Source organism: Luteimonas gilva (assembly GCF_005239095.1).
In the GTDB taxonomy this organism is placed as follows: domain Bacteria; phylum Pseudomonadota; class Gammaproteobacteria; order Xanthomonadales; family Xanthomonadaceae; genus Luteimonas_C; species Luteimonas_C gilva.
The window spans coordinates 53786-109976 of sequence record NZ_SZUA01000002.1; the positions used below are offsets into that span (position 1 = coordinate 53786).

Consider the following 56191-nt stretch of genomic DNA (forward strand, 5'->3'; position numbering starts at 1 on the left):
CGGCGGCGACGGCGCCGCGGGCGCAGGCGATCGCGACGACGCATCCTGCCGCCAAGGCCAGAGCGCGGATCATGGCGCCGCCAGGAAAGGGAAATCGACGGACGAATGCCGCTTGTCGTCGCGGTCGATGCCGTCTTCCACGCCGCGATCGGTGCCGTTGACCAACAAGGCGCGATACACGTCGACGGCGTCGCTGTCGGGCGTCCTGCCGCCGCAGTCGGCGGGCTTCGCGCCTGCGTTCGCGCGCTCGACGCCCATGAAGCGGGCGCAGACCTTGGCGCGGCTATCGACCCATAGGCGGTCGTCGGCGAGCAGTTCGGCCAGCGCCCGGTAGCGTTCCGGATCCTGCGCTTCGGATTTCGCGCGCCATGCGTTGCCGCAAACGCCGTCGAAGCCGTCGTAAAGCGCGAGCGTGCGTTGGATGTCCGGCACGAAACTCGGCCAGTCGGTTTGTGCGGCGCGATTGTATTGTTCTTTGCGGCGATCGCTGTCCGCTTCCGGATCCAGCGGACCCAACAGCGCATTGCCCGTGAGCGGACGGCCGGCGCGATCGATCGGCGCATCGAGTTCCGCGTCGGCGCCGCCGATCGCATAGGTCGCGGACCAAACGCCGAGCACAGGTCCGCCGCGGTTCACCATCGAAAGATCGATCGAGACCACCAGCGCGGCGGATTTCCAGCCGGCGAGCAGGTTCTGCGCCGGTCCGCCGTCGGTGTGGCGCCACCGGTCGAGGATGCCGTGCGCGGTCGCGGCATCGAACCTCGGACAACCGGCGCCGTCGCGCGCCACGCCGGCTTGCAGCGCCTTGGCGGCGACGTCGTAGGCCTGGCGCGTGCCGCGCACGTTGTTGGCGAACGGATCGTCGCGCAAGCCGGCGAAGACGCGGAATCGGCGATGTGCGCTTTCGATGCCTTGCGCGCCGTCCGCCGCGCCCGCGACGCGATCGTCGCCGGCTTCGCAACGTATGTCGCCTTCCTCGTCGAAGCGGCAATCGATGGCGATCGTCGCTGCGGTATGCCCGACCGTGCGGCCGCTATCGACATGGAAGACGTAAGCGACCTTGTCCGAGAATTTGCCGCCGACGATGTCCATCACCAGATTCAACCGGCGCCCGTCCGCCGAAGTCCAGGCGTACAGGTCGCCGATATCGGCCGCGGGATCGGCGATCACGGTGGGCGTGTCGAGATGATCCGAGGCCGAGGCCGCCGAACATAGCGACGCTGCGGCGACGGCCGATGCGAAAGCCGTCTTGAGAATGCGATGGGTGGTCATGTCCGCTCCTGTGAGTGCCGATTTCGCTTGCCGGGGCTCAGCGCCATGCCGTTCGCGGCGCCCATGCGTTCCACAGCATGCGCGCCTCTTCGGCGATCACATCGGGACGCTCTTCCGGCCAGAACAGCTTGCTGCCCTGCAGCAGCCGCACGCCGCGCGATCCGCCGAGCGTGCGATCCAGATAGGCGGCGCTGTCCGCCGGGAAGATCGTGTCGGCCGCGCCCCAGACGATCCGCGCGGGCACCGCGCTGCGTTCCAGCGTCGTCCGAATCCCGATCAAGGGATTGCGCTCCAGCGCGATCGCGTAGGCGTGCGCCAACGCCTTGCGGCGCGAGGTCGACAGCAACGGACCGAAATAGGTGTCGATCGCTTCGTCGGTGGGCTGCGAAGGATCGGCGAAGCACATGCCGCCGATGCCTTGCGGCGAGCGCGCCAGCGTTTTGTCGTCCCACCAGGCGCCGAGCCATTGGTCGACGAACTTGCCTTCCTTCGCCAGCGCGATCACCGGCAGCATCGCCGGCGGCGGGCTGTTGGTTTCGGTATCGCAATTGGTCAGCAGCAAGGTGCGCACCCGTTCCGGATGCGCGGCGACGATCAGCTGCGCGACCTGGCCGCCGCTGTCGTTGGCGACCAGATCGACGCTGGCGATGCCGAGCGAGTCGAGCAGCGAGACGATCATCGCCGCTTGCGCGCGCGGGCCGACATCCTGGCCTTCGCGCACTTGGGTATAGCCCATGCCGAGGAAGTCCGGGGCGATGCAGCGCCGGTAAGGCGACAGCCGTTCGATCGCGCCGCGCCACTGGAACCCGTTCAACGGGAATCCGTGCAGGAACAAGGCCGCATCGCCGGCGCCGCGCTCTACGTAGGCGATGTCGCCGAACGGCGTCTTGGCGTAACGGCGCGCGGTGTGGAAAGCCGCCGCGTCGAGCCGGCCTCCGGCTCCGCCGACCCATGCTGCGCCGCGGCCGACGCAACCGGCGATCGCTCCGGCCATCGCCGCGCCGCCCGCCATCTTGATGAAATTCCGCCGATTCATGGCTTTCTCCTGTTTCTGCGCGAATCGCGGGCGCGCAGCCGCCCGTCGAGCGGCGAGATCGCCGCTCCGTGGAGTCTTGGGAGCGCCGCGAAGCGCGAAATCGCGTCGCGGCGTTATGCTTCGTTAGGCGCGGGTTTCATGTGCGCCTGGCCGATGCCCGTGGCTCAAGCCTGTCCCGGCGAAATCGCCGAATCGTGCGCTTCGCGCAACTTCACCGCGCACTCGTCGCAGCACACCTCGACGGTCTTGCCGCCGATCTTGATCTTGATCGAGTGCTCGTCGAGCGGGCAGTCGCAGGCCGCGCAGGTCCTCTCGGTCATGACAGCGTCTCCATCCAACGCCTGCAATCCAGGCGACGCCATTAAGCCGCGCGGCGGTCGCGGCCGCTGTCAGAATCTTTAGCGACCTGCGCTAGCGGCGGATCACCGACTGCCGGAACTCGGTCGGCGAGCGGCCGTAGGCCTGCTGGAACGCGGCGCTGAAGTGGCTATGGCTGGAAAAACCGAGGTCGTGGCTGAGCGCGCTCAGGTCTTCGTATTCGCCCAGCAGATCCAAGGCCCGCGCCAGGCGCAGGCGCAATTGGTAGCGGTACAGCGGCAAGCCTTCGACCTGTTGGAAAACCTGGGTGAGATAGACCGCCGACACGCCGACTTCGGCGGCGATCTCGGCTAAGGCCCAGCGCCGCGACAGATCGCCGGCCAGCACCAGCTTGGCGCGGTCGACCAGTTTTTGCCGGCCCGCGCTGGCGCCGGCCGCATGCGTGGTGCGCGGACCGAGCGAGCGCTGCGTCAAAGTCAGCGCCAGGCTTTCGGCTTCCAGCGCTTCGGCGATGTTCTCGCGCAGGCTGTGGCGCAGCAATGCGACCAGCACTTGCGCGCGCGCGTCGATGCGCAGGCGCTGTTCGCGGAACGCCAGCAGGTCGCCGTCGCGCAGCAGCGCTTTCGGCGCGAGTTCGCGCAGCATCGATTCTTCCACCCGCACCGACAAACCCGCATCGCCGCCGGGCACCGGATGCGTGATGCGATGGCCTTCGCCGGCGTTGAAGAACAGCACTTGGCCCGCTTCGGCGACCGCGACGTCGTCGCCCTGATGGCGCACGTACAAACCGCGGTACGGAAAAACCAAGTGCGTGGCGTGCATGCCCGCTTCGTCGCGCGGATGCTGGCAATCGCCGCCCGCGCATCGCGTATCCCAGACCGCGACGGTGGGCGTTTCCAGCAAGCGTTCGGTTTCGAATCCGCGCATGGCGTGCGGCTTATTTGCCGATGCAGAAGCTGGAGAAGATGTGGCCGAGCAATTGGTCGGGCGTGATCCGGCCGGTGATCTCGCCCAAGGCTTCGTGCGCCAGGCGCAAGCGTTCGGCGGCCAGCTCCAGCGCTTCGGCGGCGAGTTCGCCGCGCGCGGCATCGGTTTCTTCGCCCGCGCGGCGCAACGCGTCCACGTGCCGCGCCCGCGCGGTGAAGGCGCCGGCGCCCGCGCCGAGCTGTTCGCCCGTCGCATGTTCGCGCAGCGCGGCGTGCAACGCGTCCAGGCCCGCGCCGGTGCGCGCGGAAACGCGCAGCGCATGCTCGGCGGGCGCCGGCGCGGACGGCGGCAGCAAGTCGGCCTTGTTGTGCACCCACAACCGCTGCGGCACCGTTGCGACGACGTCGGCTACGGCGCGCGTGCCGGCTTCGGGCTCGCGCGCGTCGAGCACCACGATCGCCAGATCGGCCCGGCCCAGCTCGTCGCGCGCGCGGCGCATGCCTTCGCGTTCGATCGCATCGCCGCCTTCGCGCAGGCCGGCGGTGTCGACCAGCAGCAATTCCACGCCGTCGATCTTCACCGCTTCGCGCAGCAGGTCGCGGGTGGTGCCGGCGATCTCGGTGACGATCGCGCGTTCGCTGCCGGCCAGCGCGTTCAGCAGCGAACTCTTGCCGGCGTTGGGCGGACCGACGATCACCGCATGCAGGCCGTCGCGCAGTTTCTGGCCGCGCTCGGCTTCGCGCGTCAACGTTGCGATGGCTTGCGCGGCTTGGTCCAAGCGCGCGCGCAATTCGGCGCCGCCGTAGGTGTCGATCGGTTCGTCGGCGAAATCGATCGCCGCTTCGATGTGCACGCGCAGCGCCAGCAGTTCGTCGGCGATCGCGTCGACGCGCTGCGAGAACACGCCGTCCAGCGCGCGGCGTGCGGCGCGTGCGGCTTGCGCGTCGGACGCGGCGATCAGATCGGCGACCGCTTCGGCCTGGGCCAAGTCGAGCTTGCCGTTGAGGAAGGCGCGTTCGCTGAATTCGCCGGGCCGCGCATGGCGCGCGCCGAGCGCGCAACAGCGCGCGACGATCTGGCCCAGCACGACCGGGCTGCCGTGCGCCTGCAGCTCCACCACGTCCTCGCCGGTGTAGCTGGCGGGCGCGGCGAAATACAGGGCGATGCCGTCGTCGAGCGCTTCGCCGGTTTCGTCGCGGAAGCGCGCGTACTCGGCATTGCGCGCTGGCAGTCGTTTCGCGCAGACCGTTTCGGCGATGGCCCGCGCGCGCGGCCCCGACAGGCGCACGATGCCGACGCCGCCGGCGCCGGGCGCGGTGGCGATGGCGGCGATGGTGTCGATGTTCGCGGACATGGCGCTATGGTCGCACGGCGGCGGCGACCTTGCTTTGTAAGGCGGAGCTTGCTCCGCTGCTCTTGCTCTAGCGACTTGTTCGGGAAGATCAAAGCAGCGAAGCAAGCTCCGCTCTACAAAACAGGAGCAAGAAAAAGCCCGCCTTGCGGCGGGCTTTCGGTCAGGTCGTCACGGTGCCGGGCTTGGGCGGCGGTTCGCCGTAGCGCTTGGTCATCCACCATTGCTGCAGCAGGCCGAGCGCGCCGTTGGTGCACCAGTACAGCACCAGGCCGGCCGGGAACAGGGCGAACATCACGCCGAACACCACCGGCATCCACTGCATCATCTTCTGCTGCATCGGATCCATGCCGGGCGTGACCGGAGTCAGCTTCTGCGTGGCCCACATCACCGCCAGGTTGATCGCCGGCAGGATGAAATACGGATCGCGCGCGGTCAGGTCGTGGATCCAGCCGATCCACGGCGCGTGGCGCAGCTCGACCGATTCGGACAGCATCCAGTACAGCGCCAGGAACACCGGCATCTGCAGGAAGATCGGCAGGCAGCCGCCGACCGGATTGATCTTCTCCTTCTTGTACAGCTCCATCATCGCCATCTGGAACTTCTGCTTGTCCTCGCCGTAGCGCTCCTTCAATTGCGCGATGCGCGGCTGGAACCTGCGCATCTTCGCCATCGACTTGTATTGCGCGGCCGACAGCGGATACATCAGCAGCTTGATCAGCACGACCAGGCCGACGATCGACCAGCCCCAGTTGCCGAAAATGCCGTGCAGCTTTTCCAGCACCCAGAACAGCCAGCCGGCGATGGTGGCCATCAAACTGAAACGGCTGTAGTCGACGGCGCGGTCCAGGCCCGGCACGTTCTGCGCCTGGATCTGGTTGACCAGTTTCGGCCCGACCCACAAGCGCGCTTGCGTGCTGGCCTTGCCGCCCGGGGCGACGGTGAACGAAGGGCCGGTCGACTGGATCGCGTAGCGGCCGTTGGGCGTGCTCAGGTCGAAGCGCGAGGCTTGGTCCTGCTGCGGAATCCACGCGGCGAAATAATGGTGCTGCAGCATGCCCAGCCAACCGCCGGTCACGGTCTTCTGCAGCGGGTCGTCGACGAAGTCCTCGTACTTGCGGCGGCTGTATTTGTCTTGCGCGTCGAACCACGCGGCGCCCTGGAAGCTGTATTGCTCGGCGCTGGTCGGTCCGCTGCGCACCAGCGCGCGCGGCACGCGTTCGATTTGGCGGAAGACGTAGCCCTGCCACGGCGCCGAACCGGCGTTGGCGACTTCATCGCGCACGTCGATCGTGTACTGGCCGCGGGTGAAGGTATAGACGCGGCGCACGCTGACGCCGTTCGGACCGTTCCATACGAACGGCACCTGCAGCTTGCGCTCGCCGCGCGCGAGCGCGAACTCGGTTTTGCCGCCTTCGGGCACGAACACGCTGCGCACGGCGTTGTTGCGCTGGTCGACCCAACCGCTGTTCACCGCGAAATACGTCGCCGGCGCGGTGTCGAGCAAACGCACCGGCGGACTCTTCTCGTCCGCGGTGGTCGGATACTTCAGCAGGTCGGCCACGTGCAGCGCGCCGCCGTCCATCCCGATCTTGAAGACGTCGGTGGTGACCGTGACCGCAGGCGCGGCATTGGCCGCGGATTGCGTCGCGGCGGGCGCGCCGGCAAGCGGCGTGGCGCTGGGAATCGCACCGGCGGCCGGCGGCGCGCCGGTCGCTTGCGGCGCGGCGGCGGCCGGTTGCAGGGTCGGCGTGGCGGGCGCGGCTTTCTCCTTGCCCCACTCCATCCACAACAGGGTCGCCACCATCAGCCAGGCGAAGATCAGGAAAACTCGGGTCTGGTTCATCAGGCAGCGGCAGGCTCAGCCGGCATCGGACGCCGGCGCGGGATCGTGGGTGGATACATCGGGATTGGCGGCGGCCCCGGCAAGGGCGGCGCTGCGCATTGTGCCGGGCGCGCCCTCCCCCGTCGACTGCTGGCAGGCGCCGGCGCGCTGCAGCAGCTGGGTCATGGCGGCGATCAGATCGGCGGAAGAAGCCTTGGCGGCGGCGGGCCGGGCGACGAAAACGTAGTCGCCGCCGGCCAGGTCGGCCCGCAGCGCACGGAAGCGTTCGCGCAGCGCGCGCTTGATCCGGTTGCGGCCGACGGCGCGGCCGTCGACCTTGCGCGACACGGCCAGGCCCAGGCGCGCGGGCGCGGCAGCGTCCGCACGGCAGTGCAAGCCGAACAAGGGATGGTTGTAGCGCTGCCCGGATTTGAACGCGGCGTCGAAATCGGACGCGGCCGTCAGGCGCGCGCTACGCGGAAAGCGGGCGCGCGTGGGCATGGGTTCGGGACTCCGGCCGCGACGGCCGGCGGGTCGGCTTAGGCCGACAGGACCTTGCGGCCCTTGGCGCGGCGACGGGCCAGCACCTTGCGGCCGTCGGCGGTCTTCATGCGGGCACGGAAGCCGTGGTCGCGCTTGCGCTTGAGGTTGCTGGGCTGGTAGGTGCGCTTGGTGGCCATGATCGTGCCGGTTATCGGTGAGCAAGACCGCTAAGGATAAAGGGTTCTATGGCTGCCGGTCAAACGCTGCGGCGACTGGGCGCCCGCCGGCCGAACCGCGTTATCCACAGGTGCGCGATCCGGGGGCGGGTGATAGTCTGCCGCCATCCCGATGAATTCCTATCGCGACGCCTCCGCGTCGTGCGGCCAGCCTGTCGATAATGACCTTGACCCCCAACCTCGATGCCTGGCCGCGATGCCTGGAGCGCCTGGAAGCCGAATTGCCGGCCGAGGACGTGCACACCTGGCTCAAGCCGTTGCAAGCGACCCAGCGCGACGACGCCCTGGTCCTGTTCGCGCCGAACGCGTTCGTGGTCGAACAAGTGCGCGACCGCTACCTGGGCCGGATCCGCGAATTGCTGGCGCATTACGCCGGCACGCCCGAGGTGAGTTTGGAAATCGGCGCGCTGAAGCGCGCGCCGACCCCGACCGCCGCGTTCGGCGGCGCGGCCCTCGCGTCCCCGGCCCGTGTCGAAGCCTTCCAAGGCAATCTCGATAGCCACTACACCTTCGACAATTTCGTCGAAGGCCGCAGCAACCAGCTCGGCCGCGCCGCCGCCTGGCAAGCCGCGACCCGCCCCGGTGACCGCGCGCACAACCCGTTGCTGCTGTACGGCGGCACCGGCCTGGGCAAGACCCATCTGATGTTCGCCGCCGGCAATGCGATGCGCGTGCACAATCCGGCCACGCGGGTGATGTATCTGCGCTCGGAGCAGTTCTTCAGCGCGATGATGAAAGCGCTGCAGGACAAGGCGATGGATGGCTTCAAGCGCCAGTTCCAGCAGGTCGACGCGCTGCTGATCGACGACATCCAATTCTTCGCCGGCAAGGACCGCACCCAGGAAGAGTTCTTCCACACCTTCAACGCCTTGTTCGACGGCAAGCAGCAGATCATCCTCACCTGCGACCGCTATCCGCGCGAAGTCGAAGGCTTGGAGCCGCGGCTGAAATCGCGCCTGGCCTGGGGGCTGTCGGTGGCGATCGAGCCGCCCGACTTCGAGACGCGCGCCCAGATCGTGCTGTCCAAGGCGCGCGAGCGCGGCACCCTGATTCCGGAAGATGTCGCTTTTCTCATCGCCAAGAAGATGCGCAGCAACGTGCGCGACCTGGAAGGCGCGCTCAACACCTTGGCCGCGCGCGCCAACTTCACCGGGCGCAGCATCACCGCCGAATTCGCCCAGGAAACGCTGCGCGATCTGCTACGCGCGCAGCAGCAGGCGATCGGCATCCCCAACATCCAGAAGACCGTGGCAGACTACTACGGCCTGCAATTGAAGGATTTGCTGTCCAAGCGGCGGACGCGTTCGCTGGCCCGGCCGCGCCAGGTAGCGATGGCGCTGGCCAAGGAGCTGACCGAACACAGCCTGCCGGAGATCGGCGACGCTTTCGCGGGCCGCGACCACACCACCGTTTTGCATGCTTGCCGCCAGATCCGCAGCTTGTTGGAGACCGACGGCAAGCTGCACGAGGACTGGGACAAGCTGATCCGGAAACTCAGTGAGTAACTGCGCTCGTCAGTTGTGGATAATTCGGGGATAAACGCCGCCGGAAAAGTTACCCACAGCTTGTGCAGCCCCCCAACAGCCCTTTACCAAACGGGTTTGTTAGGGCTGAATAATCAATAAAAACAATGTGTTAGTTGAGTTACCCACCGTTATCCGCGACACCATCACCACCAAGCTTTTGATTTATCCATCCGTCTAGAACCAGAGCGAAGGGGATCAGGCCCGCATGCGTTTCAGTCTGCAACGCGAAGTCTTGCTCAAGCCGTTGGCGCAAGTGGTCAACGTGGTCGAACGTCGGCAGACCCTGCCCGTCTTGGCCAATCTGTTGGTGCAGGTGAAGAAAGGCCAGTTGTCGCTGACCGGTACCGATCTGGAAGTGGAGATGATCGCCCGCGCCGCGGTGGACGATGCGCAGGACGGCGAGATCACTGTGCCGGCCCGCAAGTGGTTCGAAATCGTCCGCGCCCTGCCCGACGGCAGCAAGGTCACGGTCAGCCAGTCCGGCGACAAGATCACGGTGCAAGCTGGGCGCAGCCGCTTCACGCTCGCCAGCTTGCCGGCCAACGATTTCCCGTCGATCGACGAGGTCGAAGCGACCGAACGGGTTCAGGTGCCGGAAGCCTCGCTGAAGGAACTGATCGAACGCACCGCGTTCGCGATGGCCCAGCAAGACGTGCGCTACTACCTCAACGGCCTGCTGTTCGACCTGAGCGACAAAGTGCTGCGCTGTGTGGCCACCGACGGCCATCGCCTGGCCTTGTGCGAAGCGGCGTTGGACGGTGGCGGCGGCAAGCGCCAGATCATCGTGCCGCGCAAGGGCGTGCAAGAGCTGCAGCGCCTGCTGGAAGGCGGCGATCGCAATCTGGAGCTGGAATTGGGCCGTAGCCACATCCGGGTCAAGCGCGACGATGTCACTTTCACTTCAAAGCTGATCGACGGCCGCTTCCCCGATTACGAGGCCGTGATCCCGATCGGCGCCGACCGCGAGGTCAAGGTCGACCGCGAAGCCTTGCGCGCTTCGCTGCAGCGTGCGGCGATCCTGTCCAACGAGAAATACCGCGGCGTCCGCGTCGAAGTGTCGCCGGGCCAGCTGAAGATCAACGCCCACAACCCCGAGCAGGAAGAGGCGCAGGAAGAAGTCGAGGCCGACACCAAGGTCGACGGCCTGGCCATTGGCTTCAACGTGAACTACCTGCTCGATGCGCTCACCGCCTTGCGCGACGAACATGTGGTGATCGCCCTGCGCGACGCCAATTCGTCGGCGCTGGTCCGCGAAGCCAGCAACGAACGCTGCCGCCATGTGGTGATGCCGCTCCGGCTGTGATGAGCGGGATTCAGTTCCACGTGAAACATCGCCGCCCGGTTCTTGCCGGGCGGTGTCGTTTTGGGCGCCCGCTATGCGCCTGACCCGACTCGACGTCCAGCGCCTACGCCGTCTCGAGCCCGTCTCGATCGCCCCTGGCCCAACCCTCAACTGGATCACCGGCGACAACGGCGCCGGCAAGACCAGCCTGCTCGAAGCGATCCACCTGCTGGCTTACGGACGCAGCTTCCGCGGCCCGGTCCGCGATGGGCTGATCCGGACGGGCGCCGAGTCGCTGGAAGTCTTCGCCGAATGGCAGGAAGCCTCGCGGCAGCGCCGGGTAGGGTTGCGCCACACCGGGCAGACCTGGGAGGGGCGCCTGGATGGAGCTTCTGCCGCCGCGCTGGGCGAACTCTGCGCCGCGCTTGCCGTGGTGACCTTCGAACCGGGCAGCCATGCCTTGGTGTCCGGCGGCGGCGAACCCCGCCGGCGCTGGCTGGATTGGGGTTTGTTCCACGTGGAACAGGACTTCCTGCCGCTGTGGCGGCGTTACGCCCGGGCCCTGAAGCAGCGCAATGCCTTGCTGAAGGGGCGGCCGAAGCCGGATCAGCTGGACGTGTGGGAACGCGAGCTAGCCGAGGCAGGGGAACCGCTCACCTCGCGCCGCCAGGCCTATCTGGACCGCCTGCAGCCGCAATTGACGGCCGTGGCCAGCGACCTGGTTCCATCGCTGGGGCAGGCGGGGCTGGACTTCCAGCCCGGTTGGCGGCGCCAGGAGTTGTCGCTGGCCGATGCGCTGCTGGTGGCCCGCGAGCGGGATCTGGCGACCGGCTACACCTCGGTCGGCCCGCACCGGGCCGATTGGCGCATCGAATATGCCGCCCGGCCCGGCCGCGAGGCCCTGTCCCGTGGCCAAGCCAAGCTGACCGCGCTGGCCTGCCTGCTGGCCCAGGCCGAAGATTACGCGGCGGAGCGGGGCGAGTGGCCGGTGGTGGCGCTGGACGATCTGGCTTCCGAGTTGGACCGGGCCCATCAGCATCAGCTGCTGGCAAGACTGCAAGCTAGCGGGGCCCAGGTTTTCATTACAGGGACCGACAAGCCTGAGGAAATCAGAGACGCCGAATGGTTCCACGTGGAACATGGGCGGGTCATCCGCGGTATCTGAAGGCTTCAGCGATCCTTACTTCTCCCGCTTGCGGGAGAAGGCGGGAAGCGCCGGATGAGGGCGCGCAAGGTGGGGATAGCTACCAATGAGGGATAACGGCATCCAGTGCGGCCCTGAATTGCGCCGCGATCGGAGACTACGCGCGCTCTCACCAACCTCTCCCGCAAGCGAGAGAGGGCTAAGACGTTGCGAGCGGGGAGTGCCGGCCGGCTGCACAGGCGCTTGCAGCGGCCCCAGATGCTATAATTCCCGGAGCAATCCCCTATAGCTAATGTGTCGCGATGCGAGGCCAGCGTCCCGCGTCGCGGGAGCTCGCGAACCGCATGTCAGAAACGACCGAAGACGGCTTCACCCCCGATACTCCGAACCAGAATTACGACTCGAGCAAGATCACCGTATTGCGCGGCCTCGAAGCCGTCCGCAAGCGTCCCGGCATGTACATCGGCGACGTGCATGACGGCACCGGCTTGCACCACATGGTGTTCGAAGTCGTGGACAACGCCATCGACGAAGCGCTCGCGGGCCACGCCGACGATGTCGTCGTGCGCATCCACGAAGACGGTTCGGTTGGCGTGTACGACAACGGCCGCGGCATTCCGGTGGACATCCACAAGGAAGAGGGCGTATCGGCGGCCGAAGTCATCATGACCGTGCTGCACGCCGGCGGTAAGTTCGACGACAACAGCTACAAGGTTTCCGGCGGCCTGCACGGCGTCGGCGTATCGGTGGTCAACGCGCTGTCGGAAAAGCTGTGGCTGGACATCTGGCGCGACGGCTACCACTGGCAGCAGGAATACGCGCTGGGCGAGCCGGTGTATCCGCTCAAGCAGCTCGAGGCGTCCGACAAGCGCGGCACGCTGCTGCGCTTCAAGCCGGCGGCGGAGATCTTCACCGACGTCGAATTCCACTACGACATCCTGGCCAAGCGCCTGCGCGAACTGTCGTTCCTCAATTCCGGCGTCAAGATCACCTTGACCGACGAGCGCGGGGAAGGGCGCAGCGATACGTTCCAGTACGAGGGCGGCATCCGTTCCTTCGTCGAGCATCTGGCGCAACTGAAGACGCCGCTGCATCCGAATGTGATCTCCGTGACCGGCGAGCAGAACGGCATCACCGTCGACGTCGCCCTGCAGTGGACCGACGCCTACCAGGAAACGATGTTCTGCTTCACCAACAACATCCCGCAGAAGGACGGCGGCACTCACCTGATCGGCTTCCGCGCCGCGCTGACGCGCACGCTGACCAACTACATCGAACAGAACGGCATCGCCAAGCAGGCCAAGATCACGCTGTCGGGCGACGACATGCGCGAAGGCATGATCGCGGTGCTGTCGGTGAAGGTGCCCGATCCCAGCTTCTCGTCGCAGACCAAGGAAAAGCTGGTCAGCTCGGAAGTGCGTCCGGTGGTGGAAAGCACTTTCGGCGCGCGCCTGGAGGAATTCCTGCAGGAGCATCCGAACGAGGCGAGGGCGATCACCGGCAAGATCATCGACGCCGCCCGCGCCCGCGAAGCCGCGCGCAAGGCGCGCGACCTCACGCGCCGCAAGGGCGCGCTGGACATCGCCGGCTTGCCGGGCAAGCTCGCCGACTGCCAGGAGAAGGATCCGGCGTTGAGCGAGCTGTTCATCGTCGAGGGCGACTCCGCCGGCGGCTCGGCCAAGCAGGGCCGCAACCGCAAGAACCAGGCGGTGCTGCCGTTGCGCGGCAAGATCCTCAACGTCGAGCGCGCGCGCTTCGACCGCATGCTCGCCTCGGCCGAAGTCGGCACGCTGATCACCGCGCTGGGCACCGGTATCGGCAAGGACGAATACAACCCGGACAAGCTGCGCTACCACCGCATCATCATCATGACCGACGCGGACGTGGACGGCTCGCACATCCGCACGCTGCTGCTGACGTTCTTCTATCGGCAGATGCCGGAGCTGATCGAGCGCGGCCACGTCTACATCGGCTTGCCTCCGCTGTACAAGCTGAAGCAGGGCAAGCAGGAGCTGTACTTGAAGGACGACGCGGCGCTGAACGCATATCTGGCCGGCAACGCGGTCGAAAACGCCGCGCTGATCCCCGCCGCCGGCGAGCCGCCGATCACCGGCGAAGCGCTGGAGAAATTGCTCATCGCCTACTCCGGCGCGCGCGAGGCGATCGCGCGCAACGCGCACCGCTACGACCCGATCGTGCTGGAGTCGCTGATCGACTTCACCCCGCTGGACGCCGCGCGCCTGGCCGAGAACACCGACGAGCAGCACGAACTGGAAGCGCTGCAGGCGCGGCTCAACCGCGGCGGCATCGGCGGCCCGCGCTACACGCTCACCTTGCAGCCCGCGCGCGAGGACCGTCCCGGCGCGCTGTTGGTCACGCGCAAGCACATGGGCGAGGAACTCGTGCAGGTGCTGTCGCTGTCCGCGTTCGAAAGCGGCGAGCTGCGTCCGCTGCGCGAAGCCGCGGCGGTGCTGCACGGCCTGATCCGCGACGGCGCGCAGATCGTGCGCGGCGGCAAGTCGCAACCGGTGGCCAGCTTCGCCGAAGTGCAGGCGTGGCTGCTGGAAGAGGCCAAGAAGGGCCGCAGCATCCAGCGCTTCAAGGGCCTGGGCGAAATGAACCCCGAGCAGCTGTGGGACACCACGGTCAATCCCGACACGCGCCGCTTGCTGCAGGTGCGGATCGAGGACGCGGTGGCCGCCGACCAGATCTTCAGCACTTTGATGGGCGACGTGGTCGAACCGCGGCGGGAATTCATCGAAGACAACGCGCTGAAAGTCGCCAACCTGGACGTGTGATTTCCGGTGGCTATGGCCGGGCCGCGCGCCCGGCCGGTTTGACATCGCCTTCAGGTAGCCCGGCTTACAAAACGGCCGTCGGCCTTCGACGCCTCAATGGGGGAAGCCATGAAAGCAGTCTGCTTGGGCGTCGCGATCGCCTGCCTGGTCGCGGCCTGCGCCACCACCGTCTCGCCGACCGGACGCCGGCAAATGGTCGGCGGGGTCTCGCAGCAGGAGCTGAACCAGCTCGGCGCGCAGGCCTTCTCCGAAGCCAAAAGCAAGGGCCCGATCAGCAACAACGCCAAGCAGAACGCCTACGTGCGCTGCGTGGTCGCCGCGATCACCCGCGAGCTGCCGCCGGGCGCGCAAGCCGGCTGGGAAACCGCGCTGTTCGCCAATCAGGAACCGAACGCGTTCGCGCTGCCGGGCGGCAAGGTCGGGGTCAACACCGGCATCTTCACGGTCGCGCGCAACCAGGATCAGCTGGCCGCGGTCATCGCCCACGAAATCGGCCACGTCGTCTCGCGCCACCACGACGAACGCATCACCCGCCAGATGGGCGCGCAGGGCGCGCTGCAGATCCTCGGCGCGCTGGCCGGCTCGCGCTACGGCGAGGGCGCCGGCAACGCCGCCGTGCAGAGCGGCAGCATCCTCGCCCAGACCGGCTTCCTGCTGCCCGGCTCGCGCCAACAGGAGACCGAAGCGGACGTGGTCGGCCAGCAGCTGATGGCGCGCGCAGGCTTCGATCCGCGCCAGGCGGTGAACCTGTGGGAGAACATGATCGCCGCCGGCGGCAGCCGTCCGCCGCAGTGGCTGTCCACCCACCCCGATCCGCAAGCCCGCATCTCCGAGCTGCGCCAGCGTTCGGCCCAACTGGTGCCGGTCTACGAACAGGCGCGCGCCGCCGGGCGCAAGCCCAACTGCGGCTGAGGCCGAGAGCGGCTCCTGCGAAAACTTTGCGACTTTTGAAGGTCTGTTCTGTTAGCGTGGCCGCCCCCGGGGCCGTGCACCCGAATTCCCTCTTCAACCGTTAGCCGTATCCAGTTCCGAGGAATGTCGATGAAAACCCACCTTCCCGCCAGCCTGCTGATCGCCGCCGCTATCTCCGCCGTTTTCGCCGCACCGGCTTACGGCCAGGCGATGGGCAACAACTCCGATCAGACCAAGCCGCGCGCCGGTGACCGCAACGGTGTCGGCAGCGAAAGCATGCGCGCGCAGCGCGATCGGCGAAAGGCGGAGTTGGGCCAGAAGAAGACCGATCAGCAAGCCGAGGCGACCGCGCCGCTGTTCCCCAACGCGACGCGCCAGGAACCCGACGCCAAGGCCAGCAGCAAAACCTTGAAGGCGCTGCAGTCCGCGCAGGAAGCGTACGAAAAGCAGGACTTCGCCGGCACCGTCGCGCAAGCAGAGAAGATCGCGAACAACCCCGAAGCCAACGCCTACGAAAAAGGCTTCGCGTACCAGCTGGCCGGCAGCGCATCTGCCGACGCGAACAACGAAGCCAAGGCCGCCGAGTACTTCCAGAAAGCGCTGGACAGCAACGGCCTGGACAACAACAGCCATTACCAGGTGATGAGCAATCTGGCGACGGTGCAGTTCGGCCTGGACCAGTACGACGCTTCGTTGAAGACGCTGGACCGGTTCCTCGCCGAAACCAAGGTCGAAGATCCCAAATACCAGTCCATGCGCGGCAGCATTCTGCTCAGCCTCAACCGCAACGACGAAGCGGCCAAGCTCTACCAGGATTTGTACGCCAAGAATCCGAACGACAAGAAGCTGCTGATGAACGCGGTGGCCGCGCTGCAACAGGCCGACAAATACGACCAAGCCAATGGCTTGCTCGGCGAGGCTTACAAGAAGGGCCAATTGACCGAGGCGCGCGAGTACAAAGCGCTGTACGCCGGCTACCTCAATTCGGACAAGTGGAAGGAAGCCAAAGCGGTGATCGAAGACGGCGCCGCCAAAGGCCTGCTGCCGCAAGACGCCGACTTGGCCCGCGCCTACATGATCGTGGCGCAGAAGGCGTACGCCGACGACGACGCGAAGACGGCCGAGGAAATGTACGGCAAGGCCGCGCCGATCGCCGCCGACGGCGAGGCTTACCTGAACCTCGCCAAGGTTTATAGTTTCCAGGGCAAGAAAGCCCAGGCCAAAGAGGCCGCGCAGAAGGCGCTGGACAAGGGCGTGAAGGATCCCGCCCAGGCGAATTCGCTGCTCAAGTAAGTAAGTATTTCATTAAGCGCGGAATCGATTGGAACGACGCCGCTCGATTGGTATAAGCTAAGAGGTTCATGCGGCCAAGCAGGGCCGCATGTCCTCGAAAACTGATCCGCGGCGCTGCGGCGCCGAGCCCAATGCAGAGCTCCGCATGATCGAACGTCTCGCCCGCCACGAGAACTCAGACGACCGCGAACCAGGACTGAACTGGCCGCGCATCGCCGGTATCACGTTGGCGATCGCCATCCATGCCGCGGCGCTGCTGCTGCTGTTGGCGCCGATTTCGCCGCCGCCGCAAGAAGACGAACGCGACGACCGCGTCGATGTGACCTTCATCGAACCGCCGCCGCCGCCGCCGCCGCCGCCGCCTCCGCCGCCGGAACCGCCCAAGCCGATGCCGATCAAGGAGCTGTCGCCTCCGCGTCCGTCGCCTGTGCCGCCGCCGCCGGATGCGCCGCCGATCATCGTCGACGAAGCGCGCGCCACCGACGTGCAGGCGCCGCCGCCCGCGCCGCCCGCGCCGCCGGCTCCGGTCGCCTCGATGGAGGCCACCGTCGACATTTCGTCGAAGAACATGAATCCGCCGAAATATCCGCCGGAAGAGCAGCGCCGCAACATCCAAGGCACCGTGGTGCTCGTGATCACCGTGGACGCCAACGGCAACGCCACCGACGTGCAGGTCGAACAGTCCAGCGGCAACCGCAACCTAGACCGCGCCGCGGTCCAGGCGGCGAAGCGCTGGCGCTTCAACCCCGCGCAGTCCGGCGGACAGAAAACCGCCGGTCGCGTCCGCGTCCCGGTCGAATTCAAACTCGGCTGATGCCGGTGTGAGAGCAAGCGGTACCGTTATATAAATTAGAGAAACCAGCGTCACCCAATCCTTCCACGACATTCAAAGGTAAGCGTCATGCTGCAGGAAACCGCCACCGCCGCCGCCGGTAACAACAACGCCGCGGCCCTACAGCAGATGAGCTTCGGCCATCTGCTCCAGAACTTCGACGCCGTCGGCTGGATCGTGTTCGTCACCCTGGCCCTGATGTCGGTGATGTCGGTCTACTGGATCGTCATCAACTTCATCAAGAACACGCGCCTGCGCGGCCGCGCCGACCGTGTGGTCAGCACGTTCTGGGAAACCCCGAACGCGCAGGACGCGATCCGCTTCATGGAAGAGCAGCCCAAGAGCGAGCCCTTCTCGAAGATCGCGCTCGACGCCGCTCAGGCCGCCGCCCACCACCAGCGCCACGAAGGCTCGCGCCTGGTCGAGTCGCTGAACCGCTCCGAGTTCGTCGACCGCGCCCTGCGCCAAGGCGTGACCCGCGAATCGATGCGCCTGGAAAGCGGCCTCACCGTGCTCGCCACGGTCGGTTCGACCGCTCCGTTCGTCGGCCTGCTCGGCACGGTGTGGGGCATCTACCACGCCCTGATCCGCATCGGCTCGTCGGGCGACGCGTCGATCTCCGCAGTGGCCGGCCCGGTGGGCGAGGCGCTGATCATGACCGCGATCGGCTTGTTCGTGGCGATCCCGGCGGTGCTGGCGTACAACTTCTTCGTCCGCCTGAACCGCGTCACCAACAACAAGTTCGACACCTTCGCCCACGACTTGCACGACTTCTTCGCGACCGGCGCCCGCGTCGGCGAAGCCGCCGTCGCCCGTCGCTGATCGCGAACGTAGCTTTAGAGGAATACTGACATGGCCTTCAGCGCAGGCGACAACACCGGCGGCCCCATGGCCGAGATCAACGTCACGCCGCTCGTCGACGTGATGCTGGTGCTGTTGATCATCTTCATGATCACCACGCCCCTGATGCAGAACAAGACGCAAGTCGAACTGCCGCGGGCGGATCTGAAGAAGAAAGACGAAGCCAAGCTGAAGGCCACGCCGATCCAGCTGGCGGTCAAGGAGGACGGTTCGTTGTTCTGGAACGACGAACCGATCACCAAGGACATCCTCGAAAGCCGCTTGTCCAGCGCGGCCCAGCTGCAGCCGCAGCCGCCGCTCAACCTGCGCGGCGACCGCACCACCAAGATGCGCACGATCAACGAGATCACCAAGATCGCGCAGGCGCAGGGCATGCTCGACATCGGCTACGTGGCCACCAAACCGAAGAAGTAATCGGAGTTACGGAACCATGGCATTCGCATCCAATTCCGGCGGCGGCCCGATGGCCGACATCAACGTCACGCCCCTCGTGGACGTGATGCTGGTGCTGTTGATCATCTTCATGGTGACCATGCCGATCCAGTCGTTCCCGATCAAGGTCGACCTGCCGCAGAAGACCGACAAGCCGCAGGAGAATCCGAAGGAACCGCCGGAACCGATTCGCTTGCGCATCGACGCGTCCAACCAGGTCTACTGGAACGACTCGCCGACGCCGATCTCGGCTTTGGAAAACATGATGTCCGCGGAAGTGCAGCGCGACCCGACCAACCAGCCCACGCTCGAAATCGACACCAACGACGATGCCGAGTACGACGTGCTGGCCAAGGTGCTCGCCGCCGCCAAGAACGCCGAGATGGTCAAGATCGGCTTCGTCCAGAACACGCAATAACGAACACGCAATAACCGGCCACGGCCGGGACGCTTACCTACCTTTGATTTCGATGCCGCCCGCGAGGGCGGCATTTTTTTGTCCTGCTGCCGGGGTGCCGCGGCTCGGCTTTTGTAGGAGCGGCTTTAGCCGCGAGCTCTTCCCTCATGCCGCGACCTGACCGAAAAAGCTCGCGGCTAAAGCCGCTCCTACAAAAAGCCGGCCCTTGCGGGTTCGATCGGGACGGGAGTAGGGTGGTTCCGAGCCAACGGAACAGGGGAGGACGCCATGTCGTATTCCGCCGTGTCCATGCAGCGCGAGAACGCGCAGATCAACATCACGCCCTTGGTCGATGTGATGCTGGTGCTGCTGGTGATTTTCATGATGACGATGCCGGTGCTGTCGCAGCGCATCGACATGCTGCTGCCGCAGGCGTCGCCGGATCCGCCGGTTGCTCCCGCCGGACCCATCGAGCTGCGCATCGACAGCGTCGGCCAGGTGACCTGGAACGGTAGCCCGACCCCGCTCTCAGCCCTGGAAAACATGATGTCCGCGGAAGTGCAGCGCGATCCGGCCCAGCCGCCGCTGCTGCAGATCGACGCCGATCAGGATGCCGAGTACGAGGTGTTGGCGCGCGTGCTGGCTGCGGCGAAGAACGCGGATCTGCAGCGAGTGGGATTCGTCCGGAACGCGCCTTAGCCGAGGAACGGTGCCGCTTCGAGCGGAGTGTCAGTCCTCGTCCTCGACCAGGACGACTTCCGCGACTGCGGCCTGCAGCGTTTGGAGCTGCGAGTCGGACAACGCGGCATGGGAAAGGACGAGAGATTCCAAGCCAGGAATGCGAGCGATCGCAACCAGGACCGGGAACGAGAGATTAAGGGCGTCGAGCGCAATCTGTTGGACGCCGCGAAGGTCCGGAAGATCAGCCACGTCGCGGTCGGTGGCGGCGACGTCCATCAGGGAGACGGCGAAATATTCCTCCCACACGCACCCTCCGCCGATGGATTCGATATGCGCAATGATGGCCTCGTTCCGCGCGACGGCTTCGTTCGATAACTTCAAGATGCCTACCCCGGCCTTGCCGACAGAATCCGCAGATAAGTTTTTACGGTACCAGCCAAGCCGTCGTACAAGGCTTCTCCGATCAGCGCATGCCCGATCGACACCTCGAGCAAGTTCGGCACCGCCGCGGCGAAATCGCCGAGATTCTGCTGACTGAGATCGTGCCCGGCATTCACCCCGAGGCCCGTAGCCTGCGCTTGGCGCGCCGTCGCGACGCAGGCGGCGAGCGCCGCGCTCGCATCGCCGCGCGCATGCGCTTCCGCGTAAGGGCCCGTGTAAAGCTCGATCCGATCCGCCCCGATTTCCGCCGCACGCCCCACGCCCTCGACGCCGGCGTCGACGAACAAACTGACCCGGCAACCTAGCGCTTTCAATTCCGCGATCCGCGGCCGCAGCGCGTCGCTGTCGCGGCCGAAATCGAAACCGTGGTCGGACGTGATTTGGCCGTCGCCGTCGGGCACCAGCGTCGCTTGCGCCGGTCGCGCCAACGCGCACAACGCGGCGAACCCGGGGTAGCCGGCGCGCGGCGGCGCGAAAGGATTGCCTTCCAGGTTGAGTTCGACGCCGTATTCGCGGGTCAGCGCCGCCAACGCCAGCACGTCGTCGGCGCGGATATGGCGCGCGTCGGGACGCGGATGCACGGTGATGCCTTGCGCGCCGGCGTCCAGGCACGCGCGCGCGGCGCGGACCACGTCGGGCTCGGCGCCGCCGCGCGAATTGCGCAGCACGGCGATCTTGTTGACGTTGACGCTCAGCGCCGCCATCGCGTTTCCGATTTTGCGGATCAGGCCGCGGGCGGTTCCGGCGGCGACTGCGAGGCCAGCTTGCGCGCCTCGGCCTGCTCGCGCAGGCGGCGCAGTTCGTCCGGATCCAGCATCAGGCTGGCGTCGCGGCTGACGCTGCCCACGCGGCTGGCGTACCAACCGTAGGCCCACAGCACCAGGAAAACGAGCGCCGCCAGCAGGCAGACCACCATCAGCAGCACCGAGGTGGTTTTCATCGCCACCACCATGGCCACCAGCGCGAGCAAGAGGTACAGCCAGATCATCGCGTTCTCTCCCTTAGCGATGGGCGAAGTCTACCGCGTCGGCGCCGGACCCGGCGCGGCCCGTCCGCACGCCGAAACCGCCGGTCGGAACAGCCGTCACAGTAGCGGCGAAAGCAGCCGCGCCAGCGCCTCGGGCAGGCGGTAGCGCCAGAGCGACCGCGCGCGCTGGTCGTGCACGCGCGGCGCGTGCGACAGCTCGGATTCGATCAGCGCGGCCAGCTGCGCCGCCAGGGCGCGGTCGTGGAACAGCACGCTCAATTCGAAATTCAAGCGGAAGCTGCGGTGGTCGAAATTGGCCGAGCCGACCATCGCCCATTCGTCGTCCACCAGCAGCGCCTTGCTGTGCAGCATGCGCGGGCCGTATTCATAAACCTTCACTCCGGCCGCGAGCAGGTCGTCGAAATACGAACGCGCCGCGTAGGTCACCAGCCGCGAGTCGCTCATCTTGGGCACGATCAGGCGCACGTCCAGGCCGCCGAGCGCGGCCGAGGTCAGCGCCATCATCGCCGCCTCGCCCGGCACGAAGTAGGGCGTCGTCAACCAGACCCGGCGCTGCGCTTCGTGGATCGCGGCCACGTGCATGCGATGGATCGCTTCCCAGGACGAATCCGGCCCAGAGGTCAGCACCTGGGTCGGGATCGTGCCGCCCCGCGCCGGCGGCGTGGCTTGAGCGACCTCGCCGATGAAGTCGCGGCGCCCGGTGGCGTAGGCCCAGTCTTCGGCGAACACCCGCTGCAGCGCGCGCACCGCGTCGCCTTCGATGCGCAGGTGCAGATCGCGGTAGGCGTCCGGACGCAGGCGTTCGTTCTCCTCGTCGGTGACGTTGATGCCGCCGGTGAAGCCGATCGCGCCGTCGACGACGACGATCTTGCGGTGCGTGCGCATGTTCAGCCACGGCCGCTTCCAGATCTTGCCGAAGCGCATCGGATGGAACCAGCACAACTCGCCGCCGGCATTCAGCAAAGGTTGGAAGAAAGCGCGCGGCGCGTTGCCCGAACCGACGGCGTCCAACAGCAGCCGCACCTTCACCCCCGCGCGCGCGCGTTCGACCAGCGCGTCCAGAAACAGTGCGCCGGTGCGGTCGGCGGTGTAGATGTAGTACTCCAGATGCACGTGATGCCGCGCCGAAGCGATCGCCTGCAGCAGCGCGTCGTAAGTCTGGCCGCCGTCCACCAGCAGCCGCACCTCGCGCGACGTGGTCGGCGGCAGCCCGGTCGACGCCTGCCCCAGCTTGGCCAATTCCACCGCCTCGGGCGCCGTCGGGAACGCTTCGGGCAGGGCGCCCATCGCGACGCGCGCGTGGCCGCGGCGCAAGCGCTGGCGTTTGATCTTTTGCGGGCCGAACACGTGATAGATCAGAAAACCCACGTAAGGCAGCACCGCCAGTCCCAACAGCCAGCTCAGCGTCGCCACCGGCTCGCGTTTTTGCAGCACGATCCAGCCGCCCAGCCAAATCAAATAACCCAACCAGCCCAGCGCCAGGTAAAGGCGGATGTGCGGAATGGAAGCCAGCCACTGCCAGGCGTGTTGCAGCGAATCGAGCATCGGCGCGCGCGTTCAGTGTCGCAGGAGCTGCGACGGGATGGGCGTAGGCTAGCCGCATGGGCGACGCAATCAAAGGCCGCGGCTCCACCGGCTATTTGCCGGGCCGTTACGAAGTCACCGTCAGCCAGGCGGTCGACGACGGCTGGCACGACGGACGCGCCGACGCCGACGAGGAGATCGTCGAGCCCTTGCCGCGCACCCAGGTGCGCGAGGAATTCGCGCGTTCGGTCATCTCGCGCAACAAATCGCCGGACATCGCGTTCTCGCAATCGGTGAATCCGTACCGGGGCTGCGAACACGGTTGCAGCTATTGCTTCGCGCGGCCGTCGCACGCTTATCTGAATCTCTCGCCCGGGCTGGATTTCGAAACCAAGCTGTCGGCCAAGGTGAACGCGGCCGAACAACTGCGGCGCGAGCTGGCCAAGCCCGGCTACAAGCCCGCCACGATCGCGCTGGGCATCAACACCGACGCCTACCAGCCGATCGAACGCAAATGGCGGATCACCCGGCAACTGCTGGAGGTGCTGGCCGAAACCAAGCACCCGGTATCGCTGATCACCAAGAACGCATTGATCGAACGCGATCTGGATCTGCTCGAAGCGATGGCCCGCGACCGCCTGGTCAGCGTGCATTTCTCGGTGACCTCGCTGGACAACCATCTCGCGGCCAAGCTCGAACCGCGCGCTTCGGCGCCGCATCGCCGGCTGAAGGCGATCCGCACCTTGAGCGAACGCGGGGTGCCGGTCGGCGTGATGTTCGCCCCGGTCATCCCCTGGGTGAACGACAAAGAGCTCGAGGCCGTGCTCGAATCCGCGCGCGACGCCGGCGCGCGCAGCGCGGGTTATGTGCTGTTGCGCCTGCCTTGGGAAGTGGCGCCGCTGTTCCGCGATTGGCTGCAGACGCATCTGCCGCAGCGCGCCGAGCATGTGATGAGCACGATCCAGCAGATGCGCGGCGGCCGCGATTACGACTCGACCTTCGGCAAGCGGCAAACCGGCGAAGGCCCTTACGCCGACCTGCTCGCGCATCGCTTCGCCCTGGCGCTGAAGCGTTACGGCTATCCGGCCCGCGGCAGCTTCCCCGGCCTGGACGCCGGCAAGTTCGTGCCGCCGCGACCGCCTTCGCCGCAGGGCGAGTTGTTCTGATCCGCCTCGTTCGCTTACTTACGCGTCAGATGCGGTGCGGCTCGTTACATGGACAAAGGCTTCCGGGCTGACGCCCGGGTTACTTTCTTTACTGGCATAAAGAAAGTAACCAAAGAAAGTGCCTAACTTCATCGGCGGTGCGTGAAGTCGTATTTCTAGATGCGCCGGGCGTTGCAGCTGGACAGCACGCCGACTCTCGATCTCGGCCCGAAGTTTGATGGCAGACCATTAGTTGACGTCGCTTCGCTGCGTGGTCGCTGGCCGGCCTGGTGTGATGGAGTGCCGCGGCGGCCGCGCTTTTGAGGGCTCAGCAAGCGTGCGGCCCGGCCTGAATCCTCGCCCGCGCCGGGACGACGCCTATGTTCGCCACCCGCCGGTCCCTGGCCTACACTCCCGCTTACGATGTCCGCGACCATCCCCGTCCCGGCCGCCCCGCCGTTGCACGATCCCGAGCGCGACGACGGCCGCCTTTTCCGCCTGGCCATGGCCTCCTCGGGCATCGGCATGGCGATCGTGGACCTGGGCGGCCATTGGCGCGAAGTGAATCCGGCCTTCGAAAAGATCTTCGGGTATTCGGCCGACGAGCTGGTCGGCCATCACGTCCTGGAGTTCACCCACCCCGAGGATCTGGAACTCAGCCGCGGCTATATGAGCAGCCTGGTGGAAGGCCGCATTCCGGTGCTCGACGCGCCCAAGCGCTACCTGCGCCGCGATGGCAGCGTGCTGTGGGCGCACCTGAACGTGGCGATGGTGCACGACGAAGCCGGTCGGCGCGCTTACATGATCGCCCAGGTGCGCGACATCAGCGCGCAGAAGCAGGCCGAGCAAGCGCTGCAGGCGCTCAATCGCCGGCTCGAACGGCGCGCCGCCGACCGCACCGCGGAATTGCTCGAAGCCAACCAGCAACTGCGCCAGTTCGCTTACGGCGTTTCGCACGACTTGCGCGGACCGTTGCGCGCGATCGACGGTTTCGCCGCGCAGCTCGAGCGCCACAGCGGCGCGGCGCTCGACGATACCGCCCGCGACTATCTGCACCGGATCCGCGACAACGCCGGCCGCATGTCCGGCTTGATCGACGGCCTGCTGGAACTGTCGCGCGCCACCAGCGCCGAGCTCAAGCCGCAGGACGTGGATCTGAGCCTGCTGGCCGAATGGGTCGGCGCCGAATTGCAGGATGCCGAGCCGGATCGCCAGGCCCGCATCGACGTGCAGCAGGATCTGCACGTGCATGGCGACGAACGCCTGCTGAAATCCCTGCTCGCGCAGCTGCTCGGCAACGCCTGGAAGTTTTCCGTGGCGGGCGAGCCGGTCGCCGTCGAGGTGCGCGGCGCGCGCGTGCCCGAGGGAATGCAGCTCTCGATCCGCGACCGCGGCCGCGGCTTCGACATGGCCTATGCCGACAAGCTGTTCGAACCGTTCCAGCGCCTGCACGGCCAAGCCGAAGGCGGCGGCAGCGGGCTGGGCCTGGCGATCGCGCAGCGGATCGTGCTCCGCCACCGCGGCCGCATCTGGGCCGAATCGGCGCCCGGCGCCGGCAGCGCCTTCCATATCATCCTTCCCCATCCGGCCGACGGCCCCACCGGCAACGAGGACGCCCCGTGAGCGACAAAGACATCCTGCTGATCGAGGACAACCTGGACGACGTCGAGCTGACCCGGATCGCGTTCACCGAGGCCGGCATCGCCCACCGCTTGATGGTGGTCAGCGACGGCGCGGCTGCGCTGGATTATCTGTTCGCGCGCGGCCAGTACGCCGACCGCGATCCGCTGGAACTGCCGTCGATCATCCTGCTGGACCTGAACCTGCCCAAGGTCGACGGCCGCGAAGTGCTGCAGGCGATCCGCGACAACCTGGTGACGAAAACCTTGCCGGTGGTGGTGCTGACCACCAGCGCCGAGCCGTTCGACGTCGAAGCCAGCTATGCGCTGGGCGCGAACAGCTACATCCAGAAGCCGGTGGATTTCGAGCAGTTCGTCGGCGCGGTCAAGCAGATCGGCTTGTATTGGCTGGTGCTGAACCGCCCGCGCCAGGAATGAATCCGTGCGCGCGGACACGCGCGCGCACGAGCGCCGGCTCGCTTGGCAGGTAACGCATCCGCGCCGCCAAACCGGACAGTCGCGGCGCGAAAATCGCACTGTTCAATCCTGAAACGGCGCGCCTGCGAACGGCGCCGCCGCATAAACACGGGCGTGCGGTCGCGCTTCGCGCTGCGCATCGCGCCCGCCAGCATAGGCGACGGAAACGGCGTTTCAAGCCTGCAACGTTTTTCGATGACAGATTTAACGCCGCCCTTACAACGCAAATAAAAAGCCTGCCGAATCAATAGCTTTCGGCGTTGGCACGCATATCGCTTTGCTTCCCCCGCCACCGTGCTCCGCGGCGGCCTTTTGGATACGGGGAAAGCGAATGCGCCGACCGAATACCACCCTCGTCTTGCGTGCCTGCGCTGCGTTGATCGGCGCATTGCTGGCGCCGTTCGCGTCCGCTCAACAGGCGCCCGCGCAAGAGGATCCGGGATTCGTGATCGCGCGCACCGTGAATCCGCGCATCGCCTATCGCGGCATTCCCACCGAAGACAATCCGATCAAGGTGCGGGCGACGACGTTCCCCGCGCACATCTTCCACGGCACCTTGGATAACGCGCTGGGCGATGCGTTGGGCGACAACGAGCTCAACGGCGCCACCGGTTCGGGCGGCCTGGTGCTGAAGGCGACGCGCGACATGCTCGGCACGAGCGCGCCGATCGGCGCGGCGGGCATGGGCATGGCCGGCGTGTCGGCCGGCGGCGGCACCCCGCTAGGAATGGGCGCGACGGTCGGCGGATCGGTACGCGGCGCGACCGAAGGCTTGGGCGGCACCATCACCGGCGCGTTGTCGAACGCGATGTCGCAAACCTCGGTCGGCGTTTCGCGGAGCACGCCATGAAGCGCGCTTCGCTCGCCCTCCTCGCCGCGCTGCTGGCGCCGCCGGCCTTCGCGCAGAGCGCGCAGGCCGTGATCGACGCCGGCGTCGGCGCCAACAGCCAAGGCCGCATCGCGATCAATCAGGCCGCCGGCGTGGGCAATGCGCAAGCCAATCTCGCCGCACTGGCGCACGCGCAGGAAGGCCTGGGCCTGGCCGATACGCACAGCGATCAGCGCGCCGCCAATACGCATCGCGCGGTCGCCGCCGATGCGGCGATCGGCGCCGGCGCGTTCGACGGCGTCAGCGGCGCGTTTTCTCTCAACCAAGCCGCAGGCGATTCCAACCTGCAGCTCAACACGCTTTCCATCGGTAGCGGCGGCGGTTCGCTGATCGCGCTCGCGGACGACGCGGCGCTGGCCGACACCGCCACTACCGGCACCAGTACTGAGGGGGCTGCAACCGCAACGCCCGATCGCCGCGCCGTCATCGATCTCGATGCGTTCCGCGGCGGTCAGGGGGTGGTACAGGTCAATCAGACCGCGGGAGTCGGGAACCTCTCGACCAACGCCATCGTGCTTCAGCTTCCGGGTAGCACGCCTTAAACCCGTTGTAACCACGTCACAGGAGAGATCACATGAAACTGCGTTATTCCATTCTGGCCGCCACCCTGCTCGCGATCGCCGCTCCGGCCGCCTTCGCCGAAGGCGACGACGCCGACATCTACAGCAATTGGGACATGTACAACAGCATCTACGTCATCGGCGACGTGTACGCCGGCGGCTACATCCACGTGAAGAGCGAGTCGGGCGCGCTGGTCGATCAGGACCAGGCCACGGTCGCCAACGCTTCGTTCGGCGACGGCGACAACACCGCCACCGTCGACGGCAGCGCGCTGTCCGACGCGGAAGGCAATATCGGCGCGAACGTCGCCGCCGGCGTGGGCAATGCCCAGGCCAACGACGTCGCCCTGTCGTCCGTCGACGGCGAGAAGGTGTTCGCCTCGGCGATGATCTTCAGCAGCCAGACCACCGCCGCCAACCTCGGCACCGACGCCGGCCACGCCGACAACCAGCTGTTCTACAACGCCACCGTCACCGACGACGCGCTGTCGAACGCTTCGGGCAACATCGGCTTGAACGTCGCCGCCGGCGTCGGCAATGCGCAGACCAACGCGCTGGCCGCTTCGGTGAACAGCTCGGGCACGATCGCCAAAGCTTCGGCCGACAGCGAGCAGCTGACCCTGATCAACACCCTGGCCGCCGAATGCGACCTCGACAACACCGCGCTGCTGAGCGGCAACGCGCTGTCGGGCGCCGTGGGCAATATCGGCGTCAACATCGCCGCCGGCGTGGGCAACGCCCAGCACAACGGCCTGGCGATCGCCGTGGCCGCGTGCGAGCTGTGCGACTGACCTGAAGCGACGGATCCGGGAGCGGCGGGGCGCCGCTCTCGGCATCTTCCTCCACCAACACCTCGTTAGGGGATCGACATGAAACTCCATCACAGCCTGTTGGCCGCCGCCGTCCTGGCGCTGGCCGCTCCGGCCGCGTTCGCCGAAGGCGACGACGCCGACATCTACAGCAATTGGGACATGTACAACAGCATCTACGTCATCGGCGACGTTTGGGCCGGCGGCTACATCAAGGTCAAGAGCGAATCCGGCGCGCTGGTCGATCAGGACCAGACCACCGAAGCCAACTGGTCGCTCGGCGACGGCGACAACTCCGCCACCGTCGACGGCAATGCGCTGCGCGATGCGGAAGGCAACATCGGCGCCAACGTCGCCGCCGGCGTGGGCAACGCCCAGGCCAACGACGTCGCGCTGTCCTCGGTCGACGGCGAGAAGGTGTTCGCTTCGGCGATGATCTTCAACAGCCAGTACACCGACTCCAACCTCGGCACCGACGACGGCCACGCCGACAACCAGCTGTTCTACGACGCCACCGTCACCGACAATGCCCTGGCGGGCGCTTCGGGCAACATCGGCTTGAACGTCGCCGCCGGCGTCGGCAACGCGCAGTCCAACGCGCTGGCCGCTTCGGTGAACAGCTCGGGCACGATCGCCAAAGCTTCGGCCGACAGCGAACAGACCACGTTCTGGAACACCCTGGCCGCCGACTGCGACCTGGACAACACCGCCCTGTTGAGCGGCAGCGCGCTGTCCGGCGCGATCGGCAACATCGGCGTGAACGTGGCCGCCGGCGTGGGCAACGCTCAGCACAACGGCCTGTCGATCGCGGTCGCCGCGTGCGAACTGTGCGCGCCGCCGCCGCCGGATCCGTGCCCGAGCTGCGGCGGGGATTGATCGGTAGCCGGTAACACAAGCAACACAGAGGCAGGGCGCCTCGGTCGCCGCGCTCCGGCGCGGCGGTCGAGGCGGTTAGGGAACCAACGGAGCGGATGCGATGGCGAAGGCGAACACAACGCGGAACTGGCTGAGCGGCATCGCCGCCGCCGCGCTGTCGCTGGCGGCGATGGCCGCGCAAGCGCAGACCGCGCTGGACGCGACCCGCATCGGCAGCGCGCCGGTGGTCAAGCAGGTCAAGACGTTCCGCGACCTGCGCTTCCGCGACATGATGCCGCAGCACTACGACTTCAGCTGCGGCTCGGCCGCGCTGGCGACGCTGCTCAACAACGGCTACGGCATGAACGTGTCGGAGACGGACCTGATCAAGAAGATGCTGGTCGGCGCCGATCCGAAGGAAGTGGTCAGGAACGGTTTCTCGATGCTCGACATGAAGCGTTACGTGGAGAGCATCGGCATGCGCGCGCACGGTTTCCGGGTGAAGCCCGACGCGCTCTACCAATTGCAGATGCCGGTGATCGCGCTGATGGAAATCCGCGGCTACCGGCATTTCGTGCTGGTGAAAGGCGCGTCCGCCGGACGCGTGTTCATCGCCGACCCGGCGCTGGGGCACCGGGTCGTGTTCGAAAACGATTTCGTCAAGGGTTGGAACGGCGTGATCCTGGCCGTGGTCGGCAGCAAGCCGATCGATCCCGACTCTTTCCTGATGCGGGACCGCGGTTCGTTGGCGCTCAAGCGCCGCATGGATGCGCTGGACCGTGCGACCACTCCGCCGCCGGTGCTCGAATTCGGGCTGATGCGGACGGACTTGCTCTAACGAGGTGCGCCATGAACATACGAACTCTCCCCCTCGCTTTGTTCGGGACCCTCGTGGGGATGGCGGCCTCGGCTCACGCCGAGGCCGCCCAGCCTTCCCCCGCGGCCAAGCCCCAACCGGTGCGCGTGGAAGTCGTGGATGAGGACACGCTCAGCCGGATCAGCGGCAAGTTCTATGGCGCCGACATGCTGGTCGGCTTGCGGATCGAATTGCTCTCCAACTGGCGCACCGCCGAAGGCAGCCTGAGCGCCGCCGGCACGTTGCAGATCCAGCGCGACGCCAACGGCAATTTCACCGTCCAAGTCGACACGCGCAGCGACGCGCAAGGCACCGGCGGCGCCGGCAACGGCCTGGCCAACGGCACCGCCACCGGCGGCGACAAGATCTCGGTCAACGGCATCGGCCAAGTGGTGCAGATCGCCGGCGACGGCAACAAGTTCGGCAACCTCACGTCGATCAGCTTCTCGCCCAAGGACGCGTCCGGCGGCAGCTTCAACGGCCAGACCAGCAGCAGCAGCACGCACGGCAATCTGGTCGCCAACGTGTCCTTCGAGAACGGCGGCGCCAGGCTCGGCCTGTCCGCGCCCAGCGGATTGCTCAGCCAGAGCGTGGTGTCCGGCGCCGACGGCGGCGTGATGCAGGCCGCGCGCGTCGCCGGCCAGGACCAGATCGGCAGCAACACGATGCAGCTGCAACTGCAGACCGCCACGATGCCGGCGCTGACGCAGCAGCAATTGGGCATCTACGAAGCGATGGCCGGATTGCGCCAGCTGCCGCGTTGATAAGAGGACCGTAGAGTCGAGCTTGCTCGACTGCTTTCGCCTTCCCCGGACCGCGAAGGGGCGAAGAGCAAGAGCCGTCGAGCAGGCTCGACTCTACAAACGCGCAGCGCCTCGCCCTCTCTCGCATATCTAGGGACAGCCATGCTCCGGCAAACGACCCTCGCTTTCGCCATCGCTTTCGCGCTCAGCGCACCGGTCCGCGCGCAGGACGCGGGCGCCGGCGGACAGGCGACCGCGGCGTACGACGTGCGTACGCAACTTGACCGGCTGGAGTCGCGCGTCAACGAGCAGCAGCAGGAAATCGAACGCCTGCGCGCGCAAGTGCAATTCCTGGAGTTGGGAATGCGCGGCCGCGGCTTGAGCGATCCGCAAACCGCGACGGCGCAGCAAACGCTGCCGAAGGAACTCGTCGCCGATCCGCAGCAGGCGCAGAATCCGCAAGCGCCGGAAGGCGAACAGGCGATCACCCAGATCGGCCAAGAGCAAAAGGTCGACGACAGCGAACGCCGCGAACAGGAAAAAGCGCTGGTCGTGCAGGAGCACGCGCCGCTGTTCGAACGCAAGTTCACCCTGGAAACCGGCGCCAGCTACAGCTATTACGACCGCCGACAATTGGCGTTGAGCGGTTTCCTGGCGCTGGATGCGATCTTCCTGGGCACGATCAACCTGGATCAAACCAAGGCGGCGGTGCTGACCACCGACGTCACCGGCCGCTACGGCATTACCGATCGCTTGAACCTGGAAGCGAACATCCCGTATGTGACCCGCACCAGCCGTTTCGTCAGCGGCGGCGCGGGCGGCGCGTCGACGTCGATCAGCGAAGTCACCAAGAGCTCCAGCGGCATCGGCGACGTGAGCGTCGCCGGCTACTACCAGCTGGTGAAGGAATCGGCGCGCTGGCCCGACCTGGTCGCTAGCGTGCGTGTGCGCGCGCCGACCGGCCGCGATCCGTTCGGCTTGAAGCTGATCGCGCCGGACGACAACAACAACAACCTCAACGTGCCCGAAGACCTGCCCACCGGCAGCGGCTTGTGGAGCGCGACCTTCAGCGTGTCCGCGCTGCGCACCTACGATCCGGTGATCCTGTTCGGCAACATCGGCTACACCTACAACCTGCCGGGCGATTTCGACGACATCTCGCCGGTGCTGGGCCAGACGAATCCGGCCAAGGTGAAGCTGGGCAATCCGTACCAGCTCAGCGGCGGCCTGGCGATCGCGTTGAACGACCGTGCCGCGGTCAGCTTCAGCGTGTCGACCTCGATGGCCGGCGCCACTCACGTCAAATCGCGCGGCAGCGACGACTACGAGCGGATCCCGGGCAGCTCCACCAGCACCGCCACGCTCAACATCGGCGCCAGCTATCTGCTGCCGTCGGGCTGGTCCTTGAACGGGCAGATCGCCAACGGCCTGACCCCGGACGCGCCGAACTTCGTGATGTCGTTCCGCGCCTCGCGCGGATTCTGAGGACTCGTCGCCGCGCGAAGCGGCGCGCATACTGCGCGCCGGGCGTTTCGCACGGCGGCGGGCATGTCGATAGAACGGGAAGGCTGGGTGCGGCTGCCGCGATTCCTGGCGCCGGCCGAAGTGGCCAAGCTGCAGGCGCGCGCCGAAGCGGTCGCGCTCGGCCCCGAACACGGCGCCTGCGTGCGGCCGCACAACCGGCTGCTGCCGTTGCGCTGGTCGGATTCCGCCGTCGCCGCCGCAGTGATGCCGGCGCACCGGCGCGAACGCTTGGCGCGCGCCGTGGCGGCAAGCGATTTGCGTTGGATTTCCGGCTACGTCAGCGTCAAGCCCGCGTTCTCCGGCGCGCTGCCCTGGCATCAGGATTGGTGGTGCTGGCGCCATCCGGTATCGACGCGGCGCGCGCCGGCGCAGATCGTGGTCGCGTGTTATCTGAGCGCCACCGATGCCGGCAACGGCGCGTTGCGCATCGTTCCCGGATCGCACCGCCGGCGCATGCCGGCGCACGATCGCGTTCGCGGTCTGGAGACGGATGCCGACTTACCGGAACAAATCACGATCGCCGCCGAACCCGGCGACGCGGTCGCGATGGACTACCGCCTGCTGCACGCCACCCACGCCAATGCCACCGACCGCAGCCGCAATGCGATCCTGCTGAACTTCGCGCCGCATTGGTCGACGTTGCCGAGCGAGCTGCGGTCGCACTTGATCCAACATCCCGCCTTGCCGCAGCGGCGCGAACGCGCGCCGGCAGCGTCGCACTGGTTGCCGACGTTTTCCGGACGCCGCCGCAGCCTGCGTTTGGACCGCGAAGTGCCGGCGAACTATCGGGCGCGATGACGCTACCGGGCGGCGACCTGCGCCAATGCGACGACTTTGCGGGTGCGGCGGTCGTCTTCGCCCCATGCCTTGCGCAATAGGGCCAGATCGGCGGCCAGGGCGGATGCGGCCTCGCGCCGGCCGTTCGCGAGCCAGCAAGCGGCGCGCTGCGCGCTGAGATAGGCGTGCTTGGGCGCGTCGTTTGCGCGCGGCGGCGCCATCGCGTAGGCGCGCTCGGCGGCGACGCATTGCGGATCGGCATGTCCGGCGAGCAATTCGGCGCGGGTCAGTTCGCGCAGCGCGGCCAGGGCATGCGTGCTGCCGGCGCCCATGGCCTTGTCGTAGGCGCGCACCGATTCGCGCAGATGCCGTTCGGCGGCGGCGTATTCGCCCAGATCGAGCTCGGCCGCGCCCAGGGTCAATAACGCCGCGGCGGTGGTGTGATGGTCCGGGCCGTACTGCGCCAGGCGTATCCGCAAGGCTTCTTCGGCCAGGCGCTTGCCGTTTCCGGCGCGGCCCAGTTCCAGTTCGCAATTGGCCAGATTGCTGGCGGCGGTGGCCACCAGCGGATGCGCATCGCCGAATTGGGCGCGGCGCTTGGCCAATACCGCGGCGAAGGTGTCGGCGGCTTCGGCGAAGCGGCGTTGCGCGTATTGCACGGCGGCCAGGTTGTTCAGGGCGCCGACCGTGTCGGGATGATCGGCGCCTTGCGCGGCGCGCCGGATCTCGACTTCTTCGCGGCGCAGCGCTTCGGCTTCCGACAGCGGACCGTTGTTGGCCAGCACGACCGCGAGACTGGCGATGGCTTCGGCCAAATGCGGATCGCGGCGGCCGGTGCGCTCGCGCACGGCGGCGAGGGTGGCGCGCGCCAGCGTTTCGGCTTCCTGCTTGCGGTCGCGCAGCACCAGCAGCGCGACATAGCGCATCGCCACGTCTTGGCTGCGCCGGTCGCCGGCGCCGTGCAGCCGGGTTTGTTCGCGGTAGGCCTGGGCGTAGGCCGCATCGGCTTCGTCGAAACGGTTCAGCGCCCGCAGCGCTTGCGCCCGCAGATATTCGGCGTCGGCACGCAGCGCCGCGTTTTCCGCGTCTTCCGCCGAAGCCGCGCGCAGCGGCGCGAGCGCCGCCAACGCATCGTCGTAACGGGCCAAGGCGAGCAGGCTACGCACGCGGTTCAATTCGGCCGAGCGGTAGATCGAATCCGCGCCCAGTTCGCGGCCCAGGCGCGAGGCTTCTTCGGCCAGCGGCAAAGCGTCGGCGTACAGGCCCAGGCCGCGTTGCGCGTCGGCCATCGCAGCCAGCAGTTCGGCGCGCACTTCCGGCTGTTTTTCGAAGCGGCCGCGGATGTCGCTGGCGCCGCGCGCCAGCAGTTCGCGCGCGGTGACTTGTTCGCCGCGGGCTTTGTCCGGATCGGCCAGTTCGAACAGGCCGCGCATGAAGTCGACCACGGCGCGCGATTTGGACGCCTCGGCCACCGCCACGTCGCGCTGCAGCCGCGCTTGCTGCGCCTGCCAAAGCGCGACGCCCAAGCCGCCGCACAAGGCCGCCGCCGCCACCGCGCCCATGCTCGCGGCGAACGCGTGCCGGCGCAGGAAACGCGCCGCGCCGTAACGCCAACCGCCGCGGCGCGCTTCGACCGGGCGATGCTGCAGCCATGCGCGCAGATCGCCGGCCAAGTCTTGCACCGACGCGTAGCGCTGCTCGGGTTCCTTGCGCAGCGCCTTGAGCACGATCGCGTCCAGGTCGCCGCGCAGCTCGCGCCGCAACCGCTGCGGCGTCAGCCGGCGTTGCGCCGCCAATTCGGCCGCATTGGCGCCCTCGGCGGCATCGCGGGCGACGGCCTGGCTCGGCCGCGTCGGCGTCTGCTCGAGCGCGGCGCGCTCGTAAGCCGAAGGCGTCGCACGATCCAGCGCGTACGGGCCGCGCCCGGTCAGCAGTTCGTACAGCAGCAGGCCCAAGGTGTAGATGTCGACCGCAGTGGTGACCGGTTCGCCGCGGATCTGCTCGGGCGCGGCGTATTCGGGCGTGAACGCGCGGATCGCGGTGGCCTGCGCGGCGGGCGCGTCGATCAGCTTGGCGATGCCGAAATCGAGCAGCTTCACCATGCCGTCGTCGCGGACCAGGATGTTGGAGGGCTTCAGGTCGCGGTGCACGATCAGCCGCGCATGGGCGTGGGTCACCGCCGAGCACACGGTCAGGAACAGCGCCACGCGTTGCCTCAGGTCGAGCCGCTGGCGCTCGGCGTAGCGGCACAGGTCGACGCCGTCGACGTATTCCAGCGCCAGCCAGGGCTTGCCGTCCGCGGTCACGCCGCCGTCGATCAGGCTCGCGATATTCGGATGGCGCAGATCGGCCAGCATCTGCCGCTCGGCGCGGAAACGCGCATGCAGCTCGTTTTCGTCCCACTGGCTGCGCACCAATTTGATCGCGACCCGCTGCGCGAACTGCCCGTCGGCGCGTTCGGCCAGCCAGACCGCGCCCATGCCGCCGCGGCCGATCGGCTCGAGCAGGCGGAACGGGCCCAGGCGCATGCCGGCCAGGCGTTCGCCGGTGTCCGCGGCCATCGCTTCGACGCCGCGCGCGATGCGTTCCTGCGGCTGCGCCGCATCGGCGTCGGCGATCAGCAGATCCAGCACTTCGCGCTCGAGTTCGCGATCGCCGCCGCAGGCTTCGGCCAAACGCTCGCGCCATCGTTCGGCAGGCAGTTCCGCCAGCCGTTCGAACAACGTCCTGATGCGCCGCCAACGATCCTCGCTCATATCCCGCCCCCGAGATCGCGAACCGCGATTCTAGGGGTCCCGGGCCAGCCCTGCCTATTTCTGATGACTTACGGCCTATTGGTGTTGCGGGGCATCGCCAGCAAGATCGCGGTTCGCGCCGACCAGGTGGATCGCATGGCTTCGAATCTTTCCGTCCGAGTCTTGCGCCTCGCAAGTCTATCCCTGTCCCTGGCCCTGTGCTTTGCGGCGTTCGCCGCGAATGCGCCCGCTCCCGCGCAGGCGGAATCGGACATCTTGCAACGCGCTCTCGACTACTCGAGGCTGCCGGCGACGACCTCCGCCGTGGAACTGGACATGCGCGGACTCCGCTACACGCCCGATCAGGCGCGCACCGCCGACGTCGCCATCGCCAAGGTCGAAGCCAAGCAAACGGTGCTGATCGATCGCGACGGCAGATTCCGCTGGCGCACGCGCACCCTTTATCCGGGAAACATCGAGTTCGGTTTTCTGACGGTCGGGTCGGCGTCGGGGTCGGCCACCATCGACGAACTGAAATGGCGCGACGGCATCCAAATCGATCGCGAGACGGCCGAAAGCTCGCGCGAAGACCATGCCGATCTGTTGTTCCTCGCGCCTGCGCTGTTGTTGCGCGACGCATCGGCGCGCGGCGCCAAGGTCGCGACCGAAGGCGCAAGCGCGACGGTCGCGTTTCAAGACGGCGCCGGCAGGGCCGCGACCCTGACCCTGGATCCGGCCAGCGGCCAAGTGCTCGCCGCGAGCGTCGGCCCGCGCAGTTACGCCTACTCCGAATACCGCGAAGTCGCGGGCCTGAGGCAACCCGGGCGCATCGAACAATCGCGGGACGGCAAGCTCAACTACGTTTGGAGCGACGTCTCGCTGCGCGCGGCCGCTGCGCCCGCCGCCGAATTCGTTTTGCCGCCGGGGTATGTCGAAAAGTCTTCGCCCGGTCCGCTGCGGGCCACGCCGCTCGGCGAAGGGGCGTACCGGATCGACGGCGCGCCCTCCGGTTACCACACCGGATTCGTCGTCGGCGACCGGAGCGTCGTGGTGTTCGATGCGCCGATCGCTCCGGAAGAAGCGGCCAAAGTGAAGGCGGAGATCGAGCGCGCCGCGCCCGGCCGCCGCATCGCCTATGTGGTGGTGTCGCACGCGCATGGCGACCATTTCGGCGGCTTGCCCGCTTACCTGGCGGACGGCGACGTGGAGGTCTTCGCCGGCGCCCATGCGGGCGTCGCGCTGAAGCGGAACCTGGGCGACAAGGCGCCCGCCAAGCTCACCGAGCTCGCAGCGCATCGCCGAATCGACCTGGGCGGCAAGCGCGTGGATCTCTATCCGATCGACAGCGGCCATTCCGAAACCATGTTGGTGGGCTATGCGCCCGAGTCGCGCACGGTTTTCCAGGGCGACCTGTTCTTTTTGCCCGAAGTCGGACCGGTGCAGGCGGCGTTCGCGGTGGGCGAAGAACTCGCCGCTCTGATCGAAAGCCAACACCTGGACGTCGTCAACATCGTCGGCGTGCACGGACGCAGCGGCAAGCGTGCGGACCTGACCGAAGCCTTGCGCCTGCGCAAGGCGCAGGCGCGCCCGCCCGCAGCGGCCGCGAGCTGCGGAAATTCGTCCGATCCGGAAAAAGTCGTGCAGGCCCAGCTCGATGCCTACAACGCGCACGATCTGGACACCTTCGTCTCGTGCTATGCGGAAGGCGTCGCCATCCACAACCTCAGCAGTGATAAGCCGCCGCGCAAAGGCCTGCGCACTTTGCGCGAGGACTACCTCTTCCTCAAGGAAGCGCCCAAGGCCTACCGCGCCGAGCGCGCCAACCGCATCGTCAGCGGCCCGATCGTGGTCGACCACGAACTCATCCGCGGCTTGCCGCCGGAACGCGGCGTGCCCGAAGCGATCGCGGTGTACGAAGTGCGCGACGGCAAGATCCTCAACGTCTGGTTTCCGCCGCGGAAATAGGCGCCGACGCCGCTCCTGCAAGAGGCGGAGATCAAGCCGCGCCGGCGTCGCTGGTTTCGGACTCGGGCCGGCGCATATTGTGCCGCTCCATCAGCCGGTACAAGGTCACCCGCGATACGCCCAAGTCGCGCGCCGCGTCGATCAAGCGATGCCGATTGCGACGCAGCGCCTGCTGGATCGCGGCGCATTCGGCGACGTTGCGCGCTTCCTCCAGCGTCTGCGGCAGCATGCTGGTGTGCTCGTCGGCCAGATGCATGTCCGAAGCGGTGATCAAGCGCCCGTCCGCCATCACCACCGCCTGGCGCACGCGGTTGATCAACTCGCGCACGTTGCCGGGCCATTCGTAGGTGTGCATGGCGTGGATCGCGCACGGCGAGAAGCCGCGGATCACCCGCCGGCCTTCGCTGGCGTAGCGCTGCAACGCATTCTCGGCCAGGCGCAGGATGTCGTCGCCGCGCTCGCGCAGCGGCGGCTGTTCCAGGCGCAGCACGCACAGCCGATGGTAGAGATCGGCGCGGAAGCGGCCTTCGGCGATCAGCGCGCGCAAGTCCTGATGGGTGGCGGAAATGATCCGCACGTCGACCCGGATCGGCTCGTGCCCGCCGACGCGTTCGAAATAGCCCTCCTGCAGGAAGCGCAGCAACGAGGCTTGGCAATCGAGCGGCAAATCGCCGATCTCGTCGAGGAACAGCGTGCCGCGATGGGCATGCTCGATCCGGCCGATCTTGCGCTGCTGCGCGCCGGTGAACGCGCCGCGCTCGTAGCCGAACAATTCGGATTGCACGAGGTTCTGCGCGATCGCGCCGCAATTGATCGCCGCGAAAGGTTGATCGTGGCGCGAGGAATGGCGATGGATGGCCTGCGCCGCGAGTTCCTTGCCGGTGCCCGTTTCGCCGGCGATGAAGACCGGCGCCTGGGTCAAGGCGGACTTGCGCAGCGCGCGATACAGCGCGCGCATCGGCGGGCATTCGCCGATCATGCCGTCGTTGCTGTCCGGAGCGACGTCCAGCGCGCGCGGCGACAGCGAAGCCATGCCGTAGGCGTGGCCGATCACCGTGCTCAGGACCAGTTCCGGGCAGGGCAGGGTGACGTAGTCATAGCAGTAGTCGCGGATGAGTTGCCGGATCGGTTCCTGCGTCAACTGGTCCGGTTGCACGCAGGCGACCCAGCCGGCGTTGCTGGCCGACAGCACCGGCGCCATCGCCGCCAGATCGCGCGCGTCGAAGCCGCCGCGCAGATCGAGCAAAGCCGCGAAACGCAGGCCGGGATGGCCGCGCAGGATCTTCAACACCGCCGGCATGCTGTCGGCGCGGCGCAGGTTCCAGCCCAAAGCGGCCAGTCCTTGCAGCGTCGGCGAGCCGTCCGTCGGCGCGCAGGCGAAATAGATAACGTCGCGAGCCGCTTGCGCGCTCATCCGCACCTTCTCCCCGATTCGTTACCCACCTCCGCCGGTCCGCAACGGAGCGCTCGAAAGCCGGTGGGTAGTAGGGTGAACGCAGCCGATGACCGAAACAGGACAAGCTGGCGATCAATCTGACGTTTCGATGACGCCAATCTGCGGCATGTTTCTTGCTGAGGCGCCGCAATCGGGCCCTTCGTAGAGTCGAGCCTGCTCGACTGCTCTTCGGCCAGATATCCGCGTGCGACGGGAAAAAGCAGTCGAGCAGGCTCGACTCTACGAAAAGCGGATCAGGCCGGGTTGGCGTCGTGTTCGAGGTGATAGCGCGTCGCTTCGGCCACTTCCTTCTTCGAACCCAGGAACACCGGCACGCGCTGGTGCAATTGCGAAGGCGCGATGTCCATGATCCGTTCGCGGCCGTTGCTGGCCGCGCCGCCGGCCTGCTCGACCAGCATCGCCATCGGATTGGCCTCGTACATCAGGCGCAGCTTGCCGGCCTTGCCCGGATCCTTGCGGTCCCAGGGGTAGATGAAGATGCCGCCGCGGGTGAGGATGCGGTGCACGTCGGCCACCATCGAGGCGATCCAGCGCATGTTGAAATCCTTGCCGCGCGGGCCTTCCTTGCCGGCCAGCAAGTCCGACACGTAGCGCTGCATCGGCGCTTCCCAATGGCGCTGGTTGGAGACGTTGATCGCGAACTCCTTGGTTTCCTCCGGCACGCGCATGCCTTTCTGGGTCAGCACGAAGCTTCCCTGCTCGCGGTCCAAGGTGAACGCGTGCGTGCCGTGGCCGATGGTCAGCACCAGCATCGTGCTCGGCCCGTAGATGCAGTAGCCGGCGGCGACCTGTTCGCGCCCCGGCTGCAGGAAGTGCTCGTCGCCGGCCTGCTCCACGCCTTCGGGGCAACGCAGCACCGAGAAGATGGTGCCGACGCTGACGTTGACGTCGATATTGCTGCTGCCGTCCAGCGGATCGAACAGCAACAGATAGGCGCCGCGCGGGAACGCGTCCGGGATCGGCTGGCTGTGGTCCATTTCTTCCGACGCGCAAGCCGCCAGATGCCCGCCCCAGGCGTTGGCTTCCAGCAGGATCTCGTTGCTCAGCACATCGAGCTTCTTCTGCGCTTCGCCCTGGACATTGATGCTGGCCGCGCCGCTGGCGATGACGTCGCCCAGCACCCCGCCCAATGCGCCCTTGCCCACCGCCACCGAAATCGATTTGCAGGCGCGCGCGACGACTTCGATCAGCAGGCGCAAATCCGGATTGACGTGGCCGGCGCGCTCTTCTTCGATCAGGAAACGGGTCAGGGAAATGGACGACATGGCTCGGTTCGGCGATGGAAGGCCGCCATTGTCGCCGATCCGCGCAAAACGCGGCCCAACGGGATGTGCTGGAAACGTTTGCAGGCCTCAGCGCGCGGTTCGCCACCATGCTGCGGTCGCGGCGGATTCGCGGACCGATAGCGGTTGGCCGATCGCCGGCGTGGCGATCTCCACGCCGTGCGCCGCGGCCAGCGCGGTGATCCGATCCATCGGCTCGCGCCAACCGTGGAAAGCCAGATCGAAGGTGCCGTTGTGCACCGGCATCAGCCGCTTGCCGCGCAAGTCCAGATGCGCCTGCAGCGTCTGTTCGGGCTGCATGTGCACGTCGGGCCAGTCCTGGTTGTACGCGCCGCATTCGACCAAGGTCAGGTCGAATGGGCCGAACTTGTCGCCGATCGCTTTGAAGCCGTCGAAATAGCCGGTGTCGCCGCTGAAGAACACGCGCAGGCCGGCGCCCTCGATGACCCACGAGGCCCACAGCGTCGGATTCTCGGCGAACGGCGCGCGCCCGGAGAAATGCTGCGCGGGCGTGGCGGTGAAACGCATGCCGCCGACCGGAATCGAATCCCACCAGTCCAGCTGCAGCACTTTGTCCGCCGGCACGCCCCATTCGACCAACAGATCGCCGACGCCGAGCGGGGTCAGGAAATATTTCGTCTTCGGCGTGAGTTCCAGGATCGCGGCCTTGTCGAGATGGTCGTAATGATCGTGCGACAGGATCACGCCTTCGATCGGCGGTAGCTCGGCGATCGAGATCGGCGGCGGATGGAAGCGTTCCGGCCCCGCCCACTGCATCGGCGAGGCGCGGCGCGAGAACACCGGGTCGGTCAGCCAGAACGCATCGCCCAGCTTCAACAGCACGGTCGAATGGCCGAGGCGGAACAGGCTGCCGTCGGGCGTCGCGCGCAGGATGTCGGGCGTGATCGCGGTCACCGGCAACGGCGCCGTGGGCACGGTGTCCTTGGGCTTGCCGAACAGGAAGCGCCAGGTCATGACGAAGGCATTGCCGCGCATCTTCGGCTGAACCGGATTGCGGAAAGCGCCGTCGCGATATTGCGGGGAGTCCGCGTAGTGCGCGGTGGTGGTGCAGGAGGAAAGCGTGGCGGTGGTCATGATCAGAATGGAAAGAGCGAGAAAGAAGCGCTTTGTAGAGCGGGGCTTGCTCCGCTGCTTTTCGCTTCGGCCGGAAGGGGATGCGGGCGAAAGCGATGGCATGCGAGAGCAAGGGCAGCGGAGCAAGCCCCGCTCTACGAAGCAGGGAGAATCAGGCATTCGCGGAAGCGTCGCTGAGCAAGGTCGCGCCTGCCGGCAACACATAGCGAGTGGTTTCGATTCGCGTGGCCTGCGCGTTCGCGCCCGATGGGCGTCCCGCCAGACTCCAGGCCGGCGCTTGCCATTGCAGGTTCAGGCAGCCCAGCTTCGCCGCCAATTCGCGCGCCTGTTCCAGCAGTAGGCGATCGGCTTGGCCGGCGCGCCAGAGCGGGCGCACATGCCAAGGTTCCAATTGCAGGTAGTAGCCGCGTTCCAGCAGCGAAAAACCCACCGTCGCGGCCGCATAGCCGACGGCTTCGTCGCCGGCGCGCAGCAGCCAGGCCCAGGCGCGCAACGGCGGCTCGAAAAGGGCCTCGATCAATTCCATCGGATCCTGGCGCGCGCGGCCGTAGGGCAGGCGTTCGAAGGCCACGACTTCGGCGTGCTCGGCGCACAGCCGCAGCAGGTCGGGTATGTCGTCGCGATTTACCGGACGCACGGATAAGGGTTTCAAGCGCGACAGGGTCAAGACTTCGGCGTTCATCATCGACTCCAGGATCAGGAAAGCGGCGCTCATGGCACGGCCAGCACAGCGGCGGTTAGCATCGGCAAGGCGATCAGGCGAGCGTGCGGAGACATCGGGGGGACTCCAGGCCTGCGGTCGCGGACGGTTTTCCGTAACCTGCGAAGCCAGCCTAGAAGGCCGGTTTTAAGAAGTTTTTAATTGCGCCGGCGCACAGTGACGGCATGGGCAACGAGAAAGGCATGAATCTGCTGCTGGTGGAAGACGATGCGATGCTGGCCGACGCGCTGCGCGCCGGGCTGGAGCAGCTCGGCGCCAGCGTGGACTGGGCCGCCGACGCCGGCGCCGCGCGCACCGCATTGGTCGATCACGGCTACGACGCGGTGCTGCTGGATCTGGGCCTGCCCGGCAGTTCCGGACTGAGCGTGCTGTCGTTCTTGCGCGGACGTTACGACACCACGCCGGTGCTGATCATCACCGCCCGCGACAAGCTCAGCGACCGCATCGCCGGTCTCGACGCCGGCGCCGACGATTACATCGTGAAGCCCTTTCAGCCCGACGAACTGTACGCGCGCCTGCGCGCGGTCTTGCGCCGCAGCCAGGGCCGCGTATCGCCGGTGCTGAGCCATGCCGATGTCGCTTTGGATCCGGCCAAGCGCTTGGTCACCCGCGACGGCAAGCCGGTGCAAGTCAGCACGCACGAATTCCTCACGCTCATGCTGTTGCTGGAACGCCAGGGCAGGGTGACCACGCGCGAACAATTGGAGGAAGCGGTGTACGGCAGCTCCGGCACCATCGAGAGCAACACCATCGCGGTCTACGTGCACCAGCTGCGGCGCAAGCTCGGCGAAAAGCTGATCGGCACCGTGCACGGCTACGGCTATCGCATCGGCGGGCCGCAACCGTGAACCGGGATTGGCGCGAACGCTTCCGCCAGCATCGCCGCTTTCGCGAGCGGCATTCGCTGCGTTGGCACCTGACCAAGGCGCTGCTGTTTTGCATCGTGCTCGCCTTCCTGTGCTGGAAGGGTTACCAGAGCTGGCAGCTGACCCGCGAACGCACCGGATTCTGGGATGCGTCGCTGCGCGAGATAGCGACCCAGATCCTGGATTCGATGCCCGACAATCTCGCGCTGCTGGCGCATACGGCCAAGCCGCCGCAACCGAGCGAGCGCCGCGACGATCAGAAGATGAGCTTCCAGATATGGGCCGCCGGCCGCAACGTCGTGCATTCCCCGGCCGCGCCGGTGATGGCGATGAAACCGGATTTCCGCGACGGTTTCGCCACCCGCCGCATCGACGGAGAGACCTGGCGCGTGTACAGCGTCGCCGACGCCAAGCGCGGCATCATCGTCCAAGTCGGCCGCACCCAGGACATGATGGCCGAGGAGTTCAGCGGCTGGGTGCGGGTGGGTTTGATCGCCGCCGCGCAAGTGTTCGTGCTGTTCGGCTTGGTGGCGTGGCTGGTGATCGGGCGCTCGTTGCGCCCGGTGACGGCGCTGCGCAAAAAACTGCTCGAACGCCCGCCCCTGGATCTGACGCCGCTGCCGCTGGGGCCGATCCCGGCCGAATTGCAGCCGTTGGTGGAAGCCTTCAACCGCCAGCTGGGCCGCGTCGACGAAGCCTTGCAGCACGAACGCCGCTTCATCGCCGACGCCGCGCACGAATTGCGCACGCCCTTGGCCGTGCTGACCGCGCACGCCGACCTGGCGCTGCGCGCGAATACCATCGAAGAGAAGAACGCGGCGCTGCAGCGGCTCAACGCCGGCGTGCAGCGCAGCGCGCGCTTGTCCGAGCAATTGCTGGACCTGGCGCGCTTGGACACGGCCGCCGACGGCGCCGAACGCGGTCCGGTGGATCTGTCCGAGCTGCTGGTGCTGCTGGTGCGCGACGTCGAAACCTTGGCGCGCCAACGCCGCCAGCGCATCACCCTCAACGCCGAGCCGGCGATCGTGACCGGCGATGTCGACCAGCTCGGCATCTTGTTGCGCAACTTGCTCGACAACGCGGTGCGTTACGCCGGCGAAGGCGGCACGATCTCGGTGTCGTGCGGACCGGCGTTGCGCGACGATGCGCCGGGCATCGTGCTGCAGGTGGCCGACGACGGCCCAGGCGTACCCGCCGCCGACCGCGAACGCATCTTCGACCGCTTCTACCGCGCGCCGAACGGCAACGGCCAGAGCCAGGGCGATCGCGGCAGCGGCATCGGTTTGTCGCTGGTCGCGCGCGCGGCGCGCAGCCACGGCGCGCGGATAGAAGTCGGCGACGGCATCGGCGGGCGCGGTTTGTCGGTGACGGTCTACTTCCCCTCCGCGGCGGAAAACGCGCCTGAGCCGTAGCCCGGGTAAGCGCAGCGCACCCGGGGCCATGTCGCGGCGTGTTCCCGGGTGCGCTGCGCTTACCCGGGCTACACTTCGGCCATGGATTTCGAAGTCCATACGCTGCTGCAAGGCCTGCTGACCGCGCTGGGCGCAGGGCTGCTGATCGGCGTCGTGCGCGAGCGGCGCAAGGACGATCCCGAACACGGCCCCTCGGCCGCCGGCTTGCGCACGCATGCGCTGACCGCGGTATCGGCGGCGGTGGCTTGGCATCTCGGCGTGCCCGTCTTCGTGGCGGCGTTCGCGGCCGTGGCCTTGCTCGTCTTCGCCAGCTACAAACACAGTGCCGAAGGCGATCTGGGCCTGACCGGCGAAATCGCGCTGCTGTTCACCGCGCTGCTCGGCGCATTGGCGATGCGCGCGCCCGCGCTCGCCGCGGCGCTTGCGGTGGTGGCCGCCGTGCTGCTGTACGCGAAAACAGCGATGCATCGCTTCGCGCGCGAAGTGGTCAGCGAGCGCGAATTGCGCGACGGTCTGCTGCTGGCCGCTTGCGTGCTGATCGTATGGCCGCTGCTGCCGCGAGAGGCGGTCGATCCGTGGGGCGTGCTGAAGCCGGCGGAATTGTGGAAGCTGGTGGTGCTGGTGATGGCCGCCGGGGTCGCCGGCCACATCGCCCAGCGTTTGGTCGGCGCACGTTTCGGCATGCCGATAGCGGGCTTTTTCGCCGGCCTCGCTTCGTCCACCGCGGCGGTCGCCGGTTTCGGTCAGCGCGCGAAGGACGATCCGGCATCGCGGCGTTACGCGGTCTCGGCGGCGCTGTTGGCGAACCTGGGTTCGCTGCTGTTGTTGGCCGGCGTATTGGCGGCCGGCAATCTCGCGCTGCTGCGCGCGAGCGCGGTTTCGCTGGCCGCGGCGGCGTTGGCGTTGGCGGCGATCGCGGCCTTCGGCTTGCGGCACGCGCCGTCGGAACAAGCGCAACGCGGCGATTCGCAATCGCGCGCGTTCAAACTGAGCCACGCGCTGCTGTTCGCGCTGGCGGTGGCCGGTTTGCTCTTGCTGACGGCATGGTTGCGCGAATGGATCGGCGATCGCGGCGCGCTGTTGGCCGCGGCGCTCGCCGCGATGGCCGAACTGCAGGCCGCGGCCGTGGCGGTCGGGCAGCTCGCCGGCGCGCAGGCGCTCACGATGGCCGAAGCGCGATGGGGGATCGTCGCCTTGCTCGCGACCAGTTCGGCGGCGAAATCGGTGCTCGCTTTCCTCAGCGGCGGCGCCGCCTACGGTCTGCGCATCGCCTCAGGACTCGCGGCGATGACGGCGGCCGCGGCGATCGGCGCCGGGTGGGCGCCGAACTGAGCCATTCAGCGCCAATGGTCTGAGCCATTCCGCCTGCTGACAGCAGGTTGGCAGCAGCGGGCCGCGATGCTGTCGGCGTGCGCTCCGCACGCAGCCAGGAAACAGCATGCCGTTCTCGCCCGACCGTCGCATCGATTCCGATGCGGATACCGATCCCGCGCGCCGGCGCCTGCTCGTAGTCGCGGCGACGAGCGCCTTGATCCTGCCGGCCGCAGCGCGGGCGAAGGCATCGAACCCATCTTCCGGAAAACCCGACACCATGCCCACGTCCGCGCCACCGAACGACGGCCGCCGCGATTTCGATTTCTATCTCGGCCGCTGGCAAGTGCGAAACCGCCGTCTCAAAGAACGTTTCGTCGGCAGCGACGACTGGGAAGAGTACGCGGCCACCGATGAGAGCAAACCCATCCTCGGCGGCCTGGGCAGCATCGACGACTACCGCACCGATCACTTCGGCGGCGATTTCCGCGGCATGGCGATCCGCTTCTTCAATCCGCAGACGCGCTTGTGGAGCGCGTATTGGTCGACCAACCGCAGCGGCACGCTCGATCCGCCGGTCGTGGGCGGCTTCAAGGACGGCATCGGCACCTTCTTCGGCTACGACAAGGACGGCGACCGCCCCGTGTACGTGCGCTGCCTGTGGTCGGAGATCACCGCCGCGCACGTGAAATGGGAACAGGCTTTTTCGATCGACCAGGGCAAGACCTGGGAAACCAACCTGGTCATGGACATGACCCGCCTCGCATGAACGCAATGACAGGAGCACGCACCATGACCCCACGCGACGGACGCCAAGACTTCGACTTCCTGCACGGCCGCTGGAAGATCCGCAACGAACGCCTCAAGCAACGCCTGGCCGGCAGCGACGAATGGGACACGTTCGACGCCGCGCAAGGCTGCCGGCCGATCTTGGACGGGATGGGCAACATCGACGACTTCGTCAGCGACTGGGACGGCGGCTACGTCGGCATGGCGCTGCGCCTGTTCGATCCGAAGACCAAGCAATGGAGCATCTACTGGGCCAGCGACCGCACCGGCATCCTGGAAACGCCGGTGGTCGGCGGCTTCAAGGACGGCGTCGGCACCTTCTACGGACGCGAGACGCATGCAGGCCGGCCGGTGCTGCAGCGCTTCGTGTGGTCCGAGGTCACGCCGAGCAGCGCGGTTTGGCGGCAAGCCTGGTCGATAGACGAAGGCAAGACCTGGGAAACCAATTGGGTCATGCGTTTCACTCGCGTCGCCTAGCAAAAGCATTCTGTTGATGGAGTTCAAACGATGGTTTTCGACACCGATTCCGCCACCGGCCCCTACCCGATCGCCGAACTGCGCGACTACACGCTCGAACCGGGCCAACGCGACGCGCTGATCGACGTGTTCGAGCGGCATCTGATCGAAACGCAGGAAGACGTCGGCATGGCCGTGCTGGCGCATTTCCGCGACCTAGACCGGCCCGACCGCTTCGTCTGGTTCCGCGGCTTTCCGAGCATGGAGGCGCGCGGCGAATCGCTGCCGGCGTTCTATTTGCACGGCGAGGCCTGGCGAACGCATCGCGACACGGCGAACGCGACCATGATCGATTCGGACAACGTGCTGCTGCTGCGCGAAGCGTGGTCCGGCGCGGGCCTGACCGGCGCCGGCGCGCGGCCGCCGGTCGGCGCCGCCGGCGAGGACAAGATCCGCATCCTGGTCACGACCTATTCGTTCGCATCGCCGGTCGATGCCGGCTCGCTCGAATTGCTGCGCGAACGCTTGCTGCCCGCCGCGCGCGCCGCCGGCGCCCGCCCGCTGGCGGCGTACGCGAGCGAATACGCGCAGAACAATTTCCCGCGCCTGCCGGTGCGCGAAGGCGAACATGTCTTCGTCTGGGTCGCCGCGTTCGCGGGCGCGGACGCGTACGGCCGCTACCGCATCGCGTTGCGCGATTCGACGGCGTGGCGCGACGCGCAATCCGAATTGGCCTGGCGCTTGAGCAAGCCGGCCGAAGAGCGGCGTTTGGTTCCCGCGGCGCGTTCGCGGGCCTTGGGAGATTGAGTCCGATGCCGACGCGCGCGATCATGGCGCATGCGCCGCGCCGACCGCCTGTTCCTGATCATCCATGCCCTGCGCGGACGCCGTTCGGCGATGCCCGCGCGCGCGCTGGCCGAGACCTTGGCCGTGTCCTTGCGCACGGTGTACCGCGACGTGGCCGACCTGCAGTTGTCGGGCGTGCCGATCGAGGGCGAAGCCGGGGTCGGTTACGTGCTGCGCAAGGGTTCGGACATTCCGCCGCTGATGTTCAACGTCGATGAGCTCGAGGCCTTGGTGGTCGGCACGCGCTTCGTGCGCGCGTTCGGCGGCGAGCGCCTGGGCCTGGGCGCGAAGACGGCCTTGCTGAAGATCGAAGCGGTGCTGCCGCCGGAGCTGCGCGAACGCAGCCGGCGCACCCGCATCTTCGCGCCGGAAAGCCCGCATCGCATCGAAGCCAGCGGCGTCATCGACCGCCTGCACGCGGCCATCGAAGCGCGCAGGCCGCTGCAATTGGATTACCGCGACAAGGACGAGCGCATCACCGTGCGCGTGGTCGAACCTTTATGCCTGGCGTTCTGGGGCGGCGCGTGGACGCTGGGCGCGTGGTGCCGGCTGCGCGTGGGCTTCCGCAATTTCAGGCCCGACCGCATGGCCGCGATCGCCGAGCTGGACGAAATTTTCCCGGACGCGCCCGAGCGCGGATTGGAAGCCTATATGGCCGCCGTCGGCGGCGCATCGTCTTTGTAGGGCGGGCTTCAGCCCGCCATTGCCATGTCGGGTCGGTGACGAAAAACAGGAGAAGCGAACGGTCGTCGTCTCGATCGCTGTTCGTCGTAGTCGCGAAATGGCAATGGTGGGCTGAAGCCCACCCTACACGTCCCCGTCGCCGGCCCAGCCTTCGCCGCTGCCGCGGTGATACACCTGGTCGGCATCCAGCACCGTGCCGGCGGGATACGAATCCTGCGCCGCCAGCCGCGCATAGATCGGGGTGAAGTCGGGCTCGGTCGCTTCGATCAGCTGTTCGAAGCTGTCGATGACGAAATACGTCTTCTGGTAGGTGTCGATGCGGTAGCGGGTGCGCATGATCCGCTCCAGATCGAAACCGATCCGGTTCGGCGCCGCGCTTTCCAGGCAATGGATGCTCTCGCCTTTGGAAGAGACGATGCCGCTGCCGTAGATGCGCAAGCCTTCTTTCTGCTTGATCAAGCCGAACTCGACCGTGTACCAGTACAGCCGGGTCAGGTTGACCAGCGCTTCCGGGCCGATGCCGTGCGCTTTCACGCCGCCGCGGCCGTAGGCCTGCATGTAGTCGGCGAACAGCGGGTTGATCAGCAGCGGCACGTGGCCGAACAGATCGTGGAACAGGTCGGGCTCTTCGATGTAGTCGATCTGCTCGGGCTTGCGGATCCACCAGGTGACCGGAAAGCGGCGGTTGGCCAGGTGGTCGAAGAAATCCAATTCCGGCAACAAGCCTTCGACGCCGATCAGCTCCCAGCCGGTGGCCGCGCGCAGCGCTTGGTTGAGATCGTCGAATTTCGGAATGCGGTCCGGGGTCATGCCCATCGCGTCTTGCGCGATCAAGAATTCGTCGCTGGCGCGGCCGACCAGGATCTGGCGCTGGCGTTCGTACAGACGGCGCCAGACGTCGTGATCGACGGCGCTGTAATCGGCCCAGGGCTGTTCGACCACGCCGGTGGCGTAGACCGGCACTTTGCCCTTGTCGGTATGCAGGTTTTCGACGCGGCGGGGCTGGTTCATGGCGCGACTCCGAGGGATCAGCCACTGTAATCGCCGTAGGACGCAAAAAGGTTGCAAAATTGCGTCGGATGGCCGATAAGGCGCAATAAACGTGCGTAGGAATGGATGGATTCAACGCAAATGAGCGCCATAGATCTCGATCGCACCGATTTGTTGCTGCTGGCCGAGCTGCAGCGCAACGGTCGCCAGACCAATGCCGAGCTGGCCGAGCGCGTGCATTTGTCGGCGTCGGCTTGCCTGCGCCGCGTGCAAAGGCTGGAGCGCGATGGCGTCATCGCCGGCTATCGCGCCGAGGTGGATCCGGAGCGGCTCGGCTTGGGCCTGCAGGCTTTCGTGCGCGTGCAGTTGAACCATCACGACGCCGAATCCGTCGCCGCCTTCGCCCGCTTCGTCAACGACTGGGACGAGGTGGTGGCCTGCCATGCGCTGACCGGCGACATGGATTATCTGCTGCAGGTCGCGGTGCGCGATCTGGAGCATTTTTCGCGTTTCCTGCTCGATCGCTTGCTCAACCAAAGCGGCGTGGCGGACGTGAATTCCAGTTTCGTGCTGCGCACCGTCAAGGCGATGCGCGGATTGCCTTTGCCCTTGTAGGAGCGGCTTTAGCCGCGAGCTTGTCCTATGAAATCGCCGCGATGTCGCGATTTGAAGGAAGAGCTCGCGGCTAAAGCCGCTCCTACAAAAAAGCGATCAGGAGATCTGCGATGACGTTCCCGATAGCCGCTCCACCCACGCGGCCCGAAAGAATCCTGCTGCTCGCGCTGGTCGTCGGCGCGCTCATCTACTCCGGCATCGCGCCGAAAGACCGGATGACCTGGTTCATGGAAGTGGTGTGGGTGATCGCGGCCTTGCCGCTGATCTATTTCGCCTGGCCGCGTTTTCCGCTGACCCGGTTGCTGTGCTGGCTGCTGGCCGCGCATGCGCTGGTGCTGATCCACGGCGGCGCCTACACCTATGCGGAAACGCCGCTGGGCTTCTGGCTGCGCGACCTGTTCCATTTCGAGCGCAATCCCTGGGATCGCGTCGGCCATGTCATGCAGGGTTTCGTGCCGGCGATCCTGGCGCGCGAATTGTTGTTGCGGCTGACGCCGCTGCGCCGCGGCGGCTGGTTGGTCTATCTGGTGCTGGCGGCGTGCCTGAGTTTTTCGGCCTTTTTCGAGCTGATCGAGTGGTGGGCGGCGCTGGCCTTCGGCGCGGACGCCGATGCGTTCCTCGCCACGCAAGGCGATCAGTGGGATACGCAGTGGGATATGTTTTTGTGCTTGATGGGGGCGATCGTGTCGTTGTTGGTGTGGTCGCGGTTGCACGATCGGCAGCTCGGGCCGGCATCGTAGAGTCGAGCCTGCTCGACTGCTCTTCGAGGGCGATCTGGCGAATGGGCGGAAAAGCAGTCGAGCAGGCTCGACTCTACAAGAGCGTCAACGTTCGGCCATGAACTCGCGGATCGCGCCGACGAATTCGGCGTTGTTCTCGTAGTAAGAAATGTGGCCGCCATCCAGCACCACGACCTTTTGGTTCGGGAAGCGGAAACGCTTGTGCTCGTCCGGGCCTACGGCATAGTCCTTGCTGCCGGCGATCACCAGCACGGGTTGCGTCACCGCGGCGGAGTCGGCCGTGTAGTCGGCCATGTATTCCGGATACTTTGCGTTCTCGTCGAAGATCGCGTTGCCGAAGCCGCGCGAGCGCGCGTAGCCGCCGTCGATCTCGCCCATCACCTTGATGCTGTCGGTGGTTTCGGACAGGAAGCGGTAGCCGTTGCCGCTCTTCATCAGCGCCGCGCGCGCCTCGTCGCGGGCCTTGGCGAGCGCGGCATCGTCGGCGTCGGCGGCGACCTTCACCGCTTGCTTCCCCAGCACGCGGTTGACGAAATCGATCTGCATCCGCGAATTTTCCGGGCCGAGGAAATGCAGCGTGGTGTTGGCCATCACCAGCTTGGACACGTGCTGCGGATAGCGCTTGGCGTATTCCACCGCCAGGATGCCGCCGAAGGAGTGCGCGATCAGGCACATCTTGTCCACGCCCAGCGCTTGCCGCGCGTCTTCGAAATCCTGCACGACGCGATCCAGATGGTAATCCTGCGCATCCGGCGACTTGCCCGAGCCGCGCTGATCGAACCAGACCATGGTCAGGAAGTCTTCGAGCTTGTCGGCGCCCATCTTCTCGGTGGACAGCGAACCCTGGCCCGGTCCGCCATGGATCAGCATGCACACCGGGCCGCGGCCGGCGACCTTCAGATACAACTCGGCGCCGTCGGAAGCCTTGATGCGCCGCTCTCCCGGCGCCAACGCGACGGACGCGGCAGGGGCCGGCGTCGCGGCGGGCGCCGCGGCCTGTTCGCGCGCGGCAGGCTGCGCGCAGGCGGCGAGGGCGAGCGCGAGCGGGATGCAGATCGTCGGCAGGCGCATGGGGTTCTCCGTTCGGGCTTGCCGCCACGTTAAACGGCGAGGCGCGAACGGGGGAATGCCGCAGGTCACGGAGCCAATCCGGCGTGGCCCGTACATCACGAATCTGTAACAATCTCCGCCTGAGGGGACACCGCGCGAACCCGCGCCCACAGCCAGCCTTTCGAGGATCCCGCCATGCCTTTGCCTCTTCGCGTTCCGTCGCACTCCGCCCGCTTGCGTCCGCTCGCGATCGCCGTCGCCGCCTTGTTGCCGCTGGCGGCGGCCGCGCAGGAAACTCCCGCTACCGCCGAAGCGAAAGCGCAGCAGGAGGCGGTGACTCTGGACGCCGTGCAGGTCACCGCGCAGCGCCGTGTGGAAAACGCGAAGGACGTGCCGGTGTCGCTGACCGCGGTCGACGGCGAAAAGCTCAACGTGCTCGCCTCCGGCGGCCAGGACGTGCGCTTCCTGTCCGGACGCGTGCCGTCGCTGAACATCGAATCCTCGTTCGGCCGCGCCTTCCCGCGCTTCTACATCCGCGGCCTGGGCAACACCGACTTCGACTTGAACGCATCGCAGCCCGTGTCGCTGATCTACGACGACGTGGTGCAGGAAAACCCGATTTTGAAGGGCTTCCCGGTGTTCGACCTGGACCAGGTGGAAGTGCTGCGCGGCCCGCAGGGCACGCTGTTCGGCCGCAACACGCCGGCCGGCGTGGTCAAGTTCGAATCGCGCCGTCCCACCCAGGAAACCGAAGGCTATGTGCAGGCTTCGGTGGGCACCAACGAGAGCGTCAACGTCGAAGGCGCGGTCGGCGGCGCATTGAGCGACCGCTGGTCCGCGCGCGTCTCGATGCTGTACCAGAAGCAGGACGGCTGGGTCGACAACACCTACGCGGCGGGTCCTGAAAAGAAGCTGGAAGGCTACGAGGAAATGGCCGCGCGCCTGCAGCTGCTGTACGACAGCGGCGACGGTTTCGAAGCGCTGTTCAACGTCCACGCGCGCGACCTGGGCGGCACCGCGCGCCTGTTCCGCGCCAACATCTTCAAGAAAGGCACCAACGATTTCGTCGATGGCTTCGACCGCGACAAGGTGTCGATCGACGGCCAGAACTTCCAGAAGCTGGAATCGCAGGGCGCCAGCGCGCGCCTGAGCTGGGACCTGGGCCGCACCACGCTGTATTCGATCACCGGCTACGAGAGCGTGGACACGCTCAGCCGCGGCGACATCGACGGCGGCTTCGGCGCGTCGTTCCTCGGCCCGGGCAATTTCGGACCGGGCAACATCCCGTTCGCGTCCGAATCGGCCGACGGCCTGCCCGACCATCGCCAGCTGAGCCAGGAATTCCGCATCGAATCGAACGAATGGGGCCGCTTCGATTGGCAGGCGGGCCTGTTCTATTTCGACGAAGACATCACCGTCGACAGCTTCAACTACGACTCGCTCGCCGGCGGCGCGCAGGCCGGCCATGCGGTGCAGAAGCAGCGCAACAAAGCCTGGGCCGTGTTCGCCTCGGGCGAGTACGACGTCACCGACAAGTTCAAGCTGCGCGGCGGCCTGCGCTATACCCAGGACAAGAAGGACTTCACCGCCAGCGTGCTCGAGGCCGCGCCGTTCGGCACGCCGGTATCGGGTCCGTTCCCGGTGCGCACCGACGCCAACGACGTCAGCTGGGATCTGAGCGGCACCTATGCGATCAATCCGGACGTGAACTTCTACGCCCGCGTCGCCAAAGGCTTCCGCGCGCCGTCGATCCAGGCGCGCTTGCTGTTCTCGCCGATGCCGTCGGTAGCCGATTCCGAGGAAGTGGTTTCCTTCGAGGCCGGCATCAAGGCCGACCTGTGGAACAAGCGCGCGCGGATGGGCTTCAGCGTGTTCCGCTACGACGTGAAGGACCAGCAGCTGGTCGCGGTCGGCGGCTCCAACAATTCGGCGATCCTGCTCAACGCCGACAAGAGTCTCGGCCAAGGCTTCGAATTCGATCTCGAGGCGTATCTGACCGACAACTTGCTGGTCACCTTGGGCAGCAGCTACAACGACACCGAGATCAAGGACAAGTCGCTGGCCGTCGCGGTCTGCGGCGCGACGTTCTTCGCCCCGCCGCTGTGCACGGTGACCAACCCCACCCAGCAACTGGCCAACGGCACCACGGTCGCCTTCATCGACGGCAACCCGCTGCCGCAGGCGCCGAAGTGGATCCACAACCTGACCGCGCGCTGGGGCGTGCCGGTCGGCGACGGCGAGTTCTTCGTCTACACCGACTGGGCCTATCGCGGCGAGATCAACTACTTCCTGTACGAAGCAAAAGAATTCAAGGGCAAGCCCTTGGTCGAAGGCGGCCTGCGCGTCGGCTACAACTGGAACGTCGGCAACTACGAAGTGGCGCTGTTCGGCCGCAACATCACCGACACCGAGCGCGCGGTGGGCGGCATCGACTTCAACAACCTCACCGGCTTCATCAACGAGCCGCGGATGTGGGGGTTGGAGTTCACCGCGAAGTTCTAAGAACGGATCGAAAAACGAAACCCGCCGAAAGGCGGGTTTCTTGCAAATGGAAGGCTTTGACTTTGTGGGAGGGGCTTCAGCCCCGACGCTTTCGTGTCGCGGCGAACTTCTCTCCAGAAAAGCGTCGGGGCTGAAGCCCCTCCCACAAAAGCCCCCTACAAAGCGCTACTCGACGGGATACAACCCGTCCTCGTAAGCCTGGCCGTGGTAGCCCTTGATGCCGATCGCCTGCGCCAGCGGACTGCGAGGATCCTCGCCCGCGCGCAGCCGCTCGAGGATGTGGCCGAAATCGTAGCGCGGCCGCCAACCCAACTCCTTGCGCGCCAACGCGTTCACGTACACGCGGTCCAGGCTCGGGAACATGCGCCAGCCGCGATGCGCGTACTCGGCCTCGTAGCCGGGCACGCGGCGCGCGAGCACGGCGGGCGCGTCGCGGCGCAATTCGGCGCGGTCTTCGTGTTCGAACGGCGTGGTCGCGCTGACGATGTAGCGGCCGAAGCCGATCTCCGGCGCGCGCGCGACCGCCAGCAGGTGCGCGTCGACGATGTCCTGCACGTCCACGCGCCGGTACAGCAATTCGTTGGCTTTGATGTTGCCGTCGGCGTAGGCGCCGCGCAGCGCGGGGTCGTCGTCCGGCTCGGGAAAGAAGCGCGAGGTGCGCAGCACCAGGCAAGGCAGCTTCTGCTTGCGCTGGAAGATGCGGCACAGGTCTTCGGCCGCGGTCTTGGTCGCGCCGTAGATGTTCTTGGCCACGGGCGCCACGTCCTCGGTGATCCAAGCCGCCGGTTCGCCCGCCGGCGGCACCAAAGCGTCGCCGAACGCGCTGGTGGTGCTGGTGTAGACGAAAGCGCCGACGCCGTTGGCCGCGGCCTCTTCCAGCAGGTTCAGCGTGCCGGTGATGTTGGTGTCGACGAAATCCTGGCGCGTGTGCGTAGCCACGTGCGGCTTGTGCAGCGTGGCCGCGTGCAGCACCGCCTGCGCGCCGCGCATGCAGCGGGCGACGAAATCGCGGTCGGCGACGGAGCCGACCGCATCGGTATATGGCGAAGGCGCGATGTCGATGCCCACCGCATCGTGCGCGGCGGCGCGCAGCGTGCGCATCAAGGCTTCGCCCAGATGGCCGGAGCTGCCGGTGACCAGGATCCGCATCGCGTCCGCTCCTTGCGAAAAGAAGCGGCGATTCTAGCTTCGCCGCGGCCGCGGCGTTAATCCTCGCGGCGCGGGAAACGCAGGACCACGCCGCGCGGCGGCTGCGGCTGCGGCCGGTTCCACAATACCGGCACGTCGCGCGGGCGTTCCGGTTCGAACTGTTCGCGTTCGATGCGCGCGGCCTCCTCGGCCATTTCCTCTTCGATTTCCCAGCTGTATTTGCGCCGCGGCGCGAGCGGATCGCTGCGCCGGAACAGGAACGCCGCGACCGCGCCCGCCAGCGCGCCGCCCAAATGCGCCTGCCAGGACACGCCGGCTTCGCGCGGCAGCACGGTCAGCAGCATGCCGCCGTACAACAGGAAAGCGATCATCGCCGCGGCGATTGCGGGCCGGTCGCGGCGCAGCAGGCCGAGCACGAACACCAGGAACATCAAGCCGTGGGTGACGCCGCTGGCGCCGAGATGTCGCGTCCCGGTTTCGCCCAGCAACCACGCGCCCAAGCCCGAACCGAGCCATAACAACGGCAGCGAGCGGATCGTGGCCTGCGGATAGACGCTGCCGGCCAGCGTGCCGAGCAAAACGAGCGCCGCCGCGTTCGCGGCGATGTGTTCGAAAGAGCCGTGCAGCAACGGCGCGGTCAAGATGCCGACCAAGCCGCGCAGCTCGTGCGGCGCCACCGCCCAAGCGCCGACGTCGAAATGCGGCTGGGCCAA

The 56191-nt window shown here is 67.0% G+C and carries 55 protein-coding genes (2 of these 55 cut by a window edge); 33 read left to right on the plus strand and 22 right to left on the minus strand.

The window, feature by feature from the left end; translation table 11 throughout:
- From FCE95_RS08235 to rpmH, 9 genes are all read right to left on the minus strand, one after another.
- Positions 1-73, minus strand: partial view of a tetratricopeptide repeat protein gene (locus tag FCE95_RS08235; protein ID WP_137266554.1) — the 5' end (the start) only. It extends 1040 nt beyond the left edge of the window; 73 of the gene's 1113 nt are visible here — the first part of the coding sequence; its start codon is at positions 71-73; its stop codon lies beyond the left edge, outside the window.
- Positions 70-1272, minus strand: coding sequence for a DUF4331 family protein (locus FCE95_RS08240; protein WP_137266555.1), 1203 nt, complete (start codon positions 1270-1272; stop codon positions 70-72). The genes FCE95_RS08235 and FCE95_RS08240 overlap by 4 nt, the downstream gene beginning before the upstream one ends.
- A 37-nt stretch (positions 1273-1309) precedes the next feature.
- Entirely contained in the window at positions 1310-2308 is a 999-nt protein-coding gene (locus FCE95_RS08245) for an alpha/beta fold hydrolase (RefSeq protein WP_137266556.1), read from the minus strand.
- A gap of 164 nt (positions 2309-2472) precedes the next feature.
- The gene (locus tag FCE95_RS17080; RefSeq protein WP_189644689.1) at positions 2473-2628 is read right to left on the minus strand and encodes a hypothetical protein; all 156 of its coding nucleotides are present in this window, start codon (positions 2626-2628) and stop codon (positions 2473-2475) included.
- 91 nt (positions 2629-2719) lie between these two features.
- Positions 2720-3553, minus strand: coding sequence for a helix-turn-helix transcriptional regulator (locus FCE95_RS08250; RefSeq protein ID WP_137266557.1), 834 nt, complete (start codon positions 3551-3553; stop codon positions 2720-2722).
- Positions 3554-3563: 10 nt separating this feature from the next.
- Complete coding sequence (mnmE, locus tag FCE95_RS08255) at positions 3564-4907, minus strand: tRNA uridine-5-carboxymethylaminomethyl(34) synthesis GTPase MnmE (protein WP_137266558.1); 1344 nt, start codon at positions 4905-4907, stop codon at positions 3564-3566.
- 160 nt (positions 4908-5067) lie between these two features.
- Entirely contained in the window at positions 5068-6750 is a 1683-nt protein-coding gene (gene yidC, locus FCE95_RS08260; RefSeq protein WP_137266559.1) for a membrane protein insertase YidC, read from the minus strand.
- A 15-nt stretch (positions 6751-6765) separates the two neighbouring features.
- Positions 6766-7230, minus strand: a complete 465-nt coding sequence (gene rnpA, locus FCE95_RS08265; protein ID WP_137266560.1) for a ribonuclease P protein component — start codon at positions 7228-7230, stop codon at positions 6766-6768.
- Positions 7231-7268: 38 nt separating this feature from the next.
- The gene (rpmH, locus tag FCE95_RS08270; RefSeq protein WP_137266561.1) at positions 7269-7409 is read right to left on the minus strand and encodes a 50S ribosomal protein L34; all 141 of its coding nucleotides are present in this window, start codon (positions 7407-7409) and stop codon (positions 7269-7271) included.
- A 200-nt stretch (positions 7410-7609) separates the two neighbouring features.
- On the opposite strand from rpmH, the gene dnaA reads away from it, so the two are divergent.
- The 11 genes from dnaA to FCE95_RS08325 all read left to right on the plus strand — a co-directional run bounded on the left by dnaA (position 7610) and on the right by FCE95_RS08325 (position 19624).
- Positions 7610-8953 (plus strand): chromosomal replication initiator protein DnaA, encoded by a 1344-nt coding sequence (dnaA, locus tag FCE95_RS08275; RefSeq protein ID WP_137266562.1) that lies wholly within the window; start codon positions 7610-7612, stop codon positions 8951-8953.
- Positions 8954-9179: 226 nt separating this feature from the next.
- Positions 9180-10277 (plus strand): DNA polymerase III subunit beta, encoded by a 1098-nt coding sequence (gene dnaN, locus FCE95_RS08280; protein WP_137266563.1) that lies wholly within the window; start codon positions 9180-9182, stop codon positions 10275-10277.
- Positions 10278-10350: 73 nt separating this feature from the next.
- Entirely contained in the window at positions 10351-11421 is a 1071-nt protein-coding gene (gene recF, locus FCE95_RS08285; RefSeq protein WP_137266564.1) for a DNA replication/repair protein RecF, read from the plus strand.
- A gap of 323 nt (positions 11422-11744) precedes the next feature.
- Positions 11745-14198 carry a DNA topoisomerase (ATP-hydrolyzing) subunit B gene (gene gyrB / locus FCE95_RS08290; RefSeq protein ID WP_137266565.1) on the plus strand — a complete coding sequence of 818 codons (2454 nt, stop codon included), beginning with the start codon at positions 11745-11747 and terminating at the stop codon, positions 14196-14198.
- A 108-nt stretch (positions 14199-14306) separates the two neighbouring features.
- On the plus strand, positions 14307-15110 hold the full coding sequence (locus FCE95_RS08295; protein ID WP_137266566.1) for a M48 family metallopeptidase: 804 nt from the start codon (positions 14307-14309) through the stop codon (positions 15108-15110).
- Between the two features lie 129 nt (positions 15111-15239).
- Positions 15240-16403, plus strand: coding sequence for a tetratricopeptide repeat protein (locus FCE95_RS08300; protein ID WP_189644690.1), 1164 nt, complete (start codon positions 15240-15242; stop codon positions 16401-16403).
- 145 nt (positions 16404-16548) lie between these two features.
- A complete protein-coding gene (locus FCE95_RS08305; protein ID WP_137266568.1) occupies positions 16549-17217 on the plus strand; it encodes an energy transducer TonB in 669 nt (222 codons plus the stop codon).
- Between the two features lie 87 nt (positions 17218-17304).
- Positions 17305-18057 carry a MotA/TolQ/ExbB proton channel family protein gene (locus FCE95_RS08310; protein WP_137266569.1) on the plus strand — a complete coding sequence of 251 codons (753 nt, stop codon included), beginning with the start codon at positions 17305-17307 and terminating at the stop codon, positions 18055-18057.
- 30 nt (positions 18058-18087) lie between these two features.
- Positions 18088-18510: an ExbD/TolR family protein gene (locus tag FCE95_RS08315; RefSeq protein ID WP_137266570.1), complete on the plus strand. Its 423-nt coding sequence runs from the start codon at positions 18088-18090 to the stop codon at positions 18508-18510.
- 16 nt (positions 18511-18526) lie between these two features.
- Complete coding sequence (locus FCE95_RS08320) at positions 18527-18946, plus strand: ExbD/TolR family protein (protein WP_137266571.1); 420 nt, start codon at positions 18527-18529, stop codon at positions 18944-18946.
- A 267-nt stretch (positions 18947-19213) separates the two neighbouring features.
- On the plus strand, positions 19214-19624 hold the full coding sequence (locus FCE95_RS08325; protein ID WP_137266572.1) for an ExbD/TolR family protein: 411 nt from the start codon (positions 19214-19216) through the stop codon (positions 19622-19624).
- A gap of 30 nt (positions 19625-19654) precedes the next feature.
- Here the strand turns inward: FCE95_RS08325 and FCE95_RS08330 are convergent, their stop codons facing one another.
- The 4 genes from FCE95_RS08330 to cls form a co-directional block, all read right to left on the minus strand.
- Positions 19655-19987, minus strand: coding sequence for a hypothetical protein (locus tag FCE95_RS08330; protein ID WP_137266573.1), 333 nt, complete (start codon positions 19985-19987; stop codon positions 19655-19657).
- 5 nt (positions 19988-19992) lie between these two features.
- A complete protein-coding gene (locus FCE95_RS08335) occupies positions 19993-20751 on the minus strand; it encodes a pyridoxine 5'-phosphate synthase (protein WP_137266574.1) in 759 nt (252 codons plus the stop codon).
- 20 nt (positions 20752-20771) lie between these two features.
- Positions 20772-21035, minus strand: coding sequence for a hypothetical protein (locus FCE95_RS08340; RefSeq protein ID WP_137266575.1), 264 nt, complete (start codon positions 21033-21035; stop codon positions 20772-20774).
- Positions 21036-21131: 96 nt separating this feature from the next.
- Positions 21132-22580, minus strand: coding sequence for a cardiolipin synthase (gene cls, locus FCE95_RS08345; protein ID WP_137266576.1), 1449 nt, complete (start codon positions 22578-22580; stop codon positions 21132-21134).
- Positions 22581-22636: 56 nt separating this feature from the next.
- Here cls and FCE95_RS08350 point away from each other — a divergent pair, with 56 nt between their 5' ends.
- From FCE95_RS08350 to FCE95_RS08400, 11 genes are all read left to right on the plus strand, one after another.
- Entirely contained in the window at positions 22637-23725 is a 1089-nt protein-coding gene (locus FCE95_RS08350; RefSeq protein WP_137266577.1) for a PA0069 family radical SAM protein, read from the plus strand.
- A 402-nt stretch (positions 23726-24127) separates the two neighbouring features.
- Entirely contained in the window at positions 24128-25327 is a 1200-nt protein-coding gene (locus FCE95_RS08355; RefSeq protein ID WP_137266578.1) for a sensor histidine kinase, read from the plus strand.
- The gene (locus tag FCE95_RS08360; RefSeq protein ID WP_137266579.1) at positions 25324-25761 is read left to right on the plus strand and encodes a response regulator; all 438 of its coding nucleotides are present in this window, start codon (positions 25324-25326) and stop codon (positions 25759-25761) included. Before FCE95_RS08355 ends, FCE95_RS08360 begins: the two co-directional genes overlap by 4 nt.
- A 370-nt stretch (positions 25762-26131) precedes the next feature.
- Complete coding sequence (locus FCE95_RS08365; protein WP_137266580.1) at positions 26132-26650, plus strand: hypothetical protein; 519 nt, start codon at positions 26132-26134, stop codon at positions 26648-26650.
- Entirely contained in the window at positions 26647-27231 is a 585-nt protein-coding gene (locus FCE95_RS08370) for a hypothetical protein (RefSeq protein WP_137266581.1), read from the plus strand. The genes FCE95_RS08365 and FCE95_RS08370 overlap by 4 nt, the downstream gene beginning before the upstream one ends.
- A gap of 32 nt (positions 27232-27263) precedes the next feature.
- On the plus strand, positions 27264-28040 hold the full coding sequence (locus tag FCE95_RS08375) for a hypothetical protein (protein WP_223266828.1): 777 nt from the start codon (positions 27264-27266) through the stop codon (positions 28038-28040).
- A gap of 78 nt (positions 28041-28118) precedes the next feature.
- Positions 28119-28934 (plus strand): hypothetical protein, encoded by an 816-nt coding sequence (locus tag FCE95_RS08380; RefSeq protein WP_137266582.1) that lies wholly within the window; start codon positions 28119-28121, stop codon positions 28932-28934.
- Between the two features lie 100 nt (positions 28935-29034).
- Positions 29035-29751 (plus strand): C39 family peptidase, encoded by a 717-nt coding sequence (locus FCE95_RS08385; protein WP_137266583.1) that lies wholly within the window; start codon positions 29035-29037, stop codon positions 29749-29751.
- A 59-nt stretch (positions 29752-29810) separates the two neighbouring features.
- On the plus strand, positions 29811-30533 hold the full coding sequence (locus tag FCE95_RS08390; protein ID WP_137266584.1) for a hypothetical protein: 723 nt from the start codon (positions 29811-29813) through the stop codon (positions 30531-30533).
- A gap of 141 nt (positions 30534-30674) precedes the next feature.
- Positions 30675-31997, plus strand: coding sequence for a transporter (locus tag FCE95_RS08395; protein ID WP_137266585.1), 1323 nt, complete (start codon positions 30675-30677; stop codon positions 31995-31997).
- Between the two features lie 63 nt (positions 31998-32060).
- On the plus strand, positions 32061-32834 hold the full coding sequence (locus FCE95_RS08400) for a phytanoyl-CoA dioxygenase family protein (protein WP_137266586.1): 774 nt from the start codon (positions 32061-32063) through the stop codon (positions 32832-32834).
- 2 nt (positions 32835-32836) lie between these two features.
- Here FCE95_RS08400 and FCE95_RS08405 read toward each other — a convergent pair whose 3' ends face one another.
- On the minus strand, positions 32837-35569 hold the full coding sequence (locus FCE95_RS08405) for a serine/threonine-protein kinase (protein WP_137266587.1): 2733 nt from the start codon (positions 35567-35569) through the stop codon (positions 32837-32839).
- A gap of 63 nt (positions 35570-35632) precedes the next feature.
- Between FCE95_RS08405 and FCE95_RS08410 the strand changes: the two genes are divergently transcribed.
- Positions 35633-37513 (plus strand): MBL fold metallo-hydrolase, encoded by a 1881-nt coding sequence (locus FCE95_RS08410; protein ID WP_137266588.1) that lies wholly within the window; start codon positions 35633-35635, stop codon positions 37511-37513.
- Between the two features lie 31 nt (positions 37514-37544).
- On the opposite strand, the gene FCE95_RS08415 is transcribed toward FCE95_RS08410, so the two are convergent.
- From FCE95_RS08415 to FCE95_RS08430, 4 genes are all read right to left on the minus strand, one after another.
- Entirely contained in the window at positions 37545-38927 is a 1383-nt protein-coding gene (locus tag FCE95_RS08415; protein ID WP_223266829.1) for a sigma-54 dependent transcriptional regulator, read from the minus strand.
- A gap of 275 nt (positions 38928-39202) precedes the next feature.
- Positions 39203-40234, minus strand: coding sequence for a class 1 fructose-bisphosphatase (locus tag FCE95_RS08420; RefSeq protein ID WP_137266589.1), 1032 nt, complete (start codon positions 40232-40234; stop codon positions 39203-39205).
- A gap of 87 nt (positions 40235-40321) precedes the next feature.
- Complete coding sequence (locus FCE95_RS08425; protein WP_137266590.1) at positions 40322-41347, minus strand: MBL fold metallo-hydrolase; 1026 nt, start codon at positions 41345-41347, stop codon at positions 40322-40324.
- Positions 41348-41498: 151 nt separating this feature from the next.
- Positions 41499-42062, minus strand: coding sequence for a hypothetical protein (locus FCE95_RS08430; protein ID WP_137266591.1), 564 nt, complete (start codon positions 42060-42062; stop codon positions 41499-41501).
- A gap of 188 nt (positions 42063-42250) precedes the next feature.
- On the opposite strand from FCE95_RS08430, the gene FCE95_RS08435 reads away from it, so the two are divergent.
- From FCE95_RS08435 to FCE95_RS08465, 7 genes are all read left to right on the plus strand, one after another.
- The gene (locus FCE95_RS08435) at positions 42251-42916 is read left to right on the plus strand and encodes a response regulator transcription factor (protein ID WP_137267534.1); all 666 of its coding nucleotides are present in this window, start codon (positions 42251-42253) and stop codon (positions 42914-42916) included.
- Complete coding sequence (locus FCE95_RS08440) at positions 42913-44346, plus strand: sensor histidine kinase (protein ID WP_137266592.1); 1434 nt, start codon at positions 42913-42915, stop codon at positions 44344-44346. The genes FCE95_RS08435 and FCE95_RS08440 overlap by 4 nt, the downstream gene beginning before the upstream one ends.
- Before the next feature lie 81 nt (positions 44347-44427).
- Positions 44428-45678: a DUF4010 domain-containing protein gene (locus FCE95_RS08445; RefSeq protein WP_137266593.1), complete on the plus strand. Its 1251-nt coding sequence runs from the start codon at positions 44428-44430 to the stop codon at positions 45676-45678.
- Positions 45679-45784: 106 nt separating this feature from the next.
- The gene (locus tag FCE95_RS08450; protein WP_223266830.1) at positions 45785-46426 is read left to right on the plus strand and encodes a hypothetical protein; all 642 of its coding nucleotides are present in this window, start codon (positions 45785-45787) and stop codon (positions 46424-46426) included.
- Between the two features lie 23 nt (positions 46427-46449).
- The gene (locus FCE95_RS08455) at positions 46450-46923 is read left to right on the plus strand and encodes a hypothetical protein (RefSeq protein WP_137266594.1); all 474 of its coding nucleotides are present in this window, start codon (positions 46450-46452) and stop codon (positions 46921-46923) included.
- A 30-nt stretch (positions 46924-46953) separates the two neighbouring features.
- On the plus strand, positions 46954-47709 hold the full coding sequence (locus tag FCE95_RS08460; protein WP_137266595.1) for a putative quinol monooxygenase: 756 nt from the start codon (positions 46954-46956) through the stop codon (positions 47707-47709).
- A 30-nt stretch (positions 47710-47739) separates the two neighbouring features.
- Positions 47740-48432 carry a helix-turn-helix transcriptional regulator gene (locus FCE95_RS08465; protein WP_137266596.1) on the plus strand — a complete coding sequence of 231 codons (693 nt, stop codon included), beginning with the start codon at positions 47740-47742 and terminating at the stop codon, positions 48430-48432.
- Positions 48433-48555: 123 nt separating this feature from the next.
- Here FCE95_RS08465 and phhA read toward each other — a convergent pair whose 3' ends face one another.
- Complete coding sequence (phhA, locus tag FCE95_RS08470; RefSeq protein ID WP_137266597.1) at positions 48556-49443, minus strand: phenylalanine 4-monooxygenase; 888 nt, start codon at positions 49441-49443, stop codon at positions 48556-48558.
- 120 nt (positions 49444-49563) lie between these two features.
- On the opposite strand from phhA, the gene FCE95_RS08475 reads away from it, so the two are divergent.
- Both FCE95_RS08475 and FCE95_RS08480 read left to right on the plus strand, forming a co-directional pair.
- Positions 49564-50037 (plus strand): Lrp/AsnC family transcriptional regulator, encoded by a 474-nt coding sequence (locus FCE95_RS08475; protein ID WP_137266598.1) that lies wholly within the window; start codon positions 49564-49566, stop codon positions 50035-50037.
- 110 nt (positions 50038-50147) lie between these two features.
- Entirely contained in the window at positions 50148-50777 is a 630-nt protein-coding gene (locus FCE95_RS08480; RefSeq protein ID WP_137266599.1) for a DUF2238 domain-containing protein, read from the plus strand.
- Between the two features lie 84 nt (positions 50778-50861).
- Here FCE95_RS08480 and FCE95_RS08485 read toward each other — a convergent pair whose 3' ends face one another.
- Positions 50862-51848 carry an alpha/beta fold hydrolase gene (locus tag FCE95_RS08485; protein WP_189644691.1) on the minus strand — a complete coding sequence of 329 codons (987 nt, stop codon included), beginning with the start codon at positions 51846-51848 and terminating at the stop codon, positions 50862-50864.
- Between the two features lie 174 nt (positions 51849-52022).
- Here FCE95_RS08485 and FCE95_RS08490 point away from each other — a divergent pair, with 174 nt between their 5' ends.
- The gene (locus FCE95_RS08490) at positions 52023-54329 is read left to right on the plus strand and encodes a TonB-dependent receptor (protein WP_137266601.1); all 2307 of its coding nucleotides are present in this window, start codon (positions 52023-52025) and stop codon (positions 54327-54329) included.
- 165 nt (positions 54330-54494) lie between these two features.
- Here FCE95_RS08490 and FCE95_RS08495 read toward each other — a convergent pair whose 3' ends face one another.
- Positions 54495-55478: an NAD-dependent epimerase/dehydratase family protein gene (locus FCE95_RS08495; protein WP_137266602.1), complete on the minus strand. Its 984-nt coding sequence runs from the start codon at positions 55476-55478 to the stop codon at positions 54495-54497.
- Positions 55479-55534: 56 nt separating this feature from the next.
- On the minus strand, positions 55535-56191 hold the 3' portion of the coding sequence (locus tag FCE95_RS08500; protein ID WP_137266603.1) for a rhomboid family intramembrane serine protease. Its footprint extends 123 nt past the window's final position; 657 of the gene's 780 nt are visible here — the last part of the coding sequence; its start codon lies beyond the right edge, outside the window — the gene reads right to left on this strand; the stop codon is at positions 55535-55537.

Coding starts and splice junctions, on each gene's coding strand:
- FCE95_RS08425 (WP_137266590.1), bottom strand. CDS start 41,347: ATGACCACCGCCACGCTTTCCTCCTGCACCACCACCGCGCACTACGCG.
- dnaN (WP_137266563.1), top strand. CDS start 9,180: ATGCGTTTCAGTCTGCAACGCGAAGTCTTGCTCAAGCCGTTGGCGCAA.
- FCE95_RS08480 (WP_137266599.1), top strand. CDS start 50,148: ATGACGTTCCCGATAGCCGCTCCACCCACGCGGCCCGAAAGAATCCTG.
- FCE95_RS08410 (WP_137266588.1), top strand. CDS start 35,633: ATGACTTACGGCCTATTGGTGTTGCGGGGCATCGCCAGCAAGATCGCG.
- FCE95_RS08445 (WP_137266593.1), top strand. CDS start 44,428: ATGGATTTCGAAGTCCATACGCTGCTGCAAGGCCTGCTGACCGCGCTG.
- FCE95_RS08250 (WP_137266557.1), bottom strand. CDS start 3,553: ATGCGCGGATTCGAAACCGAACGCTTGCTGGAAACGCCCACCGTCGCG.
- FCE95_RS08320 (WP_137266571.1), top strand. CDS start 18,527: ATGGCATTCGCATCCAATTCCGGCGGCGGCCCGATGGCCGACATCAAC.
- FCE95_RS08325 (WP_137266572.1), top strand. CDS start 19,214: ATGTCGTATTCCGCCGTGTCCATGCAGCGCGAGAACGCGCAGATCAAC.
- FCE95_RS08435 (WP_137267534.1), top strand. CDS start 42,251: ATGAATCTGCTGCTGGTGGAAGACGATGCGATGCTGGCCGACGCGCTG.
- FCE95_RS08245 (WP_137266556.1), bottom strand. CDS start 2,308: ATGAATCGGCGGAATTTCATCAAGATGGCGGGCGGCGCGGCGATGGCC.
- FCE95_RS08400 (WP_137266586.1), top strand. CDS start 32,061: ATGTCGATAGAACGGGAAGGCTGGGTGCGGCTGCCGCGATTCCTGGCG.
- FCE95_RS08495 (WP_137266602.1), bottom strand. CDS start 55,478: ATGCGGATCCTGGTCACCGGCAGCTCCGGCCATCTGGGCGAAGCCTTG.
- FCE95_RS08295 (WP_137266566.1), top strand. CDS start 14,307: ATGAAAGCAGTCTGCTTGGGCGTCGCGATCGCCTGCCTGGTCGCGGCC.
- FCE95_RS08430 (WP_137266591.1), bottom strand. CDS start 42,062: ATGAGCGCCGCTTTCCTGATCCTGGAGTCGATGATGAACGCCGAAGTC.
- phhA (WP_137266597.1), bottom strand. CDS start 49,443: ATGAACCAGCCCCGCCGCGTCGAAAACCTGCATACCGACAAGGGCAAA.
- FCE95_RS08380 (WP_137266582.1), top strand. CDS start 28,119: ATGAAACTCCATCACAGCCTGTTGGCCGCCGCCGTCCTGGCGCTGGCC.
- FCE95_RS08335 (WP_137266574.1), bottom strand. CDS start 20,751: ATGGCGGCGCTGAGCGTCAACGTCAACAAGATCGCCGTGCTGCGCAAT.
- FCE95_RS08385 (WP_137266583.1), top strand. CDS start 29,035: ATGGCGAAGGCGAACACAACGCGGAACTGGCTGAGCGGCATCGCCGCC.
- FCE95_RS08350 (WP_137266577.1), top strand. CDS start 22,637: ATGGGCGACGCAATCAAAGGCCGCGGCTCCACCGGCTATTTGCCGGGC.
- FCE95_RS17080 (WP_189644689.1), bottom strand. CDS start 2,628: ATGACCGAGAGGACCTGCGCGGCCTGCGACTGCCCGCTCGACGAGCAC.
- FCE95_RS08375 (WP_223266828.1), top strand. CDS start 27,264: ATGAAACTGCGTTATTCCATTCTGGCCGCCACCCTGCTCGCGATCGCC.
- FCE95_RS08485 (WP_189644691.1), bottom strand. CDS start 51,848: ATGCGCCTGCCGACGATCTGCATCCCGCTCGCGCTCGCCCTCGCCGCC.
- FCE95_RS08415 (WP_223266829.1), bottom strand. CDS start 38,927: ATGAGCGCGCAAGCGGCTCGCGACGTTATCTATTTCGCCTGCGCGCCG.
- dnaA (WP_137266562.1), top strand. CDS start 7,610: ATGACCTTGACCCCCAACCTCGATGCCTGGCCGCGATGCCTGGAGCGC.
- FCE95_RS08405 (WP_137266587.1), bottom strand. CDS start 35,569: ATGAGCGAGGATCGTTGGCGGCGCATCAGGACGTTGTTCGAACGGCTG.
- yidC (WP_137266559.1), bottom strand. CDS start 6,750: ATGAACCAGACCCGAGTTTTCCTGATCTTCGCCTGGCTGATGGTGGCG.
- FCE95_RS08300 (WP_189644690.1), top strand. CDS start 15,240: ATGAAAACCCACCTTCCCGCCAGCCTGCTGATCGCCGCCGCTATCTCC.
- FCE95_RS08455 (WP_137266594.1), top strand. CDS start 46,450: ATGACCCCACGCGACGGACGCCAAGACTTCGACTTCCTGCACGGCCGC.
- FCE95_RS08460 (WP_137266595.1), top strand. CDS start 46,954: ATGGTTTTCGACACCGATTCCGCCACCGGCCCCTACCCGATCGCCGAA.
- FCE95_RS08305 (WP_137266568.1), top strand. CDS start 16,549: ATGATCGAACGTCTCGCCCGCCACGAGAACTCAGACGACCGCGAACCA.
- mnmE (WP_137266558.1), bottom strand. CDS start 4,907: ATGTCCGCGAACATCGACACCATCGCCGCCATCGCCACCGCGCCCGGC.
- FCE95_RS08420 (WP_137266589.1), bottom strand. CDS start 40,234: ATGTCGTCCATTTCCCTGACCCGTTTCCTGATCGAAGAAGAGCGCGCC.
- cls (WP_137266576.1), bottom strand. CDS start 22,580: ATGCTCGATTCGCTGCAACACGCCTGGCAGTGGCTGGCTTCCATTCCG.
- FCE95_RS08395 (WP_137266585.1), top strand. CDS start 30,675: ATGCTCCGGCAAACGACCCTCGCTTTCGCCATCGCTTTCGCGCTCAGC.
- gyrB (WP_137266565.1), top strand. CDS start 11,745: ATGTCAGAAACGACCGAAGACGGCTTCACCCCCGATACTCCGAACCAG.
- recF (WP_137266564.1), top strand. CDS start 10,351: ATGCGCCTGACCCGACTCGACGTCCAGCGCCTACGCCGTCTCGAGCCC.
- FCE95_RS08370 (WP_137266581.1), top strand. CDS start 26,647: ATGAAGCGCGCTTCGCTCGCCCTCCTCGCCGCGCTGCTGGCGCCGCCG.
- FCE95_RS08340 (WP_137266575.1), bottom strand. CDS start 21,035: ATGATCTGGCTGTACCTCTTGCTCGCGCTGGTGGCCATGGTGGTGGCG.
- FCE95_RS08315 (WP_137266570.1), top strand. CDS start 18,088: ATGGCCTTCAGCGCAGGCGACAACACCGGCGGCCCCATGGCCGAGATC.
- FCE95_RS08355 (WP_137266578.1), top strand. CDS start 24,128: ATGTCCGCGACCATCCCCGTCCCGGCCGCCCCGCCGTTGCACGATCCC.
- rpmH (WP_137266561.1), bottom strand. CDS start 7,409: ATGGCCACCAAGCGCACCTACCAGCCCAGCAACCTCAAGCGCAAGCGC.
- FCE95_RS08390 (WP_137266584.1), top strand. CDS start 29,811: ATGGCGGCCTCGGCTCACGCCGAGGCCGCCCAGCCTTCCCCCGCGGCC.
- FCE95_RS08365 (WP_137266580.1), top strand. CDS start 26,132: ATGCGCCGACCGAATACCACCCTCGTCTTGCGTGCCTGCGCTGCGTTG.
- rnpA (WP_137266560.1), bottom strand. CDS start 7,230: ATGCCCACGCGCGCCCGCTTTCCGCGTAGCGCGCGCCTGACGGCCGCG.
- FCE95_RS08490 (WP_137266601.1), top strand. CDS start 52,023: ATGCCTTTGCCTCTTCGCGTTCCGTCGCACTCCGCCCGCTTGCGTCCG.
- FCE95_RS08465 (WP_137266596.1), top strand. CDS start 47,740: ATGCGCCGCGCCGACCGCCTGTTCCTGATCATCCATGCCCTGCGCGGA.
- FCE95_RS08450 (WP_223266830.1), top strand. CDS start 45,785: ATGCCGTTCTCGCCCGACCGTCGCATCGATTCCGATGCGGATACCGAT.
- FCE95_RS08310 (WP_137266569.1), top strand. CDS start 17,305: ATGCTGCAGGAAACCGCCACCGCCGCCGCCGGTAACAACAACGCCGCG.
- FCE95_RS08240 (WP_137266555.1), bottom strand. CDS start 1,272: ATGACCACCCATCGCATTCTCAAGACGGCTTTCGCATCGGCCGTCGCC.
- FCE95_RS08475 (WP_137266598.1), top strand. CDS start 49,564: ATGAGCGCCATAGATCTCGATCGCACCGATTTGTTGCTGCTGGCCGAG.